This window comes from Advenella sp. (assembly GCF_052108595.1).
Taxonomy (GTDB): domain Bacteria; phylum Pseudomonadota; class Gammaproteobacteria; order Burkholderiales; family Burkholderiaceae_B; genus Advenella.
Genome location: NZ_JBQEAU010000006.1, coordinates 1 through 54,824 on the forward strand (window position 1 = coordinate 1; position 54,824 = coordinate 54,824).

The window sequence follows — 54,824 nt, forward strand, 5'->3', positions numbered from 1 at the left end:
AGCAGGCGATTGATCGCATCCGCGCAGAGTTCAAGGCAGTGTTCGCCCAGTTTGCGCCTGGCGCGGTGTTGCCGTTCTGATTGTTTTATGACGACGGTAAGCCGTCGGGCAAGGATCCTTGCCCCGCCCTGCCTTTGCATGATGCATTTTCACAATGCCTTTTGCCTGAAACCGAGATAAACCGTGTTTTGTAAGGGCTCAGATGCAACAGAAATAGTGGGCTTCGGGGATAACGGGTTTCGATGATACCGGGCCTGGGCCAGCGCGGCAATCAGGCTTTGGCAAAAGCGGGCGCCGGCAGTCCCGGGCCCTTTGGCGGTCTGAGTACCCTAGCGGCTTAGCGCCTGGTAAATATCCAGATGCGCCTGCACCACCTTGCGAATGTCGAAGGCCTCCTGCGCCAGCGCCCGTCCTGCCTGGCCCATGGCCTGTCGCTTTTGCGTATTCTCTGCCAAATCACAGACCGCCTCATAAATTGCGCACGCATCCCGGACCGGCACCAGCACGCCTGTCTGATCGGCTTCAATCGCATCCCGGCATCCTGGTACGTCGGTCGTAATCACAGCACGTCCGCAGGCGGCGGCTTCAACCAGCGACTTGGGCAACCCTTCCCGGTACGACGGCAGCACCACAATATGTGAATCTGCGTACAGCGCAGCAATATCGCTGCGCTCGCCCAGCCATTGCACGCGGTCGCCCCAGGCCGTGGCCTCTTCCTGCGTTACCGATGCCGGATTGCCCGGATCGGGATTGCCCACCACCAGCCAGCGATAGGGTTTGCCGTCGCGCCGCGACATGTCGGCCGCTTCCACATATTCCAGCACGCCCTTATCGCGCAACAGTCGTGCCACAAAAATGATCCTAACCGGCAGCGGCGGCTCCGGCACCGCTGCATATTGCTCAAGATCCACACCTGAACCGCGGATCATCACTACCTGATCGCCGCGCACCGCGCCAATGCCGCTCAGGATATCGCGATCGTTGTTGTTCTGGAAAATGACACGGCTGTTGGAGTGTCCCAGCGCAAAGCGATAGAGCTGCTGGGTCAGTAATCGGACCCAGTCAATGCCCTTGTGTTCGCGGGTAAAAATAAAGCCCAGGCCCGAGATCGCAGAGACCACGCCCTTTACTCCCGCAAGCCTTGCAGCAATGCCGCCATACAGCACGGGTTTGATTGTGACCAAATGCACGATATCGGGCCGCACCCGCCGCAACAACTGATAGATGGCGTAAAGCGTTTTGAGTTCGGCCAGCGGGTTCATGCCGCTGCGCGACATCGGCAACACATGGTGCGTCAACCCATGTGATTTGATAGCCTGCACGGCAGCGCCGTCCATGGTTGCCACGCTAACCTCATAGCCCTGTTCCTTTGCCGCCAATGCGATGGGCAAACGATGCGACAGAAAAAATGCAGGATTATTCACCACAAACATCAGGGAGCGAGGCAAGTTTTGCTGTGTCATAGTACGGGGTCCCTATTCGTCGAATCAGCGCGCATCGCCAACCATCGCCCGCCAGGTCTGTTCATATCGTTCAATCATCTTGGGCAGGCTGAACTCCTGCAGCACCCGGGCGCGTACCCTGGCGGCGATCACGTCACGGCCCTGCGCATCGATGGCGGCAAACGCCTGGCCGATCGCGTCGGCCAGCGCTACCGGGTTCTGCGGCGGCACAACCCAGCCGGTATCGCCCACGATCACGGCGGCATCGCCAACATCGGTCACCACGCCGGGTACGCCGCAAGCCATCGCCTCGGCCACCACATTCGGAAAGCCCTCTGCCAGGCTCGAGAGCACGTGTATATCAAGTGCGTTCATGACGGCAGGCACATCATCGCGCATGCCCAGCAGGAGTACTTGATCGGTTACATCGGCCTCGCGCAGCAACTGCATCAATTGCGCATTGTCTGTGTCCAGCCCTTTGCCGACCAGCACACAATGCAGGGTCAGCCCGTTTTGTTTGCACTGCGCCAGCGCGGCGATCAGGCTGCGATGGTCCTTGAGCGGATTGAAACGCGCCACAAAACCGATCACCCGCGCATCGGGCGCCAGTTGCCACTGCTGCCGCAGGCGCTCGCGGGCCTGCGCATCCGGTTGCCAGCGCGTCAGGTCATAGCCGTTCTGTATCACCACCATTTTGTCTGCATCGTAACCCCATTGCTCATGGCGCGCTCGGGCGCCTTGTGCGCAGCAAACAATGGTTTGCGGCAGCCAGCCGGACACCAGCCCGCAAGCGCGCGCCAGCAGCCAGGCAGACTTGCTGCTGCTCTTGAGGTTTTCGCCCGAATTGCGTATGCCCCAGGCAATATGCCGGATCCCGGCGGTTCGTGCTGCCAGTCCGGCAATCGCATCGGCGTGATACATCCAGGTCTGCACCACGTCAGGCCCAAGCCTGATCAGTTCGCGGCGCAGCGCCAGAAAGTCGCCCGGCGTGATCTTGCCGGATTTCATGCCAAGTGTAATAACGTTGATGCCCGCATCGCGCAGACCTGCGCCGTACAGCCCGTCATCGGTAAAGCAAACCAGGGTATGCCGAACCGTGCTTGAAGGCGCCATCAACAAGCGGTTGAGCACCGCTTCGGCGCCGCCCTGGCCCAGGCCGCTGATCACATGCACCACATGCAGTTCGCGCGCAGGCGCTGTTGTTATTTCTGCAGTTGCGTTAGCGCCATCTATCGGCGCTGCGGCGACCGGCGCCGATACGGATGAATCCGATCCTGCAGATTGGCTCATGGCGCCAGCCGCGCCAGCGGGCTGCGACAATGCCGGCATTATTGCGACTCCGTCGGCGTTGCCGGTTTTACCCGCGACTTGCCCAGCACCGCATCAAACAGGAACTGCCATTGCTCCAGTACCGCGGCCAGGCTGTAGCGGTCACGTACCGAGATCGTGGCACGATGGCCAAGCTCGCGCCGCAGTATTTCATCTGTCATAACCTGATGCAGCGCTTCCTGCAGGGCATCCACATCGGAGAGCCCGACCAGAATGGCATCACGCCCGTCTCTGGACAGTTCAGCAGGCCCGCTGGGGCAATCCATGGTCACGCAAGGCAGGCCCAGCGCCATGGATTCGAGCAATACATTGGGAAACCCTTCCACTTCAGAAGTCATCACAAACGCATCGGCGCGGCTGATCGCCTCCCAGGGCTGGTCGGTATTACCCGGCAGATGGATGCGGTCCTGCAAATTCAGTTTGCGCACTTTTTCCTGCAGCAAGCTCAGAAGCGGTCCTTCACCCCAGATCGTCAGATCCCAGTCGGGCACCTGCGGCGCCAGCCGGGCAAAGACATCAATCAACATTTCAAAGCGCTTGGTGGCAACAAACCGGCCCATGGCGCACAATTGCTTGCGCGCACCCGCTTGTGCTTGCCGATCAGACGGCGTTGCTGCGCCGGCGGTTTCCGCATCGGGTGCCGTGCCGGCGGAATCGGACACATACGAGACCCTGCCGGTATCGTCCACCGCCCGGGCGGCCGACTCCAGTGCCGGCGGCAACGGATTGGGAATAACCGCCACATGCTGCAAGCCGGGCACAACACGGGCAAAGACCTCGGCGGCCTGTTGCGTCTGCAGCATAACGGCATCGGCCTGCGGATACAGCAGGCGACGCGCGTGCGACAGGACATTGCTGATATTCTTGCTGGCGGCCGGATTGGTTCTTTCGCACACAATGACCGGAATGCCCAGGCCCTTGGTGGCCGCCAGCACCATGACATTCACATTCGTTAAAAACGATACGATCACATCGGGCGCTTCATCCTGAATCAGGCGCCGCAGGATCAGCGGCTTGGCCAGCGTACGGAACATGCCCGGGCCGCTCAGATGCCGGGCTACCCAGACCTGGCGCACGCCGGGATCCAGCGGATAGAACGATTGGCCCGTACCCCGGGAAAAAGTGGGCATCAAGCACACATCATGGCCTTCGCCCACCCAGGCATTGACCAGCGATGCGGCCACGCGCTCGGCGCCACCGGCATTCATGGAACTGACAAGTAACAGGATCCGCATGTACTATTCCTTACCGCTGCAGTTAATGATCTTCATGGTTTTATTCCGTATTCGTCCAGCCAGGCCTGCAGCATCAGGATACCCCACAAGCGCGCACTGTTGTCCACCTGCCCGCTTTGATGCTGCATCCAGACCTCGCGCACACGTTGCGCATCCAGCAGGTTCTGTGCCTCAAGGCGCGGCAATGCCAGCAACTGCTCGCCCCATTGGCGCAACGGCCCCCTGAGCCACTGCCCCATGGGCACGGAAAACCCTTTCTTGGGGCGATCGAGCATCTGCGGCGGCACGTGACGGTAGAGCAGTTGCTTGAGAATCCACTTGCTGTCGTTGCCGCGCAGCTTGTATTTTTCGTCCAGGCTCCAGGCAAACTCATATACCCGGTGATCCAGCAGCGGCACACGGGTTTCAAGGGAAACGGCCATTGCCGCCCGGTCCACCTTGACCAGAATATCATCGGGCAGATACGACACCGTATCGATAGCCATCATCGTGTCCAGCAGGCTGTCCAAAGGGGCCTGTGAAAAGGCGCTGGCCGGTTCGGTTGCGCCCTTGACCAGGCTGGCCGGGTCCTGCCAGTACGAAACAAACTGCCGGTAGAACGCGACCATATTGTTCGCCCCCAGCACCTGTTCGAGCTTGCCGAATTTTTCTGCACGCGGCCCCGACAGCAGACTGGCGGCAACCCGTGCACCCGCACGCAGGGGTGCCTGCAGGCCTGCCGGCACACGCTCGCGCTTGGCCCACCATTGCTGCACCCGTTTATAACGGGAATAGCCGCCAAAGAGCTCGTCACCAGCATCGCCCGAGAGCGCCACCGTCACCTGCTGCCGCGCCATGCGCATTACCAGCGCGGTCGGAATCTGCGAGGAGTCGGCAAACGGTTCGTCATACATCTGCGGCAGCGCGGGAATCAGATCCAGGCTGTCCTGGCCACTGACATAAAGCTCGGTATGGTCTGTGCCCAGATGGCGCGCCACCTCGGCCGCGTATTCGGCTTCGTTATATTCCGGTTCGGTAAAGCCAATGGAAAATGTCTTGAGCGTACCGGCCGCTTCCTCCCGGGTCAAACTGGCAATCAGGGAAGAATCAATGCCGCCGGATAAAAACGCGCCCAACGGCACGTCCGAGAGCAACTGTCCGCGGATCGCCTGGCGCAACACGCGATCCAGGCCATCGACCGCATCATCATCCCGCGCAAATTGCGCACGCGGCTGCGAACGGGCTACCTCCAGCGCAGACCAGTAGGGCTGCGGTTCGGGCCAGTTGCCTGCGTCTATCTGATCCGGCGACAAACTGACCCAGGTCCCTGGCAACAGCTTGCGCACTTGTGTGAACACGCTATGGGGCGCAGGAATGTAGTTATGCCGCAGAAACAGCGCAATCGCATCACGATTCAAATGCGCATCAAAACCCGGCAAAGGCATCAGCGCCTTGAGCTCGGAGGCAAACATCAGGCCATCTGGCGCATAACCGTAATACAGCGGCTTTTCCCCGAAGCGGTCACGGGCCAGCACCAGATTGCGCGTCTGCCGGTCCCATACGGCGATGGCGAACATGCCGACCATCCGCTTCAAGGTTTCCTGCACGCCCCAGATCATCAGTCCGGCCAGAATGGTTTCCGTATCGGCGTGTCCGCGCCAGGCATGGGTATAACCGTCCTGCTCCAACGCCTGGCGCAATTGCGGATGGTTATAGATTTCGCCGTTGAACACTAGCATGAAGCGCTGATCGGCACTGGGCATGGGTTGGTGCCCCTGCTCGGACAGGTCCTGGATGGCCAGCCGAACGTGGCCAAAGGCCACGCCATTATCTGTATCTTCCCAGAAACCATGGCTATCCGGCCCACGGTGGGCAATACGGCCACAGCTTTGCGCAAGCAATGTTTCCTTGTGTTCGAACCGGCCTACAAGCCCGACAATCCCGCACATAAGCGTTGCCTATCCCTTTTTATCCTGATGCTGTATGTCGTTGAATACCTCATACCACAAAGACAGCACGCGTCGCATCGAAAAACGGTCACGCACATCCACGGCACGACTGGCCAGCGTTTTGCGAGCCTGCTTGTCCTGCATCAGCGCCGACAGCGCGGCAGCCAATGCCTGCGGATCTTCTACCGGTGTGACCAGCAACCCGTCGATATCGGGCCGGATAATCTCGCGCGGGCCGGTTTCACAATCGAATGCCACGCTGGGCATGCCACAGGCCATCGCCTCAAGCAGGCTGTTGGACAGGCCTTCTACCCGCGAGCTCAGGACATAGATATCGCAGGCCTGATACCACTGCTGCATATTGCCTACCCTGCCCGGCATACTGATACGCCCGGCCAGCCCGGCCACATCAATCTGTCCCTGCAGGCGATCGCGCTCGGGGCCTTCGCCCAGGATGACCAGATCCCAGTCGGGAAATACGGCAGCCAGATCCCTGAATGAATCGATCAGTATATCGAAACCCTTGTCGGTGTGCAGGCGCCCCACAGCCAGCAGGCGGCAGCGTCCGTTGCGCAGTGGTGGCGTCACCTGCGGCTCGCTATTGGTCAGCGGCCAGTGAACGGCATTCGGTATCACTGCCATATTCGATCCGGGCACGTGGTTGACGACCCAGCTGGCTGTATCGCGGGTCAGCGCCACCACCCGGGCTGCATGCGGATACGTGCGACGGCGCAGCTTGAGCCAGAACGGCGACAGATTCTGCGATGGCGGATGGGTATGCTCGGTGGCAATGACCCGGCACCGCAAGCCGGTGGATGCCACTATCGACAGGATCGACGCGGTCGTCATCATGCCCAGCACGATATCGGGTCTGTAGCGCTGCATGGTTTTTCGCAAGGCGTACAGGCGTCGCAGATTGGCCACCACGCCGCGCAAACCCGCCGTATTGAGCGCTACCCGCTCCACATGCTGGTTCAGTTCATAGACGTCGCCACGGGCATCGGTCTGGGTCACCACCATCACGTCATGCCCGTGAATATGCCACTGGTTGGCCAGGTCGACCGCTACCCGCTCCGCCCCGCCGGCATGCAACGAGTGGATGAAGATCATGATTCGCAGAGGGGCTGGCGCTGCGGTCGTCGAATTCAAAGACATATCAATCGGTTGTTTTTTCAGAAGTAGATTGTTTGGACACATCATGTGTCAGCGTCACAAAGACATAGCAAATATAAGACAGCAGGTACATGCAACTGGTTGCCAGCATAATACCTTCGGCGCCCATCAAGGGTGCCAGAATCTGGTTGAGTACCGCCTTGAGCGCAAAGTTGGCCACCGCAATGGCGGCCATCAGCTTGTAGCGGTTCTGGCTGGCCATCAGCTGCACCAGAATCAGCACGCCGAAATAGAATGGCAACTGCAATATTCCCCAGCGCAGCACGCTGGCCACGGCAATCGTGTCATTGGCCGTAAAGGCGCCGTTTTCGAACAGAATTTTCACAATCCAGGGCGCCAGCACCCAGCAGGCAGCCACGGCAACAATCCCGCCTGCCAGCATCAGCACCGACCATTTGAGCGCCATATTGCGGGCGCGCAGCGCATCGCCCTGGCTTTGCACATCGGCCAGCACCGGCAATGCAGCGCGTCCCACCGATGCGGCGCCAAGACCGATAATCAATGATAGCAAACGCGTGGCATAACCCAGCGTCGCGTTGGCATTGTCTCCAAGGCTGGCCGCGGCAATCTGATCCAGCGGACCCACAAAGCTCATGGCGATCTGCCCGATCAGCATCACGCCGGCCGCGTTCAGCAACAACGGCCACTGATGCGACTTGAACGTAAAACTGGGCACACCCCAAATACCGTTGTCAGCCTTGCGCGCCAGCACTGTCAGCCAGACCGCCTGTATGACGTAGCCAACCAGCGTCCCCAAGAGTAGTGGCATGACGCTGACATCGCCCGGCGTGACCAGAATCCATATCAATATCATGAGCGCCGGGATGCTTTCCAGCAAGGTATTGACATGCCGCTCGTGCGCACGCAGGCGCGATGTTCCCACGCCGATCAGCAGCGTCAGCAAGGCCGCTGGCGCAAAGGCCCAGATCAGCTCGGTACTATGCTGCCTGGTGGTCTGGCTCAGGTTGCCAGCAGTATAGTCAAGAATATAGGGCCACAGCAGCCAGGTCAGTACAGCAGTCAAAACACCAATCGCCAGCACCCAACCCTGCAGTTCCCGGAGAAATTGCACCCGCTCGCTGCCAGGCGCGTAGCGCGTCTTGACCAGCACCGGAATCAGGACAATGGAAAACGCCCCGACAATGGTAATGGGCAGCCAGTTCGCCATAGTCATGGTGAACTGATAGGCGTCAACCACCTCGCTCACACCATAGCGATGCGCCACCGCCATTTCCTTGAGCGCACCGGCCATCTTGCCGATCAGCAGGAAAAACGCCACGCGCATCGCGCCGCGCGCGATACGCATATGGTCAGGATGCAGCCCTTTAAACCGCCCGATTGCCCGCTTCAAGGATCAACGCAGGAACTGGGTATACCACGGCATCGCCACTTCGATCCCTTCCAGGATATCGTGCGTGGGCTTGTACCCCAATTGGTCATGCGCCTTGGTAATATCTGCCTGCGAATGACGAACGTCGCCGCTACGAAAATCGCGGTATACCGGCTTTTTATCGTACTTCACACCGTTTTTGTCCAGCGTGCTGGCCAGATGGGCGAACAGCTCATTCAGGCTGGTGCGGGCGTTGACCGCCACGTTGAACACCTGGCTGCCCTCTTCTGGCATATTGGCAGCTGCCAGCAGGTTGGCCTGCACGGCGTTTTCCACAAAGCAGAAATCGCGGCTGGTTTCGCCATCGCCATTGATGAACACCTCTTCGCCCTTGATCATGGAAGCGGTCCATTTGGGGATCACGGCCGCATAGGCGCCATCGGGATTCTGGCGTTTACCGAACACATTGAAATAACGCAGGCCCACGGAGCTGAAATCGTAGGCACGGGCAAACACGTTGGCATACAGTTCGTTCACATATTTGGTGACAGCGTACGGAGATAAGGGATTGCCGATCTTGTCTTCCACTTTCGGCAGATCCGGATGGTCGCCGTAAGTTGAACTTGAGGCCGCATAAACAAACGACTTGATACCGGCCTCGCGGGCGGCAACCAGCATATTCAGAAAGCCGCTAATATTGACTGCGTTCGTTGTAATGGGGTCATCAAGGCTGCGTGGCACGGAACCGAGCGCCGCCTGATGCAGCACATAGTCTACGCCGGCAACGGCTTTTTTGCAGGCATCCAGGTCGCGAATATCGCCTTCGATGAAATTGAAGTTGGTCCACTGCTGCGTGCTGACTGCTTTTTGCACTTCGTCAAGATTGTGCTGAAAACCCGTGGAAAAATTATCCAGGCCCACTACTTTCTGATCCAGCAAAAGCAAGGTCTCCAGCAGATTGGAACCGATAAAGCCGGCGCAACCGGTAACCAGCCAGGTGCGTGGTTCGGCCTGAATGGCGTTTTTGAGATTGTCGAATGCCTGAGTCATAATAATTCACCTGCTATTGGTTGAAGCTGCCAAAACACAGCCGCCATCGAATGCACATCGACAGCGCCTGTTCGTACTTACCTGCCTTTCTGATTACAGTCGAATATCGGCCTGATCGGCCTTCAGTACGTATTTAAGGTCATAAAGTACATGCTGGGCCTTGCCCAGCGCCCGGATGCCTTCGGCACCCATGCTCACAAACTGATGATGCGATACGGCCAGGATAATGGCATCGTAGGCGCCCTTTTCCGGCGTTTCCACAGGTGTAATACCATATTCGTGATCGGCTTCTGCCGGATCAACCCACGGATCATAGACGTCTACATCCATACTGTACTCGCCCAGCTCCTTCAAGATATCCACGATACGCGTATTGCGCAGATCGGGGCAGTTTTCCTTGAACGTCAGGCCCATGACCAGCACCTTGGCGCCCTGCACCTGGATCTGGCGCTTGGTCATGGCTTTGACCAGCTGCGATACCACATACGAGCCCATGGAGTCGTTCAGGCGACGGCCGGCCAGGATGATTTCCGGATGATAACCAATGGCCTGCGCCTTGTGCGTCAGATAATAGGGGTCCACGCCAATGCAGTGACCGCCGACCAGACCCGGACGAAACGGCAGGAAATTCCATTTGGTGCCGGCCGCTTCCAGCACGGCTTCGGTATCAATGCCCATTTTATTGAAAATAAGGGCCAGCTCATTGATCAGGGCGATGTTCACGTCGCGCTGGGTGTTTTCAATGACCTTGGCGGCCTCGGCCACGCGAATACTGGATGCCTTATGGGTACCGGCAGTAATGATCTCGCTGTACAGATCATTGACCAGGTCGGCAATTTCCGGCGTAGAACCCGACGTAACTTTCTTGATCGTTGAAACGCGATGATTTTTGTCGCCCGGGTTGATGCGCTCGGGGCTATAGCCAGCAAAGAAGTCTTCGTTGAACTTCAGGCCGGAGCATTTCTCCAGAACGGGCACGCAATCTTCTTCGGTTGCCCCAGGGTATACCGTAGATTCATAAATGACGATATCGCCTTTTTTCAAGACCTGGCCAATGGTTTCGGACGCCTTGATAAGTGGGGTCAGATCCGGCTGCTTGTAGTCGTCAATCGGCGTTGGCACTGTCACGACAAACACATTACATTTGGCAAGCTCTGCCGGATCAGCACTATAGCTCAGCTTGGCAGCCTCGGCCAGCTCCTCGGAAGATACTTCCAGCGTGTGGTCCACACCGCCCTGCAAGTCTTTGATACGCTTCTGATTGATATCAAAACCAAGCACACTGCGCTTTTTGCCGAATTCCACCGCCAGAGGCAGCCCGACATATCCAAGTCCGACAATTGCTAATTTTATATCGCCAAGTTGCACGTAGTTCTCCAGAAGGCTATTCAAATAGATGTGATGGAACGTATTTCAAGCGTCAATTTTAACAAGTTCCGGATAAGCACGGACGAAGATGCGACACGCATGTATTACCGGAATGAAACAAAGCAAACTGCCGGATGCGGTCAGCGACGGCGCGACACCGACGGCAGCAGCAGCCAGCGCGGGCAGCGCCATGCCACCAGGCGTGAATAGAGCCAGATATACACAGATGCAAATACCAGCATACTGATACACAATGCGATCGGATTGTCCCAGTAATAGGTTGCCGGAATCAGCCCGATCAGCGTCAGTACCCACAAGTATGGAGATGTCAGGGCGTTGCACATGACCGGCACCATGCCCTGCCCCCTGCGATTGAACGTGACACGAACCAGGCGGCGAAAAATAAGCTGGTGCAGATGCAGCGCATCGGGCTGGTCTACCGGCACGCCACGCTTGAAGCGGCGGCGCCAGATTGAAAAAAGCGTTTCGAATACGGGATAAAACAGCACGGCCAGCGCATAGAAGGGCGAGACCGAAGGGTTGCGCACCACCAGCAACACCGCCAGTTCGGCAAGCATGAAGCCGATAAAGTAGGCGCCACCGTCACCCAGGAACACCCGTCCGTAAGGAAAATTCCAGACGAAAAAGCCGATGATGGACGAAGCCATGGCGAGGGCAATGGCAAAAATGGCCAGGTCATCCACCTGGTACGCCACCAAGGCAATTGAGGTCGCCATCAGCATGGCCACCATGCCGGCCAGGCCATTCATGCCATCCACAATATTGAGCGCGTGGGTACATCCGCCTACGGCAACCACAGTAAAGATCAGCGAAACCGGCCAGAAGCCCAGAATGTAATTGAAAGCGTCAATGCTGACGCGGCTGACTCCGCCAAAAAACCACCAGGCAATAGCGGCAGACAGGAACGCGGCCAGCAGGCGCTTGCCCGCGCCAATGTCCTTGGTAATGTCTTCGAGAAGGCCGGCCACAAATACCGGCATCGAAGCCACAAATAAAGCGGGCCATAGCCAGTTGAGCGTCATGTTGTCGGGCCGGCCCAGCACCAGCAGCCCGGCCAGGGTACCGGCAAACACCGCCAGCCCGCCAATACGAGGCGTGGATTTTTTGTGGGATGCTTGCGGTTTGTTCAGATCATAGTCGCCGGTGTAGCGGCCATGCCATCTTTCGGAAAAAACAATAAGCCCGCCGACCATAAAGGCGACAACGCTGATATAGAGATATTGCCAGGGAAATGTCAAAGTCGATCCAGAATGCAAATACTTAACAAGCGACAATAGTAACTCGGAGCGACCGGGCGCTATCCGGTTTGAAACAAACGGCATAACATTTCATATTCGGCAATTTTAATAATTAATCTGCATTAAAAATGCCGTCCGTCACATTATGACAAATTTAGCTCACTTGAGGGCTGGCGCTTCAAGTGTAAGGTCACGCGCAAGATCAAGGCCAGGATCGATGTCAATGGGCAGGTCGACAGCGCGAATCGACCGAACAAATCGCTGGTCAGGCTTATCGACCCGGGCCAATCCCAAAATGAATGGGCAACCTTATGGATCCAGGAAAGAACCACATCCGAGATCAACAGCCACGGGCTTTGGCTCAAACGACGACCCTGGTCCGCCGCTTGCGCCCCTCCTGCCTGACCGCGCTTTGACCTAGCGCCCAGTCCTGACCAGACCCTTATCTTGCTCTGGCCCAGCGCCCACCCTGCCCGGGGCGCACCGGTCGGCCTTGGCTTAGCCAATATCCTGCGCTTTGCCGTCCAAATACAGGACTCGCGGACAAAAAAAAGCCCAAGACCTTGCGATCTTGGGCTAAATCCACCAAAGGAGGAGGGTGGAGGAGACAACCTTGGCAAGACAAATAGGCGAGAAACTCAAGCAGCAGGCAATTAAGAAGCAAACAACCTTTTCTTATTGCGGGCAATGCTAGCTGTTACTGTGGCGCCAACGCTTATTCTTGAATGTGGCGAACTGCAGAACTGCTGTCACTGCTTACTGCGAATTTCCGAAAAACCATTTCGTCATCCGTTAAACAGATAGTACTGCTTTTTTTTGTGCGATGCAAGAAAATTATCAGTCAAGCGTTTGAATTCGCTCCCAATTTACTTCAATCTGTTTCAAAACCGACACAGCCCACACACATGTCCATAGGTAATTACGCTGGTGTGCGGGTATGTCTGGATATTTTACGCCCTGGCAGGTGAAAAAAAACAAAGCAGGCAGGCATGTCGTGGTGTTTTCACAACATTCGACCATAAATCAGCGTAAACAGGGAGGACATCCCAAGGTCGCCACCACCCTGCCGGACAGATATGGCGCCGGCATCAAGGGCGATCAGGGGTCCTGCGCGAAGCGTCTCGCAAGCCCCGGCAGGATCATCCTGCCTGCGTTGCACTGCGAGAGGCAAGGCTGGGGCGCAGGAATCTCAGACGCGAGCTTCAGACGCGATATGCCAGCGTTGTCATGACTTTGGACATGGCGGTCATGATGCCACGCACCGGTAACGGCAATGGCGTGCCGCCGTGCTGTTGCGCAGTTTCACGATGATGGACCTCATCTTCCTTCATCTGCTGGACAATGGCCCGCGAGCGGCTGTCCTGCGCGGGCAGATCGCTCAGGTGACGCTCCAGATGCGCTTCCACCTGGCGCTCCGTCTCGGCCATGAAACCCAGGTTACGTTCGCGACCGGCGGCACTGGCCAGCACCCCCAGCCCGAAAGAGCCCGCATACCATAGGGGATTGAGCAGGCTGGTATGGCTGTTGAGTTCACGAATACGATCGCGGCACCAGGAAAGATGATCCACCTCTTCCTGCGCAGCCGTCTCGAACACCTTGCGCACCGACGTTTCCTTGCACATAAGCGCCTGCCCGCGGTACAAGGCCTGGGCGCATACTTCTCCGACATGATTGACACGCATCAGGCCGGCTGCATGCCTGGCTTCGGCCTGGCTCAGATCCGGTGCGCTGGCTGCCATGTGCGAGCCCGCAGGATTGGGGCGCGAAGCACGCGAAGCGCCCGAGAGCACTTCGAGCGCAGTCCCGATTTCTGCCAGCACCCGGTCGGCAAGCGAATAACGACGATCAAATTCACGTACAACAATAGCTTTTTCGGTCATAAGTCAGCCTGTTTTGGAAAGGACAGGAAAAGAACGGAGCAGGCGCCGCCGGCGGTCGATTTGGTAACCCGCGGGAGTCTGCCCGATCGTCTATTGTAGCAATGGGTTATGATTTGATTTTGATTTAATGCAGGAAACAATCATGGAATGCAATATCGAATGGAATGGCCCCGAAGGCATGCTGTTCGTTGCCACAACCGGCAGCGGACACACCGTTGCCATGGATGGCGCGCCTGAAGGCGGCGGCAACAATCTGGCTCCCCGCCCCATGGAGATGATGCTGGTGAGCGCCGGAGGCTGCTCAGCCTATGACATCGTGCTCATTCTTAAACGCGGCCGGCACCAGGTTTCCCGCTGCCAGGTAACGGTACAGGGCGAGCGTGCCGAGACCGATCCCAAGATTTTTACCAAAATCCATTTCGTCTTCACCGTCACCGGCAAGAACCTGCCTGAAAAAGCGGTGGAGCGGGCCGTCAGCCTGTCTCACGAAAAGTACTGTTCTGCCGTTGCCATGCTGGAAAAGTCAGCAACCATTACCCACGCTTATGTGATCGCCGAGGCATAAAGATGAACCAGCAGTATGAAGCATTCATGCGCCATGTAATGGAGCATGGCGTAGCCAAGACAGACCGCACCGGAACCGGCACCCGCTCGGTATTCGGTCATCAGATGCGCTTTAACCTGGCCGAGGGCTTTCCTCTGGTCACTACCAAGAAGCTACACACCAAAAGCATTTTCATTGAGCTGCTGTGGTTTTTGCGCGGAGACTCGAACGTGCGCTGGCTGCAGGAACGCGGCGTCACCATCTGGGATGAATGGGCCGATGCCCAGGGCAACCTGGGGCCGGTTTACGGTGTGCAGTGGCGCTCCTGGCCCAAGCCGGATGGCGGCCACATCGACCAGATCAGCCAGGTCATTGAGCAAATCAAATCCAATCCGGATTCTCGCCGGCTGATCGTCTCGGCCTGGAACGTGGCCGACATCGGGCAAATGAAACTGCCCCCTTGCCATGCGTTCTTCCAGTTCTACGTGGCCGATGGCAAACTGTCCTGCCAGCTGTACCAGCGCAGCGCCGACATCTTCCTGGGCGTGCCGTTCAATATCGCCAGCTATGCGCTGCTTACGCATATGGTCGCACAACAATGCAATCTTGAGCCAGGCGACTTCATCTGGACCGGCGGCGACTGCCATTTGTACAGCAATCATATCGAGCAGGCACAACTGCAATTATCACGTACGCCATACCCCTTTCCACGGCTGATCATTCATCGCAAACCCGACTCCATTTTCGGCTATGAATATGAAGATTTCGAAATTGCCGATTACCAGTTTCATCCGCATATCAAGGCGCCGGTAGCAGTCTGACCCTGCCAGCTCAGACGTAGCCTGCGTCACTTGCCCGCCTGCGCACCATATAACAGGAACCGACATGCCTTCACTGATTATTCTTGTTGCCTATGCCATCGAAAACCGAGCCATCGGCGTGAACAACACCCTGCCCTGGCATCTGCCGGGCGACCTGAAACGCTTCAAAACCCTCACCATGGGCAAGCCCATCATCATGGGTCGCAAGACCTGGGAGTCTATCGGGCGCCCCCTGCCGGGCAGGCGCAATATCGTTATTACCCGCCAGCAGGATTTGAGCGCCGAGGGTGCCGATGTGGTCAATTCGCTGGACACCGCCATCTCCCTGGCGTTCGAGCAAAGTGATACGGCGTTCGTTATCGGTGGAGAACAGATTTACGCCCAGGCCATTGAAAAATCCCAGCAGGTCATGGCAACTGAAATTCATCAGTTTGTCGATGGCGATGCCTTTTTCCCCGACCTGGATGAAAAACTGTGGCGTGAAACATCTCGCGATGCCCAACCCGAAGAAAACGGCATGAACTACGATTACGTTGTTTATGAACGTATTGCGAAAGACCTGCAAAAAAACAAGGTCAGCATTCCGTGATATTGCCCTGGCTGGGCTGCTACTGCTGCCCGCCACCCAAGTAAAGCTGAATGACTCGGGGGTCATCAAGCAGTTGCGCAGCCGCACCTTGCAGTGCAATCTCGCCGGTTTCCAACACATAGCCGAAGTCCGAGATCTGCAGTGCAGCGCGGGCATTCTGTTCAACAAGCAACACCGACACGCCATCATCACGCAGCCTGGCGACCATTCGCAAAATATCCTGAACAATGAGTGGCGCCAGACCCAGGCTGGGTTCGTCCAACATCAATAGTTTGGGAGAAGACATGAGGGCCCTGCCCAGGGCCAGCATTTGCCGCTCACCACCCGAAAGCGTGTATGCCTTTTGTTTTTTTCTCTCATGCAGTCGTGGAAAACGGGCGTAGACGTTATCCAGACGCAGGCGCACCCCCGTCTTATCAGCGCGTTTCGCATAAGCGCCCAACAACAAATTCTCATAGACACTCATTTGCCCGAACAGTTCGCGCTGCTCCGGCACCAGACAAATGCCTTGTTCAACACGGCTCTCCACATCGATGTGTTGCAGATCAATACCTTCATAGGTCACGGCGCCTTGCGACGGGCGTAGCCCCATCAGGGCCGACAACAGCGTTGTCTTGCCGGCGCCGTTCGGCCCGATTACAGACACGATGCTGCCAACCGGCACTTGTAGCGAGACATTTCTAACTGCCTGCACATGTCCGTAGGAAACACTCAATCCCGATACATTCAGCATGCTATTCATTTGCCGCCCCCCCTAAATAGGCATCCTGTACTTTTCTATCGGCCCTCACTTGCTGTGGCAGCCCTTCTATCAGCTTGGCGCCGAAATTCATCACAACCAGGCGATCGACCAGTTTCATCACGAAATCCATATCGTGCTCAACAATCAATATAGTTAATCCTGCTTTCTTTAGCTGACGCAACAGGGTGGCCAGCACATCCTTTTCGTGCTTTCGCAGACCGGCCGCCGGTTCGTCCAAAATCAGCAATACAGGATCAGATGCCAGTGCTCGGGCAATTTCCAGTATTCTTTGTAGCCCGAGCGGCAGCTTACCAGCCGGCGTGTACTCCTGACCTTCCAGACCAATACGGACCAGCTGTTTATAAGCTTGATCCAGAATGCGATTTTCCTCGGCGCGATTCAGACCCAAACCCGATCGCAGAAACCCTGCCGAACCTCTCATGTTGGCGCCAAGCGCAACACTGTCCAATACGCTCATACCTGGCCTCAGTTTGACATGCTGGAAAGTCCTGGCGACACCAAGGCGCGCAATCTGTCGTTGTGATTTATGCGTTACATCCTCGCCCAAAAAGTGTATTCGCCCTTCCGTTTTCCCTAACACACCTGTAATAAGATTGAACATGGTGGACTTACCCGCTCCATTGGGACCAATCAATCCCACGATTTCACCTGCCGATACGGTAAAGCTCACGTTATTTACCGCAACAAGCCCGCCGAAACGGCGGACAACGCCATCCACGCTCAGCACTTGTGTCCCCGCCTCGATCGGAGCCCTTTCGGTCAGAGGCTTTTCACCTGAGGGTTGATAGCGTTTTTTATCGACCTGCGCAACTTTCTGCCCCACGCTCTTGTACCTTGCGACGAACGACATAATGCCTCCGCGTGCAAAGTGCAAAAGCAGGATAAAGAGCGCACTGAACACAATCGCCTCAAGCTGACCGCCCCTGGAAGAGACCAGAGGAAGAATATCCTGGATGTAATTTTTCGAGATCAGCACGCCAGCGGCACCCACCAGCGCCCCCGACAGAAAACCGACACCTCCCAGAATGGCCATCAGCAGGTAATTGATACTGGCATGCAGATCGAACGGAGACGGGCTCACAAAGCGGTTCATATGCGCATAAAGCCATCCGGCCAGTGCCGCAAATACGGCAGCAGTGACAAATAATTTGAGTCGAATCACAAACGCATCTTCGCCCACACTGGCCAGCAGGACGGAACCGCCGCGTAAACTGCGGATGACCCGCCCCGCCCTGGATCGCAGCAAATAATACGAAAACAGCAGCGCAAGCCCCACCAGCAGCCATATGAGGTAATACATCTGCAATGGATTGAGAAGCTCAACGTTGCCTAGCGAGACCGGTGGGATATTGGTAATACCGGTATTGCGGCCAAGCATGTCCATATTGCCGAACAACAGTGAAATCGACAGTCCCCAGGCTATCGTGCTCAGGGGCAAAAAATGACCGCCCAACCGCAGTGTGATGCAGCCAATGACCAGCGCGCACAACGCTGTAATCAAGACTGCTGCGAGCAAGCCGGTCCACGCGGACAGGCCATAGTGAGTGGTCAGATAGGCGGTGGTATAGGCCGCAACACCCACGAAAGCCGCCTGTCCAAAAGACGTTGCTCCGCCTACACCTGTCAGCAGAACCAGGCCGAGAGCGACCAGGGCGCCAATGCCGATATCGTTCATCAGCGAAATGCCGAACTTGCCCAGAAACCAGGGCAATCCCAGAATGAACAGCGTTCCCAACATAAATACGACGATACTGCGCAGGGACGTTTTCATTCGTCGATCTCCTCGTTGCTATCTTCATCATGTGCCGTCAACACCGAACGAACCATCAATACGGGAATCAGCAATCCGAACACAATGACTTCTTTCAGTGCTCCATTCCAGAAAGAAGAAAAACTCTCTACGATGCCTACGGCAAGGGATCCAACCATGGTCAGCGGATAACTCACCATGCCGCCGATAATGGCGCCTACAAATGCCTTAAGACCCAGCATAAAACCGGAATCGTAATAGATGGTGTTGACAGGTGAAATAAGCACACCAATCATGCCGGCAAGTATGGACGCGAAAAGATAAACCAGCGTAGCCGTCTTCACCGGCCGGATGCCGACAATGCGCGCGCCCACCCGATTGACCGACGTTGCACGCAGCGCCTTGCCTGTTAAAGTAAATTCAAAGAACAGATAGAACATAATGCTCAACACTATGGCAACGGCAATGGTCAACGCAACCTGACCGCTCAGCGTAAAATTGCCGAACAGAGCGATATCCAGGTCTGTGAATGACTCGGTACGAAAGCCTTCGGGCCCAAAGAAAAGCAGCCCCAGGCCGACAAACAGAAAGTGGATGGACAGCGAGACAATAAGCAGGATCAGGGATGAGGCATCGGCAATCGGTTGCAATGCAATGCGCGCAATCAGCGGAATAATGGGCGTCACCAGAAGTACTGCGGCGGCTATCTGGATCAGCATCGAATCGGTACGTCCGACAATCGACCAGGCGAGCAGACACGGCACCAGCGGCGCCACACCCCAGCAGGCAATCGCCCGGGGAATGTTACGCCACGCGTGCGTGCGGGCAAGACTAACCATTTCCACGGCCAGCGCAACGACAGCCAGCACAATCACCAGACCAATAGTGGGGGGCACGACACCGGCCTGCAAAGAGGCAAGGCTCAGCGCGGCGAATGCGGCCACATCGCCAAAAGGCACAAAAATGACCCGGGTAACGGAAAACACCATTACCAGTCCGATACCCGCCAGCAGATAGACAGCGCCATTCGACAACCCGTCTACCGTCAGCATATAAGCAACTTCCCAATCCATTGTGTATCCCGTCCGACGTTACTGGTTAATCGTGCGACGCGCTTGGCCTCGTTGTCCGCCCCATCATTTTTCGGGGATATATTTCCATTTGCCTTTTTCCAAACGGACCAGCACACGACCACGTTCGTCGCTACCGAACGAATCGCCCTGTTTGAACGTATAGACGCCGTGCGTGCCGGCCACTTGCGTGCCCGACATGATGGCGTCGCGCAGGGCTTCGCGAAACGCCGGAGTACCTGGCTTGGCTTTGCCATCGGCGATGACTTTTTTCGCTGCCTCGGCCGCAATCAGCCACGCGTCAAAGGCATACGCAGAATAGGCATCGGTCGACGGCTTGCCATTGGTTTTCTGGAAAATATCGTGAAACTTGCCAGACATCTGCTTGACGGGATGATCGGGCGGCAACTGTTCTGCCACAATCACCGGCCCGGTCGGTGCAACCAGCCCTTCAGCAGAGGAACCAGCAACACGAATGAAATCAGGGTTGATCAATGAATGTGCGCCATACAGTTTGCCCTTGAAATTCCTGTCTCTCAGAGCCAGGTATGGCAATGCACCCGGTGTTCCCGCACCGCCGGTCATCACGGCATCAGGTCGCTTGGCGATAATCTTCAGAATCTGTCCGTTCACCGAAGAATCAGATCGTGCATAACGTTCATTGCTCACAACCTTGATGCCTGCACTGTCAGCTTCCTTGACAAGATTGTCGTACACCAGATCGCCCCAGGCGTCGGAAAATCCAATATATCCAACCGTTCTGACGCCATCGCGCTTCATCTGCCCAACTACGGCACTAATCATCAACTTGGCGGACTGAGCAGTTGTCACATACCAGGCTGCATTTTCTCCCGTTGTGCTGGCCGGACTGATGCCGATCAGCGCTGTCGCCGCCTCCCGCGCCACAGGCAGAGCGGCGAGCGTCGCCGGTACATTGGACGAACCGATCAGAATATCAACCTTGTTGTCCTGCGTCAGTTTCCGGGCGTTCCGGGCCGCGCTCGACGGATCCGTTGCATCGTCCAGCACAATCAACTCCAGCTTATTGCCCTGAACGTCGGGAACCATCGCCTGTCCTGCTTTGGCGCCTTGTTCATAAGGAATGCCAATTGATGAACCCGGCCCGGTTAACGCGGTAATCAGTCCTATCTTGATGGTATCGGCATGCGCAACGCCCAGCGATCCTACACCGCCCAAAATTCCAGTTAGCACAACCTGTTTAAGCCAATCTTGCATTTTATTCTCCTGATTCTATGTATTATTCGGTCCTGCCACATTTGTGTAGCCAGAACGCTGTTTACTCGTTTTCCAGCTTCCATTTACCATCTCGCAGTTTGACCACGACCCGGGCCCGTTCATCCGTTCCGAAAGGACTACCGCGTTTGTAGTTATATACGCCGTGGGTACCTGCCAGTTCGTGTGTCTTGAAAATGGCATCCATCACGGCTTGTCGATAGGCCGGGGTTCCAGGTTCCGCATGTTTCTGTGCCTCGGCTGTCGCCGCGACCAGCAAAAGCCATGCGTCGTAGGACCAGGCCGAAAAGACGTCTGGTGACCCCTTGGGGAAGGCCGCCTGAAATGCCTCGCGGTAGGCCAGTGCCACTTTCTTTACCGGATTGGTATCCGGCAATTGTTCAGCAACAGTCACCGGCCCCGTCGGCGCCAGAATTTCGTCGCCTGCTTTACCCACAACTCGAATGAAATCACTATTGATCAAACCATGCGTACCATATACTTTGCCTTTGTAGCCGAGTTTTTTCAGCTCCAGATAAGGCAGTGCTGCAGGCGTACCCGAGGTCCCCGCCAGAATGGCATCGGGCTTTTTCGCACGGATCTTCAATATCTGACCGGTCACCGACGCATCAGTACGTGAATAACGTTCGTCATTAAGCAGTTCTATGCCGACCTGCGCCGAATGCTTTTTCAATGCGTCGTGGGCCAAATCCCCCCAGGCATCCGAAAACCCGATGTAGGACACGGTTTTCACACCATGGGCTTTCATATGATCTACCACGGCATTGATCATCAGCTCGGTTGGCTGAGCGACACTCACCATCCATTGAGCAGTGGCCGGCGACACATTGGCTACCGGCGATATGGCAATGAACGGCACCTTGCTTTCGTTCGCGACAGCAGCGATGGCCATCGTACCGGGTACGCCTGATGTTCCCATCAGCACATCAACCTGGTCTTCATTGATCAGCTTGCGGGCATTACGCGCCGCCGTAGCGGGATCAGATGCATCATCCAGGCGTATCAGTTTGATATCGGCATCCGCTGACTTTCCTATCGCCTTGTGCCCGGCAATCGCTCCATTCGCGTATGGAATACCGAGGGACGAAATCGGCCCCGACAATGACGAAATAAATCCGACAGTGACGGTTTTTGCAAATGCGTCCACCGACGCACACATACCCACAGCGAACACAATAGTTGACAGCAGCTTCATAGTTCCTCCTGTTTGACCGTCATGCAAACCGACGATCAAAAAACAAATGAATCCACGATTTCAGATAAACACACCTGAAATCGGCGGGGCCTTAAATAGTGATGGAACCGATGCTGCTGCCACCACACACATACAGCACCTGCCCGGTCACGAAACCGGATGCAGCGCTGCAAAAAAATGCCACTGCCTGGGCCACGTCATCCGGCATGCCGATACGACCCACCGGAATAGCCGCTGCCAGGGATTTTTCGCGCTCGCTGCCCGGTTCGATCACGTCGTAAAACATGTCCGACGCTATCGGTCCGGGCGCCACCACATTAACCGTAATGCCAAATCCTGCCAGCTCCAGCGCCCAGGTTCGTCCCATCCCAATCATCCCGGCCTTAGTGGCTGCGTAAGCGGTGCGTGTCTGCAGGCCAAGCGCACCCCGAGACGAAATCAATACAATCCGTCCGTACTTGTTTTTTTTCATGGACGGGATAAAAGCTTGGGTCAATGTCAGGGCACTGGTCAAATGCAGCTGTGAAAGCGCATCCATGTCTTCGTCGCTCACCTGCTCAATCAGATTAGGGCGGATAACCCCGGCGTTATGCACAAAATGACTGACCGGGTAAGTGTCGGCTACGTCGCGCGCGACCTCCCTGACCGCCCCGCGATCGAGCAGATCCACACTCCTGGTCTGCAACCGGGGGTGGCTGAACTCGGGCGAACGCCGCGCCAGCGAAATCACCTCCATGCCCCGCTCAAGCAGCGAGTTGCATATGGCAGCGCCGATACCCGCGCTACCTCCCGTTACGACTGCGACTTCGCGTTCCATCCCTGTTTACTCCTGTGTATTTCGTTTGTCATTATTTTTCTTCTGTGCACCCTGGCTGTTCAAATAAAGCTACTGTTCGACCAACGCCAGTACCCGCAAGGGGCTACCCGAGCCGCTGCGTATTTTCAAGGGGGCAGAAAATATCATCGCTCCGCTGGGTGGTAGTTGATCCAGATTGGTCATGCACTGCAACCCGTAGCGGTTATTGCCATGCATGAAGTAATGACAGGGAAATGGAGGATCCAGATGCTGCGCCTGACCCGCGTCTGTTCCCACCGACTCGGTGCCAAACCCATGCACATCGCGCTCCCGAATCAGCCAGGGAACCACCTGTGCATCTGGCCCCGGCGAATGAGCCCCATCGTCCTGCATATTCAAATACGCTGCCGGCTTTTCCCGCTTGGACCAGTCGGTACGCATGAATACCCAGGATCGGGCGGCAATTTTCCCATGCTCTTTTTCCCATTCGAGCACTTTGTCGATGGTCAGCAGATAGTCGGCAGACACGGCCGACTCTGCCGAGCAGTCGATTACGCAGGCATGGGCAATGAACGCCTGCGGATCAATGGTGTCCACGGTATTGTCGGGCTGATCCTTGCCGCTGACCCAATGCGCAGGCGCATCAAAATGGGTCCCTGTGTGCTCGGAGCACGAAAAATTATTCCAGTACCAACCCGGACCACGTTCGTCATAACGTGAAATTTCCTCGATGCGAAACGGCCATGCCTGTCCCATTTCCGGAGGAAGCACAATCGTCGGAAACTCCGGAGTCAGCGTTTCCGTCAAATCAACAATTTTCACTTTCCCCGAGGCCAGTGCTCCCATCAGTTCTACCAATACAGTCATCGTGCTCTCCTTTGTCAGTCTCAATTGCCGCCGGCCAGTTCGCGCTCCAGCGCCTTGGCATTACTGCGCAGCCGTTCCCTGATATCATTTGCCACATCGCCGACATAAACATCTTCCAGCCCGTTTGCCAGCGCCTGGACAATCTGCCGGGCAATTTGGGACGGTGCGACCCGTGGCGGCGGGGTCGTCTGCTCCCATTCGTAATCCACCGGGCCGGTAAATACATTCACGACCCTGATGCCGGCCATCTGCATCTCCGCGCGCAGGCAATGGGACAGCGACAGGCCACCGGCCTGAGCGGCAGACCATACGCCTCGATTGGGCAGACTGGCCAAGGCGTAAACCGAAAATATATTTACCCAGGCCGATGCGCTGTTGACACCGTCTGCGGCCCGAGCCGCCATTGCCCCGCCAAATTGCTGGGCCAAGCGGAGCAACCCAAGGCAACTGACATCAAACATGTCACGTGCAGCGCTGACATTGCTGGTGCCCAGCATGCCTCCTTCGCGCAGCAGATCAGCCGTGTTAATCAAGATGTCCACCTTGCCGCCAATTTCAGCAGCAACCCGTTCCAGGGAATCTGAGTCTGTGACGTCCATGGCGTGAACCTGAATTCTGCTGTCGGTCAGCAGGGTATTGAAGGTGGACGATGGTCGCCATGGCTGCGAGTCTCCCACAAAGATGATCGATGCATCGGTCTGCAGCAAGGCCTTTATCATGGCCATGCCCAAGGCCGACTTACCATCGGTCACCAGCACACGCCGGAACGTTACATCGTTGGTCATTTCGCGCATCATTGGGTCATCCTGATAGTGAGGAGGTAACAACCGGGGTAAGGCAACCAGGGTCGCGTTGCCACTTTTATCCAGTTTCATGTCCAGCTGCACCGGCTCACCCTCTTTGCAGTCGGAATGCACATGGACAATCGCCACGGGGCCCGCGGTCATTTTTACTGTACCGATGCGCCAGGGAAGACGCTCTCGGAAATAGACATCATTACTGTGATGCAAAACCGTTGTTGCTACCAAGATGCCGCTGCAGTCCACTGCAGTCCAGTGCAGGCGGTGCGATAGACAATAGCCACAAGCGTCACGTGGAGGATACTGAACCCGCTGGCAATCACAACACACTTGCAATTCAAATTTTCCTTCTGCCGCCGCGCGCGTCATGCCATGGAAAGTGCGACTGCGCATAGCCGGAGGCAATGTCGTCTGGCGGGAGCGCTCAACTGGATTTTTCCGTGGCGGTTTACGTATGCGATCAGTCATATCGACGCTCCGCTTTGCAAAATGGCGGCTGCTGTGCATAGTCCGCGGTCGTAATTAATCATTCCAAACCCGCTGACCATGCCGATGCGCGCTCGTTCAACCTGCGTGCTACCCGCCCGTCCGGTCAATTGCCGGATGGCTTCATTCATACCCAGCGTGCCTCCGGCTGCGCCCGCCTGCCCTGCGGACAACTGCCCACCGCAAGTATTGAGAGGACATGAACCGTCCACAGTAAAGGAATTGGCACGGACAAATTCAGGTCCGCCACCCGCCTGGCAAAAGCCCAGATTCTCCAACTGCATCATATTGATGACCGGATAATCGTCATAAGCCTGCAAAAAATCCATCTCCTCTGCGCCAACCCCTGCCTGGTCATATAACGAATCGCAATCGAGCGTCCACCCGCCTTGCGACTGAATAACATCGTCAGGCCAGCCATTATGCCGCTCTATAGTGCCCAGAACACGTACGAAATCTAGCCCCAGGCTGCGCGCTTGCGTCTCGCGCATCACAAGAAACGATTCGGCACCGGCACAAGGCATGACGCAATCGAACAGATGAATCGGCTCGGTTATCGGACGGGCCTGCAAATAATCATCCAGCGTCAGCGGCTTTTTCATCAGTGCAGGCGGATAACGCAGGGCGTTGTCACGCTGGGCTACACAAAGCTTGCCGAAATCCTCACGAGTGGCGCCGGTCGTATTCATATAGTGACGTGTCAGCAGCGCGAAACTGGCATTAGGCCCGCCTGCGCCATACGGATAGGTGGAGTCCTGTGCAAAGCGGGAAAACTGCCCGAGTGTCCTGCGAAAGGAATCCACATGGTTGGTGTCGCCAGTAATGACTGCAACAACGCTGGCGTCACCGGCCTGCACTGCTCGGGCGGCACGGCGCAGCGCAACAATCGCACTGGCACCGCCCATGGGAATGTGGTCCAGCCAGCGAGGCGACACACCGAAATGCTGGGTCAGACCCACCGCAGAATCCGGCCCCAGACTAAAGCTGGAGACACACAGCCCGTCAATCTCAGACAGTAACAAGCCGGCGCCATCGAGCAGGCCCTTTAACGAGCGTCCCAACCAATAGTGCGCACTCTCGATCGAATACCGGACGTAAGGGACTGTTACCGGCACGGTCAGAACAACGCCGTCATAGGAAGCAGGCCGTTTCATGCCCGCCCCCCCGGTTTTTTCAAATGACAGGTATTGATGGCCTGTCCGCTGCAAATCAACTCAAACGCCAGTTTGCTCAGGGCACCACGCTGTATTTTATTGGTCGCTGTCAAGGGAAGCTCGCTCACAAAACTCACATAGCCTGGAACCTTGTAATAGGCCAATTGTGATAAAGACCAGGTCACCAGCTCGCCAGCCAGCGCCACGGGGTCATCGCGATCAGACACAGAAGACGACAGGACAATGCAGGCCAGCACCTCATCGCCGCGAACCTCATCGGGAACTGCAGCAACCGAGACAGCCTGAACCATCGGGTGGCGTGCCAAAGCGCCCTCCACTTCGACAGCAGCAATATTTTCGCCACTGCGGCGGATCACGTTTTTCTTGCGATCCACGAAAACCAAATAGCCATCCTCGTTTCTGCGAACGATATCCCCGGTTTTAAACCAATCTTCCTGCCAGGCAGCCTCAGTGGCAGCCGTATCCTTCAGATAGTGCGAAAAAAAACCGAAGCGCGGATTGGCACCTGCGTGACACACCCAAAGTTCGCCCTGCTCGCCTGCTCGAACCTCGCGCCCCTGCTCATCGACAATGCTGACCCTGACGTCTTTCCCCTCTATTCCAATACAACTGGTGCCCACAAAGCGAGGTTCACGGTTTGCCATAATGACTGCTCCGGCACCGGTTTCTGTCATTGCCCAGGCTTCCAGCAGCGGAAAACCGAAGCGTTGTTCAAAGTCCGCGTGGAGCTTTTTATCCACACCGGCGCCAAAACCGAAACGCACACAATGGTCCCGGTCTTGTGGGCAAGCAGGCAACTTGTCCAGTATGGCAGGCATGACACCCAGATAATGTACGATAGTGGCGCCACTCGCTCTGACCGATGACCACCAGGAGCGGGGGTGAAAGCGGTCCAGCAGAATAAGGCAACCCGCGGTCAGCACCATTGACATGACTGAATAGGCCATCGCATTCATGTGCACCAGAGGCAGGGGCGTCAGCATTCGCTCCTGACCCACCCGAATACTGGCCAGACCACCTGCTCTCGCATACCACTGGCCAGCATGCAAAAAGTATTGGTTCGACAATACACAACCCTTGGGCTGCCCTGTCGTTCCCGATGTATACAGCAAGGCGCACTCCGTATCCTGCCCCGGCTTGCGGTTATCACGTTTGTCATTGCGTCGCGCAGGCGGCAGGTCTTGCGGAGATTTCACCGGTACGGACATTCCGGCAGCGGCGCTGGCTTCACGCATTAGACCGTGATGGCTTTCAATGGCAACGACAAGACTGACTTCGGAATGGCTGATCAGATACTGCAACTCTGCCAGACGCAGATCGGCATTCACGGGCACGACCGAGACACCCAGTGCATTCAGGGCGAACCAGTGCAGAAAAAAAGACAGCCGGTTCTCAAGCAGCAATGCCACCCGGTCTCCCGCCGCATAGCCCGCCGAACAATAGGCATCACGCCATTGATGCACCTGCGTCAGCACCTCGCCATAGCTGAACTGGCCAGCACCAGTGCCGTATTTGCGGGCGGTCTCTGGCAATACCATCAGAAAGGGCTTGTCGGGGTTGGCCTGTGCAGTCAGTGCGAAAGCGTCATAAACAGTTTGGGCGGTCTGTGGAATCACTGCGCGCTCACATAAACAACTGAATGCTGCCAAAGGCTGCATCGGGGTTGACCAGTTCGACTTTCTTCAAGCGAATGCGCAAGCCATCGGCTTCGTCTACCAGTGTATGCGTCGACCAACCGGCATACAAACGCTGATCGTCCTGTCGGGTCTCGATATAATGAAATGCGGTTCGCACCACATAGACGCCTTTCTGCGGATCGTGCGCCTGATCATTGTGTCTGATCTGCGGTCTCTGTAGCAGATGATGGCAATAGCTCACTGGTTGCTGCGAAAACGTGCGTTTCCCGGTCAAGCGCTCGGCCCTGACCTTCAGCAGCAGCTTATCCTCGTACATCAGCGACGCCTGCAATCGCGTATCCGTCTGGCCGCGCTGCAGGGGCATCCAGTAATAACCGTCATCGCTAAAAAGAGCCACCCATTCTTCCAGGCGAAGCTCATCGATCAGTTGAGCCTCGTGATACACAAAATCGATCAAATCCTGTTCAGTCATGTACCACCCCGACATTGTGCATTGGCTGAATAAAACGCAGCCACGCCCGGTACTGATTGCGCATTTGCCATTCGCTGGTGCCCCGGGTAACCACATTGCGCTGCGCAGCTTCGGTCGACTCATACAGCCGCGCAAAATTGACCCATTCGTGGCTGCGCGCGTGCAACACTTGCTGAGACCGTTCGTACATTTCCAGATCATCATGTCCAACCACAGAGGTTGGCGCATTGATCAACCGGTTGTACATCAGGCTGCGTTCAAACAGCAGATCCGGTGCGCCCACCAGCCGGAACGTCCAGGATTCCACCATTGTTGTTGCGGCTGAAAGTGGTTTGAATAGACGCAGAGTTTGTATTGGCCCCTTGACCAGAATATTGGGAAAATACACGGTGTTGTGGCGGACATCACCCAAAATTTGTGCGGCGCGCTCCTGGCCATAGGCCTCAACCATGGCATCCCAGTAACCCGAAATATCCGAATAGGCAGCGTGAATCGAATCGCTCACCCCCGTATGACCGTGGCCGTTTTCCCATACCCGAATACCCATGTTGTCAAAAAATTCGTATGAAGACATAAATGGAGCAAACAGTTCCACCGACATTGGTTTGGGTGTACCTTCGGGCGCTTCTTTCCAAACATGGACTGCTGTACCGGCCGACGATTCATGCGCCACCATGGGATGACAGGTATCAGTCTGATTGTCCACAAGCATTTTCCAATTGCAGTTGTGAACATAGCGAAATATTCCCCCTTCCACCTGCAATTTACCTTCCGGTGAACGGTCAATCATATTATCGATAGTCGATAGCGATTCCCCGAAGAAAGCCTCAAATGACACGCCTTCTGTACTTAACCGGCAAAAAATGAATCCACGATAATCGTGCACATTTTCAATCGCGACCATCCCTTTGGCGGCATCGCAGGTATCAAACCCGACATTCTCATAGCCGCTTTTGAGCGGAATCGCTAAAATTTTCCCGTCGGTGCGGAATGTCCAGGCATGATAGGGGCAGCGAAAAAATTTTCCGGTATTTCCAGTGACATCGCCAGCGACCTTTACCCCACGATGCGGACAACGGTTATAAAGCACCTTGATAGTCTTATCTGTGTGTCGCACCATGACAACCGGTTCGTCTCCGACGGTCGTTGTATAGTAATCGCCCACCTGCGGGATCTGGCTTTCGTGTCCGACAAAGATCCATGTCGATGAAAAAAGATGCTCCATTTCCAGATCAAAGATTTCTTCATCAATGTAAAGATCCCGATGCACCTCACGCTCGCGAACCAGCGCCTGCACGGCTTCAGGATTCATCTTGTAATGGTTTGCGCACTTTCTGACTGACATTATCCTTTCACTCCATCAGATACGTTTTGTTCCACTGCGGCCAATGCATTCATCACTGCAACGCAGCGAAGAACCGCAACAACCGGCACTACATATCGAGCACTAGCATTGGCGTCTTCGACCGCGACACACAGATATGTATCAACTTTCCTTGCGCCTTCTCTGCATCGGACAGGACATAATCGCGATGATCCGGCTCACCTTCCAGCACACCAACCTGACAGACCCCACATTCACCCCTGCAGCAATCGCACAGCGGGTCTTCGCCATGATCTTGCAATACTTGCAGAATACTTTTACCGGGCGGAATCACATATGTTTTTCCCGATTGCGCCAGCCGGACCTGGAAACTGTCTGTACTAGCGCTCACTGCTGGATTGCTGAACAGCTCGAAATGCACCTGAGTCGCAGGCAGGCCTGCCTGCTTTGCCATCGCAAGGACGGTATCCAGCAAGCCTGCCGGACCACATACATATAAATGCTGATCGGCATGCATTGACCGTAATATGGCGTTGATATCCAGTTGCGAGTCTTGCTGATCCAAATGTATCTTCAGGTTCTCGCCCGCGATGACGGCAAGCTCGTTAAGCAGTGCCATCTGTGATCTATCACGTCCGGCATAATGCAGATGAAATGGACGCCCTTCTCGGCTGAGTGCACCCGCCATGGCAAAGATTGGGGTAATACCGATACCACCAGCGAGCAACACAGCACAGGTCTGGTCTGGCGGCTCCAATTTAAAATCATGCCGTGGCCGGTCACACACCAATGTATCCCCCACGTTGAGTGCATGCATGTAACGGGACCCGCCGCTTCCGGCATCCTCACGCTTGACAGCAATCTCGTATTGCAAATGAGTTGCTGCATCTGTGCTATGGTCATTCAGCATCAACAGCGAATAGGCCCTTGTGTCGTCAAAAGCGCCACCGATATGCACACGAATATGCGCCCCGGGCTTTGCTGCCGGTAACGGCAACCCTTCAGCCTGTTTCAGCACAATCTTGCGAATCTGGGCGGTCAGATCTTCCGTTTCCGTTACCCGCAACTGAAGCGTTTCCACTGTATTTTGTCTCCTGTTCAATGCCGTCATACCGTAGGCATGGCAGCCAACGCCGCCTTCAGGCGTTCGCCTTTGACATCGTTTAAGGCAGCGTCGTATAGCGTCTTGTACTTAGCCGCCGCATCCTGCCTGCCACAAAGTGCATCAGCCGCCATCATCAGTTGGCTGAATCTGCCGCTGCTGCGAGCGTGGGTATCGCTATAACCCTTGACCAGCCGGCGTGACTTGACCACGGCAAGGGCAAACTCATAGTCCGTTTCAAGTGCGGCTTCAATTTTCTTTGTCCATTGATCGATCGATTCGATTTCCTGAGCATGCCGCAACGTCGCTGTCCGTTTTGATCTACGCGAGGCCAGCGCATACAACAATAGATAGCCTCCCAAATGGCTGGTTTTGATGTGCCGCCCTTTCCTGAAAAGCGCGGCAGTCCAGTTGCGCAAAAAGGATTGCTCCATCCAGCGCCCGAGACGCTCGGGCATGGTGCCACAGACCTCTTCAAACCTCGGATGCATATAATCTGCCACATCCAGCATCTGCCCCTGCTCCAGTCTCACTTCCTTCGATATACGCAGCACCCGCGCATCCCGGATCTTCAGATCGGCGACCTTGATGACATCGTCGTAGGCCATAGCGGTGGCCAGATAGCGAGCAAACTGCCAGGTCAGCGCCCAGCCCCTTAATGGCCCATCTGCGGCACTGTCAAGGGAGAGTATCCGCTCGATGCGGCTCAGGTATGCATTGGCATAATCTGAATCCTGGAAATCCACCAGATGTCGTACCCCTGCCAGAATGACCGGCTGCAGAACGTCAGGAAATCGCGAGCGCAAATTGTCCAAAACGATCTGCCCGCCAGCCGTGGCCGCTTTCTGCGGCAGCGCCGGGAAACGCTCATTGGCCGACTTGGTGCTACGCTGCAACTGTGCCGACCGGATTTCAGTCCAGCCGGCGTCGAATGCCGACAGGCTGGAAGTGACTCCCACATTCCCCGTGCGAATCGTCTCTTCAAATTGCTCCCGTGCAAAAGGCAATACATCGGTCGCTGCCAAAGCACCAAATAAGCTGGCACTGATCACACTGCCGCAGGACTCGGCGATACGCTGCAAATCAGCTGCATAAAACTGTTTCGCCGTATCGTTACCTGCAGCCATAACCTGCGCCGCATCAACAATCCCGTTAGACGGGTGGCTTTTTTCGCTAATGGCGTAACTGCGGTGTGTCGAGGTCAGCAGCGTTGTTCGGTCCGGTGTCACAATGCCGCGCAAAATGGCGCGCCCGGCTTCCATCAGCTCGGCGCTGATCACCACATCCACATCGCCTGGCGTCGGCATCTGTGCAAGCACCGGCGGTTGTTCCATGGACCAGGGTGGAGGAAAAAGCTCCACGTAATAGATCGTAGCCCCGGTACGCTGTGCCACGCCCGGAACAGACGTGCTTTGAGCATACCAGTCGGCGCGCTCTGCCAGATCCACCAGCCAGTCTGCCAGCACGCCACCGCCCTGCCCTCCCATGGCAAGAATGGCTATTTTTAGGGGTTCGGCAACGCTCGCGCCTGACACAGTGCTAGTCATATCCGGTCGCTCTCAATGCGCTCACGATGCCGCCGCTGTAATCGACCTATCAGCTTGCTACGCAGGCTACCAAACAAATGATCTTTCTTGCTGGGGTTATGAATAATATCGGCGCGATAAAAAGAAGGACACAGCACTGCCTCATGGGCGATCTCACCACAATGACCACAGCCGACACAACTGCTCTCGACATGGGCGACTGGATCATCCTTCAGAGGATTATCATTGTCTTTCAGAGTCAGCGACGGACAGCCCGAAAGCCGGATACAGGCATGGTCGCCAGAACAGATATCCTTGTCCACTCCAAACTGTTGCCTGACACGGCGTACGCCTTGCGCTACATCCTTTTTGAACACCGGTTTTTCGCGTCGCTGCAGGTTCAGCATACATTCGGACTGGGCAATAATCACCTTGGGGCCCGTATCTGCACAGGTAAGCGCATCTTCAATCAGCGCACGCATTTTTGATACGTCGTAGGTGTGATCAATGACTCGCACCCACTTGACGCCCACGCCCCTGACCGCCTGTTCTATTGGATGATTGGTGGAGCGGTTGTCATTGTTGGCCCGGGACGACAGGACATCCTGCCCGCCGGTTGCAGACGAATAGTAATTGTCCACAATGATAATCACACCATCATGCTTGTTATAGACGGCGTTGCCGACGCCGGAAGTCAGCCCGTTATGCCAGAAGCCGCCATCGCCCATGATCGAAATGGAACGCTTGCTTGCCTTCACGTTGAACGCAGACGCGCTGGACGCCCCCAGCCCATACCCCATGGTGGTTGCACCCAGATTGAAGGGGGGCAAAATGGAAAAAAGATGACAGCCGATATCACAGGAAATATGGTGTTCACCCAACTTTTCCTGTGCCAGTGTTAGCGCAGAAAACACTGGACGCTCCGGACAACCGGTACACAGTCCCGCCGGGCGTGGCGGAATAATATCGGCCAGCTGCTGACGCCGCACCTGCGTAAAAACAAGCGGCTTTTCAACCACAATTTTTGATGCTGGTTCAGGGTCTGGCATCGAAGCCGGCTGTGAAGGCAGATTATCCAGAAAGATACGCAGGCCATCGCGGATCGTTTGCACCGTATACTCACCCGCCATGGGCAATACATCCTTGCCCGACAAGGGCGTCCCGATCCCAGCTTTGCGCAATATGCTGTGAATATTCTGTTCAATATAGTCAGGCTGGCCTTCCTCTATCAACAGCACGGCTTTTTTTTCCCGGCAAAACTCCTGCACCTCATCGCTGATCAGCGGATAGACCGCATTCAATACATATATTGGCAGCTCGCTTTTGCCAAAATGATCAGCCTTTCCCAGCAGGCCCAATGCGCGAATGGTGTTGTTGTACAAACCACCCTGCACAATGATGCCGATGTCCTGGCGGCTGCCGTCAAAGAACTCGTTGACCTGATTGTCCTTAAGGAATTTGACTGCGGCAGGCCAGCGGTCGCGCACTTTTTCCTGTTCATGTTCATAGGCGGCGGGTGGCAATACGATACGACCGGCATCACGCCGTGGGGTTTCCAGCGCCTGCGCAAGCGTAAACGGCGGTTTGACGTTGTCCCTGGCGATAAAGCGGCCATGCACGTGGCAGCCTCGAATACGAACCTGATAAAACACAGGCGTACTGCTGGCTTCAGACAGACGAAATCCCGTTTCCACCATATTCACCATGCAGGCAAGATTCGGTCGCGGATCCAGCATCCACATTTGTGATTTCATGGCAAAGGCATGGGTTCGCTCCTGCATGATGGACGACCCCTCGCCATAATCCTCACCGACGATGACTAGGGCACCGCCAGTAACGCCGCCCGAAGCCAGATTAGCCAACGCGTCCGAAGCTACATTGGTGCCCACTGTTGACTTCCACGTTACCGCGCCGCGGATCGGATACATCACAGATGCCGATAGCGTGGCTGCAGCGGTCGCCTCCGATGCACTGGACTCAAAATGAACACCCAGGTCCCTCAGAATGTCATCCGCGTCAGCCAGCACGTCCATCAAATGCGAAATCGGTGCTCCCTGATACCCGGCGACGTAGCCCACGCCCGACTGCAAAAGTGCCTTGGTGATGGCCAGTATGCCTTCACCGCGAAACTCTTCACCAGCGCCAATCTTTAGCGTCTGCACTTCCTTTTTGAAGGACCGTTCTGCCATTCATTTGCTCCTTTCCGTGGGCGAGGACAGGTGACCGTGGATCCCAACAATCACAATAGTGACTGCATAGGGCTTAATTTAGTTTAAGTTTAAAATAAAAGCACGTCAATAAATTTATATGAAAATTCATGTATTGAGATCATAATAAAGGGACGCAGCATGGCAAGTCACTCAGTACTACTACTAGTATTTGAGGAAGGAAATATAATTTTCGTGTAAAGCACTAAAATGACGCACCGTAGCAAAACATGCTTAATTTTGTGCATGCAATATCTACTTCCGGAGCAGAACAGACGTGAGTCAATCCAATCGCTTTATTGATACCTATCTGGCATATTTGTTGCGGCGCGCAAGCGATACCGTTTCAACCGACTTTTATACGTACCTGTACACGACTGATCTTTCTGTTACAGAGTGGCGCGTGCTCGCGTGCCTGCACAATAATCACGAAGAATCCGTCACTGATCTTGCTTACCACGCCGTTATGAAACAGCCCACGCTAAGCAAGGCGCTGGTTCGTATGGAACAGGATGGTTTGATCGAGCGAAGGCAGGAGCCGGATGATCGGCGCCAGACGATGGTGCGCAACACACGCAAGGGAACGGCCCTGGCAGCCGAGTTGTGTCACGTAGCCAAAGAACACGAAGCGGGAATTATGGAAAATCTGAGTAAAACCGAGCGCAAGCAATTGGTTGCAATACTGCGCAAGTTAATCAGCGGATCAAAATCTGCCTGACTGATTGATTAAACTTGGACGAATAATGCGAGTGATCATGCGGCAGGATCCGGGCTGCCGGGCCCGCCAGACGGGCTCTTACTCTGCTCGTCGGCGCACGCGTGAAACCAATGCGCACATTCAATATTACCGCTTAATCCGGCCCGCCCTCAAAATGCGTTTTGCTCTGCGGGGCAGCCGCCGCTTCCCTGAGCATCATGGTGGCCGGTGCCACCAGGGCGATATCGGTCTCATGCAGCTGCTGCAGTATGTCAAACAGCAATGCACTGCGTACGCGCGCCACCATGCGCGGCGAGTTGACATAGCCGGTGGCAATAAACACCAGCCCTGTTGCCTCTATGCTGTCCAGCAGGATATCCGGCCGTGGTTCATCCAGTATGTCTTCATTTGCCTGATACGCCGCCAGAATGATATCCCGCACTTGCGCCGGTTCGGTGCCCAGGGGCAGTGTCAGCTTGATCAGCACGCGACCGATGGGGCTGGCGTGAGTGACATTGCGCACCACTTTGGTAATCAATTCTGAATTGGGGACAATCATTGTCGAATGATCCCACAGCTGGATTTCCGTGGCCCGTACATTAATGCGCCGGATATCGCCCTCGGCGCCATTGAGCGACACCCAGTCACCCACCTTGACGGGCCGCTCGGCCAGCAAAATCAGGCCCGAGACGAAGTTCTGCACAATGGCCTGCAAGCCAAAACCGATACCCACGGACAGTGCACTGGCAATCCATGCCACCCGCTCCAGCCCGATGCCCAGCGCCGACAGCGTCATCGCGCCGGCCAGCACATAACCAGCATAACCGAACAAGGCGCCGGCCGACGCCCGCATACCCGCATCCATCCGGGTCGTAGGCAGATACTGGTCGGTCAGCCAGTTTTGCAGGATCTTGACCAGCGTAAATCCCAGCACCAGCACCGCCAGCGCAATCAGAATGGCGGTGGGACGAATCTGCACCTCGCCCAGCGAGATGCCGGAATACAGGAACGAGAAATTGCGCAGCCATTCTGTCGGACCGTCACCAAAAGGCGCCATTAAAAGCGCCAGCGCCAGCAATACGACCAGCAGGCGGCCGATGCCCGAGGCCAGTACCAGCAACTGGCTGCGTATGGCCGGATAGGTGCTCTCGTCTTCCTGGCCATTCTGCCGTTTGATGGCGATCAACATCACGGTGCACACGTCGTCAATCAGCACTGCCAGCAGATAGGCCGATAGCAGCACCAGTAAAATCCAGACCAGTTGCTGCACAATAACCGTGCCCAGGGCGACAAAACCCAGCAGCAGCGCGATCTGGCTGACTATCAATGCAAGACCGGCCAGACTGATGATCGCATTGAGCCAGCCCGGAATGGTCATCTGGTTGCTGCGCTGTACCGCCTCTGTCTCTGTCGCATAGCGCTTGCGCGAGCGCACCATGGTCACGCCCATGGCAATACTGGTGGTCAGCGAGATAATGCAGTTGAACGCCACCGTCAGCGCCAGGCTGGCATACACTGTCGCGAACACGCCCTGAATAAACCAGCCCAGGCTGATGATGGTCGCCAGCACCATCGGAAACCAGCGCAGATTCAGCGCCACATCGTCGCGCATGGGAATCAGCCGCCACGAGGCATGATGCGCCACCAGCAAGGCCTTGCCCAGTCCTGCCACAAAGCCACCGAACCAGGACACAACCACCATATGGGTCAGGATTTCGGTCATCGTGGACGTGGGGCTTTGGTTCCAGCTCAGGCCGGTTCTGACCGTTTCGGCCATCAACCCGTAGGCTACCGCAGACATCAGCACCACAACCAGCGCATACAAAGACCGTCGCAGGCGGCCCTGTGCGACGAAACGGGTCATGGCCTTGAGCAGCAGCTCTTCGGCAATCAGGCGCACCGAGACAATCAGTGCAATAATAACGGCAACGCCAAGCCATAAGGCTGGCGTCACGGCGTCCAGCAGCCCGGCCAGCTCGTTGGCCAGGGGTTGGGTGCGGCTCGAATCGCGCGACCACTCGCGGGTCAGATCAGCCCAGAATGTGCCCGATACGATAGAGGCCGTGCGCTCGCCCAGTTGCGCCTGAAAGCGCACGCGCCGTTCTTTGCTCAATTGTTCGGCAGCCTGCTCAGCCTCAACCCCGATCAGTCGCGCCAGTTTGATCTGTGAATCCAGCTTGCCGCGTTCCTTGCCCAGTTCGGCACGCTGTTCGCTGATATTGGCCGCTTCAGGTGCGGCCCCGTCCGTGGGACCCAATTCGGCCAAACGCTCCTGTACATCCTTCAGCTTAGGCGCCAGTGCCGACACCACATCACCCACGGCAGACTGCGTCTTGAGGGCCTGCTCACGCATCTCCGACAGCGCGGCATCATTCAATGGCGCATCGGCAATCTTCTCCAACTGCTTTTTGATGGGCTCGATTTTCTCCTGTGCCTGCTTGAGCACCTGCGCCACATCTGGCGGCGTTTGCTTCTCCTGCGCCCAAACCGGGCTGGCACAGCAACACGCCAGCACCAGCGCCAGCAAAGCCAGCACCCAATTGAGCTGCTGCAAAGAGGCACTTGTGGCGCGCAAACGCGACTGAAAGATCATGAAAATGAAGATGGATATTGAAAACGCCATATTAACGCCGATTACGTGCGCCAGGCACAGGAAAAACGTAGATTCCTGTTTGAATTCATTACGGACCGCATCGCGCAGGGCCCGCGAAAGCACAGGAAAGCACCTGGCGTGGCGCATTGCCTGCCACATGGTCCGTTCGGCTATACTTGCACATTCCCATCACATTGACCGTGTATGATCTGGATCATTGGCGTAGGTGCATTGGCCATATTCCGGCCCGGCGCGTATGCGCTGACCACGGTCTCGCTCACTGCCGCGACGATCCTTCCAGCCAGGTTACCCGTTTTATGATCATGCTTAACGAACAAAAAGCCCCGCTGGTCCATTTGGCCAACGCCATTGGTACGATGAGTGAAGTTTCTTCACGTGTCGGCCAATATGTCCTGGCCAACCCGGAGAAAGTGGTTCACCAGACGGTGGCAGAGTTGGCCGAATACACTCACAGCGGGCAGGCCAGCGTGTTGCGCCTGTGCCGCCAGCTCGGATTCAAGGGTTTTAGCGACTTCAAGCTGGCGCTTATGGCCGAGCTCGCAGCCAATGAACACAGCGCTGCGACGGACACCGACAACGAAGCAGACCGCTACAGCGCCCTGCTCAGACGGCTGACGCTCAGTATGCAGAAAACCGCATACGCCCTGCATGCCGAGCAGTTATTGGCCATTGCGGTACATATGGTCAAGGCGCGCCGCATATCCGTGTTCGGCTCCGGGATCTCCGGGCTTGTCAGCCATTTGGTGTCCTACCGTCTCATGCGGCTGGGCTTGCCCGCCCAGGCATTCCAGGATCCTGTCCTGGCCCACGAAGTGATGACCGATGTGGACAAGCATTGTGTGGCACTGGGTATTTCCGAAAGCGGCGTCACCCTCGATACCGTGGAATTTCTCAAACGCGCCCGCTCGGCTGGCGCAAAAACGATCGCCATCACCGGGCGCGTCAACAGCCCGGTTGCCCAGGCCGCAGATCTGGTATTGCTGGCAGTGCCGATTGAACCGCTCACCATTGGCGGAGATATTTCACCTGCAATCAGCAAGATTTATCTGGTCGAATTGCTTGCCATGGCGATTGCCGATCTGTCTCACGCAGGGCGCCAAAGCAACAAACGGAGTAAAACTCCGTAATAAATAAATAATATTGAAATAAATAACCAATAGAATGACGGCTGTTTGGAACAGACAGGTATCGTCATCATGGCCGCTTCAGTCAGACTTGAACACGTCGAAAAATACTACGGTACGAAACGCACGCTTGCCAAGGTATCGCTCGATATTGCCGCCGGCGAGTTTCTTACGCTGGTCGGTCCTTCCGGCTGCGGAAAGTCCACCCTGCTGCGCATTGTCGCGGGCCTGACTGCGCACGAGAACGGGCGCGTTTATATTGGCGATCGCGATGTCACTCAGTTCCCGGCGCGCGAGCGGCCGGTTTCAATGGTCTTCCAGAGTTACGCACTGTATCCGCACATGACCGTTGCGCAGAATATAGCCACCCCCTTGAGAATGAAGCGTTTGCCCGCGCCGGCCAGGTGGCCGCTGCTCGGTCGCTTCTGGCCAGGCAGTCGCAAGCTGCGCCAGCAGATTGACCATGAAGTGGCGGCCGTTGCCGCCCAGGTGCAGCTTGAGAACCTGCTGGGCTCAAGGCCTTCGCAGCTATCGGGCGGACAACGCCAGCGTGTGGCCGTGGCCAGGGCAATGGTAAAACAACCCGACGTCTTTCTCATGGACGAGCCCTTATCCAACCTGGATGCACGGTTGCGCGTACATATGCGTTCGGAAATCGCGGCCCTGCACCAGCGCACCGGCGCGACGTTTATTTACGTAACGCATGACCAGGTAGAGGCCATGACATTGTCAAGCCGGGTCGCTGTCGTCATGGATGGCACTATCGTGCAGGTCGGCTCGCCCAGGGATCTGTACGAAGACCCTCAGGACATTCGTGTCGCCCGCTTTATCGGCAGCCCGGAAATGAACCTGCTGGCAATTGCCGCTGATGCGCAGCACGGCGCAAGCCTGGCAGGCGAACCCATTGACCTGCGATTGCCGGCCACCGATGCCGTGGTCCATATGGGCTTTCGACCTGAGAGCGTGAGTATTGCCGATCTGTCGAGCCGCCATATGCCAAATGCAATCCGATTTTCCGCGACATTCGAGCGCATGGAAGTGCTCGGGCATGATGCCCTGCTTTTTTGTCGCCATCTGCACTCGGGCGAACCAATAGTGGCAAGAGCGCCGGTTGCCGATGTAGACCGGCTGCGCACCCGTGGCAACTGGTCTGACAGGCTGACTCTGCAGGTCAATCTGGCCCAGACGTTCTGGTTCGATGCGCAAGGCAGCAGAATCGCACCCGCGTACTCCAGTTGCGCAGTGCTACCCATCCACAAGCGCGTGTCCTGAACATGACCAGCCACGCCCTGCCCGCACAGCAGACAGAACGGGCCGCCGCAAAAAGACGCCGCTGGCCCGACAGCATGGCCTGGTGGTTTGCCATGCCTGCGTCGTTTCTCATGCTCAGCACCATGCTGCTGCCTGTCATTATTGTGATGCTGCTCAGTTTTACCAACTATGAACTGGGCATGCCTGATACGGCTTTTGTCGGCGTCGACAACTATGTGTCGGTCCTGAGCGATGCCAAGTTCTGGCATGTGTTGCGCAATACCGTGACCTATACCCTGCTGGTCGTTCCTGGTTCAGTCATAGGCGGCCTGTTCCTGGCCGTCCTGGTGCAAAGTGTCGGCAAGGGTCGCCGCATCTACCAGTGCCTGTTTTTCCTGCCGGTAACGGCAACGCTGGTTGCCATGGCCACCGTCTGGAAGTATCTGCTGCACGGCCAGATCGGACCGATCAACCAGCTGCTGCACGCGCTGGGCCTGCCGCAGATGGAATTCTTTGGCGATCCCGGGCTGGTATTAATTTCACTTGCCATTATCGGCATCTGGCAGCTGGCCGGTTTCAACATGGTGCTCTTTATTGCCGGCCTGGTGGCCATTCCCGAAGACCTTTATGACGCGGCCCGGGTGGACGGCGCCGATCGCCCGTGGGACCGCTTTTTTACCGTCACCCTGCCATTGCTGGGTCCCACCATGCTGTTTGTGATCGTGACCTCCAGCATCACCGCATTCAAGGTCTTCGATACCGTTGCCGTGCTGACCCGGGGCGGTCCGCAGGCAGCCAGTGAAGTCATCCTGTACCAGATTTACCTGGAAGGGTTCCAGTATTTGCGCACAGGCAGTGCGGCAGCCATGACTGTGCTGTTCCTGGCCTGCATTCTGGTTCTGTCCTGGCTGCAAACCAGGTTAACCGAGAAAAAGGTTCATTACCTATGACACCGCAAACAGGGTATGGCGCCCGCCTATTATCACAATTGACATTATCATCCTGCTTGCGCCACGGCACATTGCTCGTGCTGGCCCTTATCATGCTGTTCCCCTTTTACTGGATGATCGTAACGGCCTTTCGGCCCGCCCAGGAAGTTTTCTCGGGATCGTTCAGCTGGCTGCCCCAGCAGTTTGTCGGCTGGGATAATTTCCGCACGGCCCTGACCGATGCGCCTTTGTTGCGCTACATGCTCAATGGCGCGATCGTCTGCGCCGGTGTGCTGCTGGTGCAGCTTGCCACCGCCATACCGTGTGGCTGGGCACTGGCGCGCTACCGGTTCCGGGGCGATCGTATCCTGTTCGGCGCCGTCCTGCTTGGCTTGTGCATTCCCATCCAGGTGCCGGCCATTCCGCTCTTTCTGGGACTGGCCGCAACCGACCTGCTCAACACCTATTTTGCCTTGATGGTGCCCTTTTTCCTGTCCGTGTTTGCGATCTTCCTGTTCAGACAATCATTCAAGATTTTCCCGGAAGATATCGTGCAGGCTGCGCGACTGGACGGCCTGTCCGAAATGGCCATCCTCTGGCAGATCGTCGTTCCCGCCAGCAAACCGGCCATTGCCGCCTTCTCGGTCTTTTCCGTGACCAGTCACTGGAACGACCTTTACTGGCCGCTGATTGTGATCACCAACGCAGAATTGATGACACCTCCTCTCGGACTGGCATCCTTTGCCGATCCGGAGATTGGCGCCAACTTTGGCGCCCTGATGGCCTCTGCAACGATCGTGACGCTGCCGCTGATGATTCTCTACCTTTTTATTCAACGCCATTTTATTCAAGGCGTGACCAATACAGGCGTCAAGTAAGGATGCCGGCTTCAGGCCAGTGGGTCGGAAGTTTTTTTCTGGAGTGCGAGTGATATGAAAACTGTTTGTCGGATATTGATGGGGCTGTCAGTCAGCAGCCTGTGCGCGTACGCGGTAGCGGTTCAGGCCGAGACCATTACGCTGGATGCCATGCACGCATGGCCGGGTCATAATCCTTTCTATGAAAAAGTCGCGCAGGCGTTTACCAAGGAGAATCCGGATATTGTCGTGCGCTTTCGTGCGTCGCCACCTTCTTATGACGAAGCGCACCAGGCTGTGCTGCGCAGCATGATGACCGGGCAGTTGCCCGACGTTTACTTTTCCGGCTTTCATCTATTGCCCGAAATGGTACATGCGCTGCAGCGGCGCAAGCAGGCTGTCGATCTCAAATCGTTTATCGACAAAGAGCAAGGCCAATGGCTTGAGACCAACTACGAACCGTCCGTGCTCAAGCTTGCCCAGGTGGAGGGCACGCAGTACGGACTGGCCTTCAATGCATCCACACCGGTCATTTTTTACAACGCTGATCTGGTCAAAAAAGCCGGTGGCGACCCAGATGCATTTCCGACAGACTGGCCTTCCCTGATGGCACTTGCCGCGAAAATCGCCAAGACTTCAGAAGGCATTAACGGCATGGCCTATGACGTGCATGCCTGGCCGGACGACTGGCTCTGGCGCGCCCTTATCATGGAACAGGGCGCACCCATTATGAACAAGGATGGAAAAACCGTGGCCTTCAACGGCCAGTCCGGCTTGGCCGCATTGCAAAAGGCCCGTAGTTTTGTTACCGACGGCGCCATGGCCTTGCGTGACTTTGACCAATCGCGCCAACAGTTTGTATCAGGCAGGCTGGGCTTTATTTTTGCTTCTCCCAATAGCGCCAAGGCATTTTCCGAATTGATCGGTTCGCGTTTTGCCCTGCGTTCATCGGTATTCCCGCTGGAGAACAAACAGTCAGGCAAAGTACCCACGGGCGGCAACGCCATGATGATCCTGACCAAAGACCAGAAGCGCCAGGACGCGGCCTGGAAGTTCATCAAGTTTGCCACCGGTCCTGTGGGCCAGACCGAAGCGGTGCTGGGCTCGGGCTATATGCCGACCAACAAACTGGCCCTGCAGCCTCAGTATTTGGGCGATTTTTACAAGAAAAATCCCAACTGGGAAACCAGCCTGAAGCAGATTGCCTATGCCAGCCCATGGGGCGGCTACCCTGGCAATAACGGGGTGCAGATCTGGCGCACACAGCGTGACATTATCGGTTCTGTCATGCGCGGCAAGGTTACACCCGAGGACGGGCTCGCTCAGATGGTTGAAGCGACCAATGCCCTGTTAGCAAAATAATTATGTCAACCGGGGTGGCCACGCGCCGCCCCATTTTGCCCGGTATCCCATGACCAATACTTCTTTGGATCTAATTATTTTTGACTGCGACGGCGTCATCGTCGACAGCGAGGTACTGTCCACCAGGGCCTCTGCCGCCGCACTGGCTGAGTTCGGCCTGAGCCTGAGCGAGGCGCAGGTCGCCGATCTGCTGGTGGGGCTCACCTTCGAGGCGGGGCTCAAGCGCATCCATGAGCAATACCAACTGGTCTTGCCACCGGCATTTGCCCAGCGAAAGATGCAGCTGACCGAACAGCTATTTCGCCAGGAACTGGCGCCGGTGCCCGGTCTGGTTGCCTTGCTGGCGCGGCTCACGCTGCCTTACTGCGTGGCATCCAACAGTTCCCACGAGCGGCTGCGTTTCACATTCGATGCCACGCAGCTCACGCACTATTTTGCCGGCCGCACCTATAGCGCTGACGATGTCGTCCAGGGCAAGCCCGCGCCGGATCTGTTCCTGCATGCAGCCGACCAGCACCAGACGCCGCCGCATCGTTGCCTGGTGATTGACGATAGCCCCAGTGGCGTACGCGCAGCAGTGGCCGCAGGCATGCCGGTCATTGGATTTACCGGCGGCGTCCATGCCCTTCCCGCGCTTGCCGGCCAGTTGCACGACGCGGGCGCAACCTGGGTCATGCCTGACTACGATGCTGTCAGTGCGCACATCGAACAGTACAACGTAAAGGAATTTTCATGATGCTCGATAGTCTCTTTTCCAGGCCAGGCACATTTTTGCGTGGCAATCTGCATGCCCATACCACCAATTCCGACGGCATGCTGCCGACCGGGGAAGTGGTCAGGCGATACAAGGAATCGGGTTACGATTTCCTGGCCCTCACAGATCACTTTCTGCCCTCGTATCAGTTCCCGCTGACCGATGCGCGGCAATTCCAGTCGGACACGTTTACGCCGCTGGCCGCTGCCGAACTGCACGTGCCGCGCACGGAAAACAGCGCGCTATGGCATATTACCGCCATTGGCCTGCCCTATGATTTTGAACCCACGCGCGAGGGTGAAGACGGGCCTGCGATCGCCCGACGCGCAGCCGATGCCGGCGCCTTCGTTACGCTGGTGCATCCTGCCTGGTACAGCCTGTCGCTGGCCGATGCGCTGACCATTGATGCGGCACACGCGGTGGAAATTTACAACCACGGTTGCCAGCTCATGCACGACAAGGGCGATGGCGCCTATCTGCTAGACGGGTTGCTCGATCGCGGTCGCCCGATGCTGGCCACTGCCGTTGATGATGCGCATTTCAAGTCGCCGGATTTTGGCGCGGCGTGGGTAGAGCTCAAAGCCGACAGCAGGGACCAGGCCGATATCGTGTCCGCACTGAAAGCCGGCAGTTTTTATTCCACCCAGGGGCCGGTATTTCACGATATTGAAACGACCGCGTCTCATCTGAATGTGCGCTGTTCTGCAGTCAATGGCATTCTGGTTGTAGGCGCCGGTTACCTGATGGCCTACCAGTTTGCGACCGGGCTTACCCGTGCCAGCATTGATCTGGCGCCGCTGGCAAAAAGCCCCTGGTACCGCGTCGTTCTGATTGGCGCAGATGGCAAGCGCGCCTGGAGCAATCCGGTCTGGAAGTAACGCGGCAGATATCCGGGTAACGAGCAGGCATAAGGCCGCGCACCGTGTTGCCTTACTGCTGCGGCTCACTCGGCTGCCCTACCCCCACCACACCAGGTATGCTGACTCAGGTATCCAGCTTGCCTGTTAAACACCAGCTGCTGCAGCCGCAAAAAAACCGGGACGACATGCATGACCTGATGCCATGCCGGTCGCCCCGGTTCTCCTTTAACGTGGCGGTTCCCCTGCTCGTCAGCAGGCGTACCACTCGCGCTGCCACTAGTCCATATAGGCTTCCAGCGGCGGGCAGGAACACACCAGATTGCGATCACCGAAGGCGTTGTCGACCCGCGCCACCGGTGGCCAGTACTTGCCGACCGGTGAAACTTGACCGGGATAGGCGGCCTGGCTGCGCGCATAAGCATGGTTCCACTCATCGGCAGTCAGCATCTGCGCCGTGTGCGGTGCGTTGGTCAGCACATTGTCCTGGGCATCCACTTCACCGGCCTCAACCTGGGCAATCTCGCGGCGAATGGAGATCATCGCATCCACAAAACGATCCAGTTCCTTCAGGCTTTCCGATTCGGTCGGTTCAACCATCAAGGTGCCGGCCACCGGAAAACTCATGGTTGGCGCGTGAAAGCCATAGTCGACCAGGCGCTTGGCCACGTCATCTACCGTAATACCGCAAGCGTCCTTGATGGGGCGCAGATCCAGAATGCACTCATGGGCCACGCGACCGTTACGACCGCTGTACAGGACCGGATAATGCGGCGCCAGGCGAGTAGCAATATAGTTGGCATTGAGCAGCGCAACTTCGGTGGCGCGCTGCAAACCGGAAGCACCCATCAGTGCGATATACGCATAGGAAATAGGCAGAATGCTGGCCGAACCAAATGGCGCCGATGACACCGGACCGGGGCGCCCGGCCGCATCGGCTGCGTCAGGCTTGCCCTGCTCGTTCAATACACCCGGCAGATACGGCGCCAGATGCGCACGCACGGCAACCGGGCCCACACCCGGTCCGCCGCCGCCATGCGGAATGCAGAAGGTCTTGTGCAGATTCAAATGAGACACATCGGAACCGAAGCTGCCAGGCTTGGCCAGCCCGACCATCGCATTCATGTTGGCGCCGTCCAGATACACCTGGCCGCCAGCCGCATGAACCAGATCGCAGATCTGTACAACGGCTTCCTCGAACACGCCATGGGTGGATGGATACGTGATCATCAGCGCAGCCAGGCGATCGCCGGTCTGCTCGATTTTGCGCTTCAGGTCTTCCACATCCACGTTGCCATTGCTGTCAGAGGCGACCACGGTCACCGACATGCCGGCCAGATTGGCCGATGCCGGATTGGTGCCATGGGCCGAGGCCGGGATCAGGCACACATCGCGCTGGGTCTGGCCATTGGCCTGGTGATAGGCACGAATGGCAAGCAAGCCGGCATATTCGCCCTGCGCGCCGGAATTGGGCTGCAGGCTGACCGAATCGTACCCGGTAATCTCGCACAGGGCGGCCGACAGGCGGCCGACCAGTTCTGCATAGCCGGTGGTTTGCGCAGCCGGTGCGAACGGGTGAATATTTGCGAACTCCGGCCAGGTGATGGGAATCATCTCGGCAGTGGCGTTCAGCTTCATGGTGCATGAACCCAGCGGAATCATGCTGCGATCCAGCGCCAGGTCCTTGTCGGCAAGGCCGCGCAGGTAGCGCAACATGTCGGTTTCGGAATGAATGCTGGAAAAAATCGGGTGCGACAAAATGGCCGACTGGCGCGCCAGGGTGACCGGCACGAAGGTGTCTTCGCCGGCGTTAAGCGCGGCAACGTCAACCGCAGGCGCACCGGCGGCCTCGGTCAGGACATTGGCCAGCGCCTGCAGGTCTGCCAGGGTGACCGTTTCGTCCATAGACAGGGCGAACTGCGTCTCGGATACCCAGCGCACATTGATCTGCGCTGCGTCCAGCCCGGCACGCAGGGCCTGGCCGTGCTTGGTCTGTACCAGCAGCGTATCGAACCAGGTCTCGTTCTGTACTTCATAACTGGCAGACTGCAGCAGGGTGCGCAGCAGGGTCGTGGTCACATAGGTGCGCTGGGCAATGCGCCGCACGCCCTTGGCGCCGTGATAAACGGCGAACATGCTGGCCATCACGGCCAGCAGCACCTGCGCAGTACAAATATTGGAAGTCGCCTTCTCGCGACGGATATGCTGTTCACGGGTTTGCAGCGCCAGCCGCAAGGCCGGCTTGCCCTGCGCATCCTTGGAGACGCCAACCAGGCGTCCCGGCATGCTGCGCTTGAAAGCATCGCGGCAGGCCATGAAACCGGCATGCGGGCCGCCGAACCCAAGCGGCACGCCAAAGCGCTGCGCAGAGCCCACGGCAATATCGGCGCCCCACTCGCCCGGCGCTTTCAGAATGGCCAGGGCCAGCAGGTCGGTGGCAACCGCTACAACGGCGCCTGCGGCATGGGCGTCGGCCGCCAGCTGCGTATAGTCGCTCACGCCCCCCAGGCTGTGCGGGTACTGCAGCAGCACGCCAAAGCACTCGGGCAGGCCCGCGGCTTCATCGGCAACCAGCACCGTGATGCCCAGCCCTTGCGCACGGGTTTTGACAACCTCGATGGTTTGCGGATGGCAATGTGAGGACACAAAGAAAACATCGCTTTTTGACTTGGCAGAGCGGCGCGCCAGCGTCATGGCCTCGGCCGCGGCCGTGCCCTCGTCCAGCAGGGACGCATTGGCAATATCCAGGGCCGTCAGATCGGTCACCATGGTTTGAAAATTGAGCAGCGCCTCAAGCCTTCCCTGGGAAATCTCGGGCTGATAAGGCGTGTAGGCCGTGTACCAGGCAGGGTTTTCAAGAATATTGCGCAAAATCACATTGGGCGTCAGCGTGCCGTAATAGCCCTGGCCAATGTAGTTTCGATAAACCGCGTTTTTCTGTGCAATGGCGCGTAATGAAGCCAGCATATCGGCTTCGCTGCGTGGCCCGTCCAGCGCCAGAGGCGCGCCATTGCGAATACGGGAAGGAACAATCTCGTCAATCAGTTCGTCCAGGCTCTCGGCGCCAATGACAGACAGCATCTCTGCCTGCTCGGCCTCAGATGGCCCAATATGGCGTCCGACAAATTCCTGGGACGTCGCTTCGTGTGTGTGCAACATAATCTGGGTAATCCGGTGGTAATCAGTCATGCCGCTGCTGCCGTGCATTCAGCGCGAATGCGGGCAACGGCGGCTCAGGTTCAGGCCTGGGCTTCGTAGGCAGCTGCATCCAGCAGCTTGTCGGCGTCGGCCGCATTGGCGGGCTTGATTTTGAATATCCAGTTGGTATAGGAGTCTTCGTTGACCAGGTCAGGCTGCGCTTCCAGCACATCGTTGAACGCGACAATTTCGCCATCGACCGGTGCGTAGATGTCCGAAGCGGCCTTGACCGACTCGACCACGCCGGCAGTATCGCCCGCCTTCAATTGCGCGCCCACCTGGACGTCGCCCACGTAGACCAGATCCCCAAGCTGTTCCTGGGCATTATCAGTGATGCCGACAACGAACACGTCGCCTTCGGCCAGGACCCACTCATGCGAAGGGGTGTATTTACGATCGGTAGGTAATTTCATTCAAGACTCCTGGAAGAGGAAAATGACCACGTTGCACACGGTCATATAGTATCAAGGTTTATGTGACGGTTTTCTATTTCTGTGCAGGAACAACGGCCTTGCCGTTGCGCACGAAAGGCAGCGCGGTAACTGTGGCAGGCACCCACTTGCCGCGAATATCCACGTCAACGGCATCGCCAGCTGCAACGCCCTGGGGCAGACGGGCAAACGCCACGGACACGCCCAGCGTGGGCGACATGGTGCCGCTGGTCACTTCGCCTTCGCCCTGCGCGGTGCGTACCCGCATATGCGCACGCATCACGCCGCGCTCATTGAGTTTGAGGCCGGTAAATACGTTCTTGCGCGGTGCAGACTCAATGGCCTGGCGGCCAATGAAGTCGCGCTGGGTATCGGTCAGGCTGACTGTCCAAGTGAGTGCAGCCTGTGCCGGCTGGGTCTGCTCGTCCATATCCTGGCCGTACAGGTTCATGCCGGCCTCAAGGCGCAGCGTATCACGCGCGCCCAGGCCACAAGGCGCCACGCCCGCTGCAACCAGCTGGTGCCACAGAGGCTCGGCCTGCGTGGCTGGCAACACAATTTCGAAACCGTCTTCGCCGGTATAGCCGGTGCGGGCCACCAGCGTGTCATTGCCGACACTGGCCGCGAAAAACGCCTTGAGCGGTTCGGTCGCCGCCTGCCATTCAGGATGGATCTGCCAGACCAGTTCACGCGCTTGCGGGCCCTGTACGGCAATCATGGCCAGATCGCGCCGGGGGGTGATGATGACATCCAGCTTGTGCTCGCTGACCACGCGCTGCATCCAGTCAATATCCTTTTGCGCGCAACCGGCGTTCACGACCACACGCCAGCGGTCATCATCGAAAAAGTAAACGATCAGGTCGTCAATCACCCCGCCTTCGGGGTTCAGCATGCAGCTGTAGAGCGCCTTGCCGGAAATGGCCAGCTTGGCCACGTCGTTGGCCAGCAGCAGGCTCAGGAAGCGCCGCGCCTGCAGGCCGGTCACATCGACATTGAGCATATGGGAGACATCGAACATGCCCGCTTTCTGGCGTACGGCATGGTGTTCGGCCAGTTGCGAGCCGTACGAAATAGGCATTTCCCAGCCGCCGAAATCGACCATTTTGGCACCTGCGGCCTGGTGGGCCGCGAACAGGGGCGTGCGATTCAGTTCAGTGGGGGGAGCGCTTGCCGCAGTTGGAGGGGTTGTCTGTGTAGACATGCTTGCACCTGTTGAAAAGGATTGAAGGTCGCAGCGCACAGGTTTCACCATGAAACCGGCGCTTGTCGCCCTCTGTCCTTTTGCCTGAGAGTTGTAGCGCGCTTTGGGCTGGCCTGATGGCGCAGCACAGCGCGTTTCCCCTTCGGCGCCTTAATGAAAAGGTCTCTCCAGAGTGCCTTACCGGCCGGGCCGGTGATTGTGCGGTACATGGACCTGAGCGATTCCGGGCGAATTGCGCCTTCGGTGGCAACATGACGGGCCAGTGGCCGCCTGCTGCTCTCTCCCACGACAATTTGAAAGCATGCGAAAGGATACAGGCAAACGGCAAAAAAATCCATTGTGACAACCCCGATATCCAATTTTTTACCGCCGCTGCGCTGCTGCCGGAAACGCTTGGCCTGCTTATTTAACAAGCGCACGAGTTAACAGATGTTAGCTGCCGTTATAGCATTGTTATCATAACAATACGAACTGTTACATCTTATAATTTCAATTAAATAATTCTTTGGAAAAGAGATAGAATACACTTGACCACAAGCAATTTGTCACCCGTGCGGCAGTACCCTCACACACGAGTGTCATCATGTTGCGGTACACTAGCCATCCGCTGGTGAACGTCAGCATAAAACACAACAATATCAGATACAGAACACACGTTTTCATTAGCAGCTTCATTAGCGAGCGGGTCTATTCCAGAACCGCTCGCCACTGCAGTCAGCATCAAGCGCCCTAGTGGCAACTACATAAGGAGTACTATTATGGATAACGGTTTCTACGCAACAGTGATCGCAGATTCCAAAGCCCACGCCGGAGTGACGGTCGTAGAAGACAACAAGGTCCGGGGGGGCGATGCCCATTACTTGTATTCAGGCACCATCCAGTCCGACGGCAACGATGAAATCGTCGCCAACCTGAAAATCAAGGCATATACTGCGGTTGACCAGTCTTTCGGCACCGACGAAAACAGCTTTGAATTGTCCCTGATGGGCAGTAAAACCGATACCGGCTTTCGCCTGACTGGCTATTCACCCAGCGGTCGTGAAATCGTGATCGATGCCCGGAAAATCGCCAATATTGACCTGGGCTTCTAAACGGGTCGTCCAGGGCTGACCGGGCCGGCATTCACATTCTTATAATTTATACAGCGGTCGCCACACATGGCCGCCCGCCGGACCGGTACCCTGCCTGAACACTTTTATCTGAACCCACTGTTGTCATTGCCATTTGAAAATATCGCGGCAGCGCCGCCGCATAACAACACATGATGACCAGCGCCACCTTCGACTAGCCAACCCCGCATTACCTCACGTTGACAGGGCGCGGCCGCAGGCCATCGCAGACGCCCAGGCCCACTGAAAGTTGTAACCCCCCAGCCAGCCGGTCACATCGACCACCTCACCAATAAAATACAGTCCCGGCACGTTGCGTGCCTGCATGGATTTCTGGTCCAGCGCGCGCGTGTCCACGCCGCCGCGCATCACTTCGGCCTTTTTGTAGCCCACGGTTCCGGAAGGCGTCAGGGTCCACGGTTGCGCACTGTCTGCCAGTTGCATCAGCGGCTTGTCGGCCGTATCGGCCAGCCGCTGTGCCGGCAGCATGCCCCGGTATTGCAGCCAGTTCTCGGCCAGCCGACGCGGCCAGACTTCGCTCAGAGCATGCACCAGGCTTTGCCTGCTACCCTTCTTGCGCTGCACCAGCTCCTGCGCCAGTTGCCGGCCCGGCAGCAAATCAATGTGGATCGGCGTATCGGGTTCCCAATAGCTGGAAATCTGCAGGATTCCCGGGCCCGACAGGCCGCGGTGGGTAAACAGCAGGTCTTCATCGAAGTGCCCTCTGCGCTTGCCTTGCCCCGTCTCCAGCCTGGCCGGCACCGCCAGCCCCGAGAGCTCGGCAAACGGCTTCCAGCTTTGCTGATCGAAGGTCAGCGGAACCAGCGCGGGGCGAGGCTCAATGATTTTCAGCCCGAACTGGCGCGCCGCCTTCAGTCCGAAATCGGTCGCGCCCAACTGGGGAATGGCCATGCCGCCGGTTGCGATCACCAGCTTATCGGCCGTCAGCATCCCATTCTGGGTCTGCACCGTAAAGCGCCCATTTTCCTGGCCAATCGCGCTCACGGTCGCTTGCATGCGCCGCTTCACGCCGCCCTTTTCGCACTCGGCCACCAGCATATCGATAATCTGCTCGCTGCTGTCGTCGCAAAACAGCTGGCCCTTGTGCTTTTCATGCCAGGCAATGCCATGGCTGCGCACCAGCGTCAGGAAGTCTTCTGGCGTATAGGCAGACAGGGCCGATCGACAGAACGCCGGATTGGCGGACAGAAATTGCTGCCAGGTGGTGCCTATATTGGTGAAATTGCATCGGCCGCCACCGGAGATCCGGATTTTCTCCGCCAGCCGGCTGGCATGATCCAGCAGGACCACCCGCTGGCCACGCTGGCCAGCCACCGCCGCGCACATCAGGCCGGCAGCACCGGCGCCGATGATCACGACATCAACAGATTCACTCATCCAGTCTCAGGCAGTCCACGTAGAAAAAGTGACGACCATCCTCCTCGACCACATGACCCAGGCCATGGATAAAGGTTTCGAAGCCTGGAAATTTCGCGTTGAAACCGCGCGCAAATTTCAGATACTCCACAATGGTCTTGTTAAAGCGCTCGCCCGGAATAAGCAGCGGAATACCCGGCGGATACGGCGTGAGCAGCACCCCGGTTACGCGGCCTTCAAGCTCGTCCAGCGGGACACGCTCGACCTCGCGGTGCGCCATTTTGGCAAACGCATCCGAAGGCTTGAGCGCCGGCACCATATCAGACAGATAGACTTCGGTCGTCAGGCGCGCCACATCGTTCTCGCTGTAGGCTTCATGAATTTTCTGGCACAGATCGCGCAACCCCATGCGTTCATACTGTTTGAAGTCGGCGCAGAACTCGGGCAGGATGCGCCACAGCGGCGCATTGCGATCGTAATCATCCTTGAACTGCTGCAGCGCCGTTACCAGCGTGTTCCAGCGGCCCTTGGTGATGCCAATGGTAAACAGGATGAAGAACGAATACAGGCCGGTTTTTTCCACCACAATGCCATGCTCGGCCAGGTATTTGGTCACCAGCGCCGCAGGAATGCCGCTGTCTGCAAAGTTGCCGTCGATATCCAGTCCCGGCGTAATAATGGTCGCCTTGATCGGATCCAGCATATTGAAGTTCTCGGCCAGATCGCCAAAACCGTGCCACTCGTCACCCGACTCGAGTACCCAGTCTTCCTGAAGACCGATGCCTTCGGAGACCAGACGGTTTGGCCCCCAGACCTTGAACCACCAGTCATTGCGGCCGTATTCCGAGGCCACCTTGCGCATGGCCCGGCGAAAATCCAGGGCTTCGCGAATACTCTCGGCAACCAGCGCGGTGCCACCGGGCGGCTCCATCATTGCGGCCGACACATCGCAGGACGCAATAATCGCGTACTGCGGCGACGTAGAGGTATGCATCAGATACGCTTCGTTGAAAATATTGCGATCCAGTTTGCGGGTCTCGGACTCCTGCACCACGATCTGCGACGCCTGGGAAATACCGGCAAGCAGTTTATGTGTGGAGTGCGTGGCAAACACCATTGCGTCCTGGCTGCGCGGCCGGTTCGGGCCGATCGCGTGCATATTTGCATAGAACTCGTGGAAGGCCGCATGCGGCAACCAGGCTTCGTCAAAATGCAGCGTATCAACGATACTGCCCAGCTTTTCCTTGATCGTTTCCACGTTGTAGATCACGCCATCATAGGTGCTTTGCGTGAGCGTCAGAATGCGCGGCGTCTTGTTCTTGAGCTTGCGGGCAAACGGGTTGGCTTCGATTTTCTTCTGTATGTTTTCGGGGTCGAACTCTTCGAGCGGGATCGGACCGATAATACCCAGGTGGTTGCGCGTTGGACGCAGAAAAACCGGTATTGCACCTGTCATGGTAATGGCGTGCAGGATCGATTTATGACAATTGCGATCAACCACCACCACGTCATCGTTGGCCACGTTGGCGTGCCACACCACCTTGTTGGAGGTAGAGGTGCCATTGGTCACGAAATAGCAATGATCGGCATGAAAGATACGGGCGGCGTTGCGCTCTGACTGGGCCACCGGGCCGGTATGGTCCAGCAACTGGCCCAGTTCCTCGACCGCATTGCAGACGTCAGCGCGCAGCATGTTTTCACCGAAGAACTGGTGAAACATCTGCCCGACCGGGCTTTTCAGAAATGCCACGCCGCCGGAGTGACCCGGGCAATGCCAGGAGTAGGAACCATCCTGCGCATACTTGACCAGCTCGCGAAAAAACGGCGGCGAGAGCCCGTCCAGATAGCTCTTGGATTCGCGAATAATATGGCGCGCCACGAACTCGGGCGTGTCCTCGAACATATGAATGAAACCATGCAGTTCGCGCAGGATGTCATTGGGAATATGTTCGGATGTGCGGGTCTCGCCATACAGATAAATGGGTATGTCTTCATTGCGAAAACGCAGCTCGCCAATAAAGGTTCGCAAATTGCGGATGGCGTGCGCCACGTCTTCGCGCGAGTCGATATCGAACTCTTCATCATCGATGGACAGGATAAAGGCGCTGGCCCGGCTTTGCTGCTGGGCAAATGAACTCAGGTCGCCGTAACTGGTAACGCCAAGAACCTCGACGCCTTCTGCCTTGATGGCATCGGCAAGAGCACGGATACCGAAACCGGACGCACTGTCCGAGCGGAAGTCTTCGTCAATGATGACGATGGGGAAACGAAATTTCATCGGGTACTCCTGGCTGGCTGATCAAATAGCCTGATTATGTTCTTGGAAGTGTGACGCCTTGTTGACCCTGATACTTCCCACCACGATCACGGTATGACGTTTCGCATACCTCGTCGCCCTGCAGGAACAGAAACTGGGCACATCCCTCGCCAGCATAGATTTTTGCGGGCAACGGTGTCGTGTTGGAAAACTCCAGCGTAACATGCCCTTCCCACTCAGGCTCCAGAGGCGTCACATTCACGATAATGCCGCAGCGCGCGTAAGTGCTTTTACCCAGGCAGATGGTGAGCACTTCGCGCGGAATGCGGAAATACTCAACGGTGCGGGCAAGCGCAAACGAGTTCGGCGGAATAATGCAAACATCACCCTTGAAATCCACAAAGGATTTTTCGTCGAAGTTTTTCGGATCCACA

Annotated in this window: 44 protein-coding genes and 2 riboswitches; of the genes, 12 read left to right on the top strand and 32 right to left on the bottom strand. The window is 56.8% G+C overall.

Annotated elements, in window-relative coordinates; all coding sequences use genetic code 11:
• Nucleotides 1–329: 329 nt before the first annotated feature.
• The 10 genes from ACTIKR_RS01855 to coq7 form a co-directional block, all read right to left on the bottom strand.
• Nucleotides 330–1,463 carry a glycosyltransferase family 4 protein gene (locus tag ACTIKR_RS01855; RefSeq protein WP_193089250.1) on the bottom strand — a complete coding sequence of 378 codons (1,134 nt, stop codon included), beginning with the start codon at nucleotides 1,461–1,463 and terminating at the stop codon, nucleotides 330–332.
• Nucleotides 1,464–1,487: 24 nt separating this feature from the next.
• Entirely contained in the window at nucleotides 1,488–2,771 is a 1,284-nt protein-coding gene (locus ACTIKR_RS01860) for a glycosyltransferase family 4 protein (protein WP_370540232.1), read from the bottom strand.
• A complete protein-coding gene (locus ACTIKR_RS01865; protein WP_193089249.1) occupies nucleotides 2,771–4,006 on the bottom strand; it encodes a glycosyltransferase family 4 protein in 1,236 nt (411 codons plus the stop codon). The genes ACTIKR_RS01860 and ACTIKR_RS01865 overlap by 1 nt, the downstream gene beginning before the upstream one ends.
• Before the next feature lie 32 nt (nucleotides 4,007–4,038).
• Complete coding sequence (gene asnB, locus ACTIKR_RS01870) at nucleotides 4,039–5,934, bottom strand: asparagine synthase (glutamine-hydrolyzing) (protein WP_193089248.1); 1,896 nt, start codon at nucleotides 5,932–5,934, stop codon at nucleotides 4,039–4,041.
• A 9-nt stretch (nucleotides 5,935–5,943) separates the two neighbouring features.
• Nucleotides 5,944–7,044: a glycosyltransferase family 4 protein gene (locus ACTIKR_RS01875; protein ID WP_193089247.1), complete on the bottom strand. Its 1,101-nt coding sequence runs from the start codon at nucleotides 7,042–7,044 to the stop codon at nucleotides 5,944–5,946.
• A gap of 46 nt (nucleotides 7,045–7,090) precedes the next feature.
• Complete coding sequence (murJ, locus tag ACTIKR_RS01880; RefSeq protein WP_370540231.1) at nucleotides 7,091–8,458, bottom strand: murein biosynthesis integral membrane protein MurJ; 1,368 nt, start codon at nucleotides 8,456–8,458, stop codon at nucleotides 7,091–7,093.
• Between the two features lie 3 nt (nucleotides 8,459–8,461).
• Nucleotides 8,462–9,487 (bottom strand): SDR family oxidoreductase, encoded by a 1,026-nt coding sequence (locus ACTIKR_RS01885; RefSeq protein WP_442327013.1) that lies wholly within the window; start codon nucleotides 9,485–9,487, stop codon nucleotides 8,462–8,464.
• A 93-nt stretch (nucleotides 9,488–9,580) separates the two neighbouring features.
• Nucleotides 9,581–10,855, bottom strand: coding sequence for a Vi polysaccharide biosynthesis UDP-N-acetylglucosamine C-6 dehydrogenase TviB (gene tviB / locus ACTIKR_RS01890; RefSeq protein WP_193089244.1), 1,275 nt, complete (start codon nucleotides 10,853–10,855; stop codon nucleotides 9,581–9,583).
• Nucleotides 10,856–10,995: 140 nt separating this feature from the next.
• A complete protein-coding gene (locus ACTIKR_RS01895) occupies nucleotides 10,996–12,069 on the bottom strand; it encodes an MraY family glycosyltransferase (protein ID WP_193089271.1) in 1,074 nt (357 codons plus the stop codon).
• Between the two features lie 1,247 nt (nucleotides 12,070–13,316).
• The gene (gene coq7 / locus ACTIKR_RS01900) at nucleotides 13,317–13,994 is read right to left on the bottom strand and encodes a 2-polyprenyl-3-methyl-6-methoxy-1,4-benzoquinone monooxygenase (protein WP_193089243.1); all 678 of its coding nucleotides are present in this window, start codon (nucleotides 13,992–13,994) and stop codon (nucleotides 13,317–13,319) included.
• Between the two features lie 142 nt (nucleotides 13,995–14,136).
• On the opposite strand from coq7, the gene ACTIKR_RS01905 reads away from it, so the two are divergent.
• The 3 genes from ACTIKR_RS01905 (at nucleotide 14,137) to ACTIKR_RS01915 (ending at nucleotide 15,948) form a co-directional block, all read left to right on the top strand.
• On the top strand, nucleotides 14,137–14,559 hold the full coding sequence (locus ACTIKR_RS01905; protein ID WP_193089242.1) for an OsmC family protein: 423 nt from the start codon (nucleotides 14,137–14,139) through the stop codon (nucleotides 14,557–14,559).
• 2 nt (nucleotides 14,560–14,561) lie between these two features.
• On the top strand, nucleotides 14,562–15,359 hold the full coding sequence (locus ACTIKR_RS01910; RefSeq protein WP_193089241.1) for a thymidylate synthase: 798 nt from the start codon (nucleotides 14,562–14,564) through the stop codon (nucleotides 15,357–15,359).
• Between the two features lie 64 nt (nucleotides 15,360–15,423).
• On the top strand, nucleotides 15,424–15,948 hold the full coding sequence (locus ACTIKR_RS01915) for a dihydrofolate reductase (RefSeq protein WP_193089240.1): 525 nt from the start codon (nucleotides 15,424–15,426) through the stop codon (nucleotides 15,946–15,948).
• A gap of 19 nt (nucleotides 15,949–15,967) precedes the next feature.
• Here ACTIKR_RS01915 and ACTIKR_RS01920 read toward each other — a convergent pair whose 3' ends face one another.
• The 15 genes from ACTIKR_RS01920 to ACTIKR_RS01990 all read right to left on the bottom strand — a co-directional run bounded on the left by ACTIKR_RS01920 (nucleotide 15,968) and on the right by ACTIKR_RS01990 (nucleotide 34,354).
• Entirely contained in the window at nucleotides 15,968–16,690 is a 723-nt protein-coding gene (locus ACTIKR_RS01920) for an ABC transporter ATP-binding protein (protein ID WP_193089239.1), read from the bottom strand.
• On the bottom strand, nucleotides 16,683–18,482 hold the full coding sequence (locus ACTIKR_RS01925; protein WP_193089238.1) for a branched-chain amino acid ABC transporter ATP-binding protein/permease: 1,800 nt from the start codon (nucleotides 18,480–18,482) through the stop codon (nucleotides 16,683–16,685). Before ACTIKR_RS01925 ends, ACTIKR_RS01920 begins: the two co-directional genes overlap by 8 nt.
• Nucleotides 18,479–19,534, bottom strand: a complete 1,056-nt coding sequence (locus ACTIKR_RS01930) for a branched-chain amino acid ABC transporter permease (protein WP_193089237.1) — start codon at nucleotides 19,532–19,534, stop codon at nucleotides 18,479–18,481. The genes ACTIKR_RS01925 and ACTIKR_RS01930 overlap by 4 nt, the downstream gene beginning before the upstream one ends.
• 63 nt (nucleotides 19,535–19,597) lie before the next feature.
• Nucleotides 19,598–20,767, bottom strand: a complete 1,170-nt coding sequence (locus tag ACTIKR_RS01935; protein ID WP_193089236.1) for an ABC transporter substrate-binding protein — start codon at nucleotides 20,765–20,767, stop codon at nucleotides 19,598–19,600.
• 61 nt (nucleotides 20,768–20,828) lie between these two features.
• Nucleotides 20,829–21,980 carry an ABC transporter substrate-binding protein gene (locus ACTIKR_RS01940; RefSeq protein ID WP_193089235.1) on the bottom strand — a complete coding sequence of 384 codons (1,152 nt, stop codon included), beginning with the start codon at nucleotides 21,978–21,980 and terminating at the stop codon, nucleotides 20,829–20,831.
• A gap of 91 nt (nucleotides 21,981–22,071) precedes the next feature.
• On the bottom strand, nucleotides 22,072–22,797 hold the full coding sequence (locus tag ACTIKR_RS01945) for an SDR family NAD(P)-dependent oxidoreductase (protein ID WP_193089234.1): 726 nt from the start codon (nucleotides 22,795–22,797) through the stop codon (nucleotides 22,072–22,074).
• Nucleotides 22,798–22,866: 69 nt separating this feature from the next.
• Nucleotides 22,867–23,643 carry a cyclase family protein gene (locus tag ACTIKR_RS01950; protein ID WP_193089233.1) on the bottom strand — a complete coding sequence of 259 codons (777 nt, stop codon included), beginning with the start codon at nucleotides 23,641–23,643 and terminating at the stop codon, nucleotides 22,867–22,869.
• Between the two features lie 20 nt (nucleotides 23,644–23,663).
• Nucleotides 23,664–24,911, bottom strand: a complete 1,248-nt coding sequence (locus ACTIKR_RS01955; RefSeq protein ID WP_193089232.1) for an SDR family NAD(P)-dependent oxidoreductase — start codon at nucleotides 24,909–24,911, stop codon at nucleotides 23,664–23,666.
• Complete coding sequence (locus ACTIKR_RS01960) at nucleotides 24,908–26,083, bottom strand: thiolase family protein (RefSeq protein ID WP_193089231.1); 1,176 nt, start codon at nucleotides 26,081–26,083, stop codon at nucleotides 24,908–24,910. The genes ACTIKR_RS01955 and ACTIKR_RS01960 overlap by 4 nt, the downstream gene beginning before the upstream one ends.
• Nucleotides 26,080–27,720, bottom strand: a complete 1,641-nt coding sequence (locus tag ACTIKR_RS01965) for an AMP-binding protein (RefSeq protein WP_370540230.1) — start codon at nucleotides 27,718–27,720, stop codon at nucleotides 26,080–26,082. The genes ACTIKR_RS01960 and ACTIKR_RS01965 overlap by 4 nt, the downstream gene beginning before the upstream one ends.
• 7 nt (nucleotides 27,721–27,727) lie before the next feature.
• A complete protein-coding gene (locus tag ACTIKR_RS01970; RefSeq protein ID WP_226817017.1) occupies nucleotides 27,728–28,213 on the bottom strand; it encodes an aromatic-ring-hydroxylating dioxygenase subunit beta in 486 nt (161 codons plus the stop codon).
• Nucleotides 28,206–29,558 (bottom strand): aromatic ring-hydroxylating dioxygenase subunit alpha, encoded by a 1,353-nt coding sequence (locus tag ACTIKR_RS01975; protein WP_193089228.1) that lies wholly within the window; start codon nucleotides 29,556–29,558, stop codon nucleotides 28,206–28,208. The genes ACTIKR_RS01970 and ACTIKR_RS01975 overlap by 8 nt, the downstream gene beginning before the upstream one ends.
• Before the next feature lie 88 nt (nucleotides 29,559–29,646).
• Nucleotides 29,647–30,618 (bottom strand): PDR/VanB family oxidoreductase, encoded by a 972-nt coding sequence (locus ACTIKR_RS01980; RefSeq protein ID WP_193089227.1) that lies wholly within the window; start codon nucleotides 30,616–30,618, stop codon nucleotides 29,647–29,649.
• Between the two features lie 26 nt (nucleotides 30,619–30,644).
• On the bottom strand, nucleotides 30,645–32,186 hold the full coding sequence (locus ACTIKR_RS01985) for an indolepyruvate oxidoreductase subunit beta family protein (RefSeq protein ID WP_193089226.1): 1,542 nt from the start codon (nucleotides 32,184–32,186) through the stop codon (nucleotides 30,645–30,647).
• Nucleotides 32,183–34,354 (bottom strand): indolepyruvate ferredoxin oxidoreductase subunit alpha, encoded by a 2,172-nt coding sequence (locus tag ACTIKR_RS01990; protein WP_193089225.1) that lies wholly within the window; start codon nucleotides 34,352–34,354, stop codon nucleotides 32,183–32,185. Before ACTIKR_RS01990 ends, ACTIKR_RS01985 begins: the two co-directional genes overlap by 4 nt.
• A gap of 295 nt (nucleotides 34,355–34,649) precedes the next feature.
• On the opposite strand from ACTIKR_RS01990, the gene ACTIKR_RS01995 reads away from it, so the two are divergent.
• The gene (locus ACTIKR_RS01995) at nucleotides 34,650–35,090 is read left to right on the top strand and encodes a MarR family winged helix-turn-helix transcriptional regulator (RefSeq protein WP_193089224.1); all 441 of its coding nucleotides are present in this window, start codon (nucleotides 34,650–34,652) and stop codon (nucleotides 35,088–35,090) included.
• Nucleotides 35,091–35,223: 133 nt separating this feature from the next.
• Here the strand turns inward: ACTIKR_RS01995 and ACTIKR_RS02000 are convergent, their stop codons facing one another.
• The gene (locus ACTIKR_RS02000; protein ID WP_442327014.1) at nucleotides 35,224–37,785 is read right to left on the bottom strand and encodes a DUF3772 domain-containing protein; all 2,562 of its coding nucleotides are present in this window, start codon (nucleotides 37,783–37,785) and stop codon (nucleotides 35,224–35,226) included.
• Between the two features lie 194 nt (nucleotides 37,786–37,979).
• On the opposite strand from ACTIKR_RS02000, the gene ACTIKR_RS02005 reads away from it, so the two are divergent.
• From ACTIKR_RS02005 to ACTIKR_RS02035, 7 genes are all read left to right on the top strand, one after another.
• Entirely contained in the window at nucleotides 37,980–38,810 is an 831-nt protein-coding gene (locus ACTIKR_RS02005) for a MurR/RpiR family transcriptional regulator (RefSeq protein WP_193089222.1), read from the top strand.
• A 69-nt stretch (nucleotides 38,811–38,879) separates the two neighbouring features.
• Nucleotides 38,880–40,079 (top strand): ABC transporter ATP-binding protein, encoded by a 1,200-nt coding sequence (locus ACTIKR_RS02010; protein ID WP_193089221.1) that lies wholly within the window; start codon nucleotides 38,880–38,882, stop codon nucleotides 40,077–40,079.
• A gap of 2 nt (nucleotides 40,080–40,081) precedes the next feature.
• Nucleotides 40,082–41,008 (top strand): carbohydrate ABC transporter permease, encoded by a 927-nt coding sequence (locus ACTIKR_RS02015; RefSeq protein ID WP_226817015.1) that lies wholly within the window; start codon nucleotides 40,082–40,084, stop codon nucleotides 41,006–41,008.
• On the top strand, nucleotides 41,005–41,865 hold the full coding sequence (locus tag ACTIKR_RS02020; protein WP_226817013.1) for a carbohydrate ABC transporter permease: 861 nt from the start codon (nucleotides 41,005–41,007) through the stop codon (nucleotides 41,863–41,865). Before ACTIKR_RS02015 ends, ACTIKR_RS02020 begins: the two co-directional genes overlap by 4 nt.
• A 54-nt stretch (nucleotides 41,866–41,919) precedes the next feature.
• A complete protein-coding gene (locus tag ACTIKR_RS02025; protein WP_193089220.1) occupies nucleotides 41,920–43,206 on the top strand; it encodes an ABC transporter substrate-binding protein in 1,287 nt (428 codons plus the stop codon).
• Nucleotides 43,207–43,255: 49 nt separating this feature from the next.
• Nucleotides 43,256–43,942, top strand: coding sequence for an HAD family hydrolase (locus ACTIKR_RS02030; protein WP_193089219.1), 687 nt, complete (start codon nucleotides 43,256–43,258; stop codon nucleotides 43,940–43,942).
• A complete protein-coding gene (locus tag ACTIKR_RS02035) occupies nucleotides 43,939–44,838 on the top strand; it encodes a CehA/McbA family metallohydrolase (protein WP_226817011.1) in 900 nt (299 codons plus the stop codon). Before ACTIKR_RS02030 ends, ACTIKR_RS02035 begins: the two co-directional genes overlap by 4 nt.
• Nucleotides 44,839–45,096: 258 nt before the next feature.
• Here the strand turns inward: ACTIKR_RS02035 and gcvP are convergent, their stop codons facing one another.
• From gcvP to gcvT, 3 genes are all read right to left on the bottom strand, one after another.
• Nucleotides 45,097–47,976, bottom strand: a complete 2,880-nt coding sequence (gene gcvP / locus ACTIKR_RS02040) for an aminomethyl-transferring glycine dehydrogenase (protein WP_442327019.1) — start codon at nucleotides 47,974–47,976, stop codon at nucleotides 45,097–45,099.
• Between the two features lie 80 nt (nucleotides 47,977–48,056).
• A complete protein-coding gene (gcvH, locus tag ACTIKR_RS02045) occupies nucleotides 48,057–48,428 on the bottom strand; it encodes a glycine cleavage system protein GcvH (RefSeq protein ID WP_193089218.1) in 372 nt (123 codons plus the stop codon).
• A gap of 73 nt (nucleotides 48,429–48,501) precedes the next feature.
• Nucleotides 48,502–49,647: a glycine cleavage system aminomethyltransferase GcvT gene (gene gcvT, locus ACTIKR_RS02050; protein ID WP_193089217.1), complete on the bottom strand. Its 1,146-nt coding sequence runs from the start codon at nucleotides 49,645–49,647 to the stop codon at nucleotides 48,502–48,504.
• A 62-nt stretch (nucleotides 49,648–49,709) separates the two neighbouring features.
• Nucleotides 49,710–49,828: riboswitch (glycine riboswitch) on the bottom strand.
• Between the two features lie 10 nt (nucleotides 49,829–49,838).
• A riboswitch (glycine riboswitch) is annotated at nucleotides 49,839–49,943 on the bottom strand.
• Nucleotides 49,944–50,405: 462 nt separating this feature from the next.
• Here gcvT and ACTIKR_RS02055 point away from each other — a divergent pair.
• Nucleotides 50,406–50,738 carry a GrlR family regulatory protein gene (locus ACTIKR_RS02055; RefSeq protein ID WP_193089216.1) on the top strand — a complete coding sequence of 111 codons (333 nt, stop codon included), beginning with the start codon at nucleotides 50,406–50,408 and terminating at the stop codon, nucleotides 50,736–50,738.
• A gap of 213 nt (nucleotides 50,739–50,951) precedes the next feature.
• Here the strand turns inward: ACTIKR_RS02055 and ACTIKR_RS02060 are convergent, their stop codons facing one another.
• The 3 genes from ACTIKR_RS02060 to dcd form a co-directional block, all read right to left on the bottom strand.
• Nucleotides 50,952–52,154, bottom strand: coding sequence for an NAD(P)/FAD-dependent oxidoreductase (locus tag ACTIKR_RS02060; protein ID WP_193089215.1), 1,203 nt, complete (start codon nucleotides 52,152–52,154; stop codon nucleotides 50,952–50,954).
• Nucleotides 52,147–54,411 (bottom strand): arginine/lysine/ornithine decarboxylase, encoded by a 2,265-nt coding sequence (locus ACTIKR_RS02065; protein WP_193089214.1) that lies wholly within the window; start codon nucleotides 54,409–54,411, stop codon nucleotides 52,147–52,149. Before ACTIKR_RS02065 ends, ACTIKR_RS02060 begins: the two co-directional genes overlap by 8 nt.
• 34 nt (nucleotides 54,412–54,445) lie before the next feature.
• Nucleotides 54,446–54,824: dCTP deaminase (gene dcd, locus ACTIKR_RS02070; protein ID WP_442327015.1), on the bottom strand; the 379-nt coding region annotated here is incomplete at its 5' end.

What these genes read in the sequence shown, in the direction of transcription:
- ACTIKR_RS01855 (WP_193089250.1), bottom strand. Translation starts at nt 1,463, where the DNA reads ATGACACAGCAAAACTTGCCTCGCTCCCTGATGTTTGTGGTGAATAAT.
- ACTIKR_RS01860 (WP_370540232.1), bottom strand. Translation starts at nt 2,771, where the DNA reads ATGCCGGCATTGTCGCAGCCCGCTGGCGCGGCTGGCGCCATGAGCCAA.
- ACTIKR_RS01865 (WP_193089249.1), bottom strand. Translation starts at nt 4,006, where the DNA reads ATGCGGATCCTGTTACTTGTCAGTTCCATGAATGCCGGTGGCGCCGAG.
- asnB (WP_193089248.1), bottom strand. Translation starts at nt 5,934, where the DNA reads ATGTGCGGGATTGTCGGGCTTGTAGGCCGGTTCGAACACAAGGAAACA.
- ACTIKR_RS01875 (WP_193089247.1), bottom strand. Translation starts at nt 7,044, where the DNA reads ATGATCTTCATCCACTCGTTGCATGCCGGCGGGGCGGAGCGGGTAGCG.
- ACTIKR_RS01885 (WP_442327013.1), bottom strand. Translation starts at nt 9,487, where the DNA reads ATGACTCAGGCATTCGACAATCTCAAAAACGCCATTCAGGCCGAACCA.
- ACTIKR_RS01895 (WP_193089271.1), bottom strand. Translation starts at nt 12,069, where the DNA reads ATGGTCGGCGGGCTTATTGTTTTTTCCGAAAGATGGCATGGCCGCTAC.
- coq7 (WP_193089243.1), bottom strand. Translation starts at nt 13,994, where the DNA reads ATGACCGAAAAAGCTATTGTTGTACGTGAATTTGATCGTCGTTATTCG.
- ACTIKR_RS01905 (WP_193089242.1), top strand. Translation starts at nt 14,137, where the DNA reads ATGGAATGCAATATCGAATGGAATGGCCCCGAAGGCATGCTGTTCGTT.
- ACTIKR_RS01910 (WP_193089241.1), top strand. Translation starts at nt 14,562, where the DNA reads ATGAACCAGCAGTATGAAGCATTCATGCGCCATGTAATGGAGCATGGC.
- ACTIKR_RS01915 (WP_193089240.1), top strand. Translation starts at nt 15,424, where the DNA reads ATGCCTTCACTGATTATTCTTGTTGCCTATGCCATCGAAAACCGAGCC.
- ACTIKR_RS01920 (WP_193089239.1), bottom strand. Translation starts at nt 16,690, where the DNA reads ATGAATAGCATGCTGAATGTATCGGGATTGAGTGTTTCCTACGGACAT.
- ACTIKR_RS01925 (WP_193089238.1), bottom strand. Translation starts at nt 18,482, where the DNA reads ATGAAAACGTCCCTGCGCAGTATCGTCGTATTTATGTTGGGAACGCTG.
- ACTIKR_RS01930 (WP_193089237.1), bottom strand. Translation starts at nt 19,534, where the DNA reads ATGGATTGGGAAGTTGCTTATATGCTGACGGTAGACGGGTTGTCGAAT.
- ACTIKR_RS01935 (WP_193089236.1), bottom strand. Translation starts at nt 20,767, where the DNA reads ATGCAAGATTGGCTTAAACAGGTTGTGCTAACTGGAATTTTGGGCGGT.
- ACTIKR_RS01940 (WP_193089235.1), bottom strand. Translation starts at nt 21,980, where the DNA reads ATGAAGCTGCTGTCAACTATTGTGTTCGCTGTGGGTATGTGTGCGTCG.
- ACTIKR_RS01945 (WP_193089234.1), bottom strand. Translation starts at nt 22,797, where the DNA reads ATGGAACGCGAAGTCGCAGTCGTAACGGGAGGTAGCGCGGGTATCGGC.
- ACTIKR_RS01950 (WP_193089233.1), bottom strand. Translation starts at nt 23,643, where the DNA reads ATGACTGTATTGGTAGAACTGATGGGAGCACTGGCCTCGGGGAAAGTG.
- ACTIKR_RS01955 (WP_193089232.1), bottom strand. Translation starts at nt 24,911, where the DNA reads ATGACTGATCGCATACGTAAACCGCCACGGAAAAATCCAGTTGAGCGC.
- ACTIKR_RS01960 (WP_193089231.1), bottom strand. Translation starts at nt 26,083, where the DNA reads ATGAAACGGCCTGCTTCCTATGACGGCGTTGTTCTGACCGTGCCGGTA.
- ACTIKR_RS01970 (WP_226817017.1), bottom strand. Translation starts at nt 28,213, where the DNA reads ATGACTGAACAGGATTTGATCGATTTTGTGTATCACGAGGCTCAACTG.
- ACTIKR_RS01975 (WP_193089228.1), bottom strand. Translation starts at nt 29,558, where the DNA reads ATGTCAGTCAGAAAGTGCGCAAACCATTACAAGATGAATCCTGAAGCC.
- ACTIKR_RS01985 (WP_193089226.1), bottom strand. Translation starts at nt 32,186, where the DNA reads ATGACTAGCACTGTGTCAGGCGCGAGCGTTGCCGAACCCCTAAAAATA.
- ACTIKR_RS01990 (WP_193089225.1), bottom strand. Translation starts at nt 34,354, where the DNA reads ATGGCAGAACGGTCCTTCAAAAAGGAAGTGCAGACGCTAAAGATTGGC.
- ACTIKR_RS02005 (WP_193089222.1), top strand. Translation starts at nt 37,980, where the DNA reads ATGATCATGCTTAACGAACAAAAAGCCCCGCTGGTCCATTTGGCCAAC.
- ACTIKR_RS02010 (WP_193089221.1), top strand. Translation starts at nt 38,880, where the DNA reads ATGGCCGCTTCAGTCAGACTTGAACACGTCGAAAAATACTACGGTACG.
- ACTIKR_RS02015 (WP_226817015.1), top strand. Translation starts at nt 40,082, where the DNA reads ATGACCAGCCACGCCCTGCCCGCACAGCAGACAGAACGGGCCGCCGCA.
- ACTIKR_RS02020 (WP_226817013.1), top strand. Translation starts at nt 41,005, where the DNA reads ATGACACCGCAAACAGGGTATGGCGCCCGCCTATTATCACAATTGACA.
- ACTIKR_RS02025 (WP_193089220.1), top strand. Translation starts at nt 41,920, where the DNA reads ATGAAAACTGTTTGTCGGATATTGATGGGGCTGTCAGTCAGCAGCCTG.
- ACTIKR_RS02030 (WP_193089219.1), top strand. Translation starts at nt 43,256, where the DNA reads ATGACCAATACTTCTTTGGATCTAATTATTTTTGACTGCGACGGCGTC.
- ACTIKR_RS02035 (WP_226817011.1), top strand. Translation starts at nt 43,939, where the DNA reads ATGATGCTCGATAGTCTCTTTTCCAGGCCAGGCACATTTTTGCGTGGC.
- gcvP (WP_442327019.1), bottom strand. Translation starts at nt 47,976, where the DNA reads ATGTTGCACACACACGAAGCGACGTCCCAGGAATTTGTCGGACGCCAT.
- gcvH (WP_193089218.1), bottom strand. Translation starts at nt 48,428, where the DNA reads ATGAAATTACCTACCGATCGTAAATACACCCCTTCGCATGAGTGGGTC.
- gcvT (WP_193089217.1), bottom strand. Translation starts at nt 49,647, where the DNA reads ATGTCTACACAGACAACCCCTCCAACTGCGGCAAGCGCTCCCCCCACT.
- ACTIKR_RS02055 (WP_193089216.1), top strand. Translation starts at nt 50,406, where the DNA reads ATGGATAACGGTTTCTACGCAACAGTGATCGCAGATTCCAAAGCCCAC.
- ACTIKR_RS02060 (WP_193089215.1), bottom strand. Translation starts at nt 52,154, where the DNA reads ATGAGTGAATCTGTTGATGTCGTGATCATCGGCGCCGGTGCTGCCGGC.
- ACTIKR_RS02065 (WP_193089214.1), bottom strand. Translation starts at nt 54,411, where the DNA reads ATGAAATTTCGTTTCCCCATCGTCATCATTGACGAAGACTTCCGCTCG.